At 66.9% G+C, this 57,671-nt stretch carries 46 protein-coding genes, 1 other RNA gene and 2 pseudogenes (1 of these 49 running past the window's edge); 35 read left to right on the plus strand and 14 right to left on the minus strand.

Translation table 11 applies throughout. The annotated features are described in order from the left end of the window. Positions 1 to 305: MBL fold metallo-hydrolase (locus tag AB4Y99_RS01415; RefSeq protein ID WP_441522123.1), on the minus strand; the 305-nt coding region annotated here is incomplete at its 3' end. Between the two features lie 167 nt (positions 306 to 472). Here AB4Y99_RS01415 and AB4Y99_RS01420 point away from each other — a divergent pair. The 3 genes from AB4Y99_RS01420 to AB4Y99_RS01430 all read left to right on the plus strand — a co-directional run bounded on the left by AB4Y99_RS01420 (position 473) and on the right by AB4Y99_RS01430 (position 4,868). Continuing rightward, on the plus strand, positions 473 to 1,018 hold the full coding sequence (locus tag AB4Y99_RS01420; protein ID WP_248311086.1) for a hypothetical protein: 546 nt from the start codon (positions 473 to 475) through the stop codon (positions 1,016 to 1,018). 123 nt (positions 1,019 to 1,141) lie between these two features. Beyond that, positions 1,142 to 2,794 carry an energy-dependent translational throttle protein EttA gene (gene ettA / locus AB4Y99_RS01425; RefSeq protein ID WP_441522124.1) on the plus strand — a complete coding sequence of 551 codons (1,653 nt, stop codon included), beginning with the start codon at positions 1,142 to 1,144 and terminating at the stop codon, positions 2,792 to 2,794. Positions 2,795 to 3,080: 286 nt separating this feature from the next. Continuing rightward, positions 3,081 to 4,868: a peptide ABC transporter substrate-binding protein gene (locus AB4Y99_RS01430; protein WP_441522125.1), complete on the plus strand. Its 1,788-nt coding sequence runs from the start codon at positions 3,081 to 3,083 to the stop codon at positions 4,866 to 4,868. A 198-nt stretch (positions 4,869 to 5,066) separates the two neighbouring features. Here AB4Y99_RS01430 and AB4Y99_RS01435 read toward each other — a convergent pair whose 3' ends face one another. Next, positions 5,067 to 6,944 (minus strand): SGNH/GDSL hydrolase family protein, encoded by a 1,878-nt coding sequence (locus tag AB4Y99_RS01435; RefSeq protein ID WP_441522126.1) that lies wholly within the window; start codon positions 6,942 to 6,944, stop codon positions 5,067 to 5,069. A 23-nt stretch (positions 6,945 to 6,967) separates the two neighbouring features. Then, positions 6,968 to 8,119: an alpha-hydroxy acid oxidase gene (locus AB4Y99_RS01440; protein ID WP_441522127.1), complete on the minus strand. Its 1,152-nt coding sequence runs from the start codon at positions 8,117 to 8,119 to the stop codon at positions 6,968 to 6,970. Positions 8,120 to 8,610: 491 nt separating this feature from the next. Between AB4Y99_RS01440 and AB4Y99_RS01445 the strand changes: the two genes are divergently transcribed. The 5 genes and pseudogenes from AB4Y99_RS01445 (at position 8,611) to AB4Y99_RS01465 (ending at position 15,080) form a co-directional block, all read left to right on the plus strand. Beyond that, positions 8,611 to 8,814, plus strand: coding sequence for a cold-shock protein (locus AB4Y99_RS01445; protein ID WP_038358911.1), 204 nt, complete (start codon positions 8,611 to 8,613; stop codon positions 8,812 to 8,814). A 327-nt stretch (positions 8,815 to 9,141) separates the two neighbouring features. After that, on the plus strand, positions 9,142 to 10,155 hold the full coding sequence (locus AB4Y99_RS01450) for an ArsR/SmtB family transcription factor (RefSeq protein ID WP_038358909.1): 1,014 nt from the start codon (positions 9,142 to 9,144) through the stop codon (positions 10,153 to 10,155). Continuing rightward, on the plus strand, positions 10,155 to 11,066 hold the full coding sequence (metF, locus tag AB4Y99_RS01455) for a methylenetetrahydrofolate reductase [NAD(P)H] (protein ID WP_113252494.1): 912 nt from the start codon (positions 10,155 to 10,157) through the stop codon (positions 11,064 to 11,066). The genes AB4Y99_RS01450 and metF overlap by 1 nt, the downstream gene beginning before the upstream one ends. 4 nt (positions 11,067 to 11,070) lie before the next feature. Beyond that, positions 11,071 to 14,551 (plus strand): annotated as a pseudogene (metH, locus tag AB4Y99_RS01460) (methionine synthase). A 220-nt stretch (positions 14,552 to 14,771) separates the two neighbouring features. Continuing rightward, complete coding sequence (locus tag AB4Y99_RS01465; protein ID WP_113252492.1) at positions 14,772 to 15,080, plus strand: alkylphosphonate utilization protein; 309 nt, start codon at positions 14,772 to 14,774, stop codon at positions 15,078 to 15,080. Positions 15,081 to 15,122: 42 nt separating this feature from the next. On the opposite strand, the gene AB4Y99_RS01470 is transcribed toward AB4Y99_RS01465, so the two are convergent. The 3 genes from AB4Y99_RS01470 to AB4Y99_RS01480 form a co-directional block, all read right to left on the minus strand. Further along, positions 15,123 to 16,064, minus strand: a complete 942-nt coding sequence (locus AB4Y99_RS01470; protein ID WP_441522128.1) for a diguanylate cyclase domain-containing protein — start codon at positions 16,062 to 16,064, stop codon at positions 15,123 to 15,125. A 100-nt stretch (positions 16,065 to 16,164) separates the two neighbouring features. Then, a complete protein-coding gene (locus AB4Y99_RS01475) occupies positions 16,165 to 16,983 on the minus strand; it encodes an N-acetylmuramoyl-L-alanine amidase (RefSeq protein ID WP_441522129.1) in 819 nt (272 codons plus the stop codon). Between the two features lie 11 nt (positions 16,984 to 16,994). Further along, positions 16,995 to 17,744, minus strand: a complete 750-nt coding sequence (locus tag AB4Y99_RS01480; protein WP_038358897.1) for a molecular chaperone DjiA — start codon at positions 17,742 to 17,744, stop codon at positions 16,995 to 16,997. Positions 17,745 to 18,056: 312 nt separating this feature from the next. On the opposite strand from AB4Y99_RS01480, the gene AB4Y99_RS01485 reads away from it, so the two are divergent. Then, entirely contained in the window at positions 18,057 to 18,788 is a 732-nt protein-coding gene (locus tag AB4Y99_RS01485) for a lytic transglycosylase domain-containing protein (protein WP_441522130.1), read from the plus strand. A 56-nt stretch (positions 18,789 to 18,844) separates the two neighbouring features. Further along, positions 18,845 to 19,236: RNase P RNA component class A (gene rnpB / locus AB4Y99_RS01490), an RNA gene on the plus strand. Between the two features lie 64 nt (positions 19,237 to 19,300). Here rnpB and AB4Y99_RS01495 read toward each other — a convergent pair. Next, positions 19,301 to 19,723, minus strand: coding sequence for an organic hydroperoxide resistance protein (locus AB4Y99_RS01495; protein ID WP_441522131.1), 423 nt, complete (start codon positions 19,721 to 19,723; stop codon positions 19,301 to 19,303). A gap of 147 nt (positions 19,724 to 19,870) precedes the next feature. Here AB4Y99_RS01495 and AB4Y99_RS01500 point away from each other — a divergent pair, with 147 nt between their 5' ends. The 9 genes from AB4Y99_RS01500 (at position 19,871) to murD (ending at position 29,854) form a co-directional block, all read left to right on the plus strand. Then, positions 19,871 to 20,353 (plus strand): MarR family winged helix-turn-helix transcriptional regulator, encoded by a 483-nt coding sequence (locus tag AB4Y99_RS01500; protein ID WP_113252488.1) that lies wholly within the window; start codon positions 19,871 to 19,873, stop codon positions 20,351 to 20,353. A gap of 338 nt (positions 20,354 to 20,691) precedes the next feature. Beyond that, positions 20,692 to 21,165, plus strand: coding sequence for a division/cell wall cluster transcriptional repressor MraZ (locus tag AB4Y99_RS01505; protein WP_051987495.1), 474 nt, complete (start codon positions 20,692 to 20,694; stop codon positions 21,163 to 21,165). Continuing rightward, on the plus strand, positions 21,162 to 22,202 hold the full coding sequence (gene rsmH, locus AB4Y99_RS01510; RefSeq protein ID WP_441522132.1) for a 16S rRNA (cytosine(1402)-N(4))-methyltransferase RsmH: 1,041 nt from the start codon (positions 21,162 to 21,164) through the stop codon (positions 22,200 to 22,202). The genes AB4Y99_RS01505 and rsmH overlap by 4 nt, the downstream gene beginning before the upstream one ends. 2 nt (positions 22,203 to 22,204) lie before the next feature. Next, positions 22,205 to 22,591, plus strand: a complete 387-nt coding sequence (gene ftsL, locus AB4Y99_RS01515; RefSeq protein WP_441522133.1) for a cell division protein FtsL — start codon at positions 22,205 to 22,207, stop codon at positions 22,589 to 22,591. Next, on the plus strand, positions 22,588 to 24,366 hold the full coding sequence (locus AB4Y99_RS01520; protein WP_441522134.1) for a peptidoglycan D,D-transpeptidase FtsI family protein: 1,779 nt from the start codon (positions 22,588 to 22,590) through the stop codon (positions 24,364 to 24,366). The genes ftsL and AB4Y99_RS01520 overlap by 4 nt, the downstream gene beginning before the upstream one ends. Before the next feature lie 27 nt (positions 24,367 to 24,393). Further along, positions 24,394 to 25,845 carry a UDP-N-acetylmuramoyl-L-alanyl-D-glutamate--2,6-diaminopimelate ligase gene (locus tag AB4Y99_RS01525; protein WP_441522135.1) on the plus strand — a complete coding sequence of 484 codons (1,452 nt, stop codon included), beginning with the start codon at positions 24,394 to 24,396 and terminating at the stop codon, positions 25,843 to 25,845. After that, on the plus strand, positions 25,845 to 27,269 hold the full coding sequence (locus tag AB4Y99_RS01530; protein ID WP_441522136.1) for a UDP-N-acetylmuramoylalanyl-D-glutamyl-2,6-diaminopimelate--D-alanyl-D-alanine ligase: 1,425 nt from the start codon (positions 25,845 to 25,847) through the stop codon (positions 27,267 to 27,269). The genes AB4Y99_RS01525 and AB4Y99_RS01530 overlap by 1 nt, the downstream gene beginning before the upstream one ends. A 37-nt stretch (positions 27,270 to 27,306) precedes the next feature. After that, positions 27,307 to 28,389, plus strand: a complete 1,083-nt coding sequence (mraY, locus tag AB4Y99_RS01535) for a phospho-N-acetylmuramoyl-pentapeptide-transferase (protein WP_441522137.1) — start codon at positions 27,307 to 27,309, stop codon at positions 28,387 to 28,389. A 10-nt stretch (positions 28,390 to 28,399) separates the two neighbouring features. Beyond that, a complete protein-coding gene (murD, locus tag AB4Y99_RS01540; RefSeq protein WP_441522138.1) occupies positions 28,400 to 29,854 on the plus strand; it encodes a UDP-N-acetylmuramoyl-L-alanine--D-glutamate ligase in 1,455 nt (484 codons plus the stop codon). A gap of 6 nt (positions 29,855 to 29,860) precedes the next feature. Here murD and AB4Y99_RS01545 read toward each other — a convergent pair whose 3' ends face one another. The 3 genes from AB4Y99_RS01545 to AB4Y99_RS01555 are packed head-to-tail and all read right to left on the minus strand — an operon-like array spanning position 29,861 to position 33,126. Next, positions 29,861 to 30,484, minus strand: a complete 624-nt coding sequence (locus tag AB4Y99_RS01545; RefSeq protein ID WP_441522139.1) for an Isoquinoline 1-oxidoreductase subunit — start codon at positions 30,482 to 30,484, stop codon at positions 29,861 to 29,863. Next, positions 30,484 to 32,664 (minus strand): xanthine dehydrogenase family protein molybdopterin-binding subunit, encoded by a 2,181-nt coding sequence (locus AB4Y99_RS01550; RefSeq protein ID WP_441522140.1) that lies wholly within the window; start codon positions 32,662 to 32,664, stop codon positions 30,484 to 30,486. The genes AB4Y99_RS01545 and AB4Y99_RS01550 overlap by 1 nt, the downstream gene beginning before the upstream one ends. A 3-nt stretch (positions 32,665 to 32,667) precedes the next feature. Continuing rightward, positions 32,668 to 33,126: a (2Fe-2S)-binding protein gene (locus tag AB4Y99_RS01555; protein ID WP_441522155.1), complete on the minus strand. Its 459-nt coding sequence runs from the start codon at positions 33,124 to 33,126 to the stop codon at positions 32,668 to 32,670. Between the two features lie 201 nt (positions 33,127 to 33,327). On the opposite strand from AB4Y99_RS01555, the gene AB4Y99_RS01560 reads away from it, so the two are divergent. From AB4Y99_RS01560 to murB, 5 genes are all read left to right on the plus strand, one after another. Then, positions 33,328 to 33,948, plus strand: a complete 621-nt coding sequence (locus AB4Y99_RS01560) for a TetR/AcrR family transcriptional regulator (protein WP_441522141.1) — start codon at positions 33,328 to 33,330, stop codon at positions 33,946 to 33,948. 164 nt (positions 33,949 to 34,112) lie between these two features. Continuing rightward, a complete protein-coding gene (locus tag AB4Y99_RS01565; protein WP_441522142.1) occupies positions 34,113 to 35,246 on the plus strand; it encodes an FtsW/RodA/SpoVE family cell cycle protein in 1,134 nt (377 codons plus the stop codon). A gap of 1 nt (position 35,247) precedes the next feature. Further along, the gene (murG, locus tag AB4Y99_RS01570) at positions 35,248 to 36,351 is read left to right on the plus strand and encodes an undecaprenyldiphospho-muramoylpentapeptide beta-N-acetylglucosaminyltransferase (protein WP_038358874.1); all 1,104 of its coding nucleotides are present in this window, start codon (positions 35,248 to 35,250) and stop codon (positions 36,349 to 36,351) included. A 16-nt stretch (positions 36,352 to 36,367) separates the two neighbouring features. Further along, complete coding sequence (gene murC / locus AB4Y99_RS01575) at positions 36,368 to 37,774, plus strand: UDP-N-acetylmuramate--L-alanine ligase (protein ID WP_038358871.1); 1,407 nt, start codon at positions 36,368 to 36,370, stop codon at positions 37,772 to 37,774. A 38-nt stretch (positions 37,775 to 37,812) separates the two neighbouring features. Further along, positions 37,813 to 38,739 (plus strand): UDP-N-acetylmuramate dehydrogenase, encoded by a 927-nt coding sequence (murB, locus tag AB4Y99_RS01580; RefSeq protein WP_133563097.1) that lies wholly within the window; start codon positions 37,813 to 37,815, stop codon positions 38,737 to 38,739. Here the strand turns inward: murB and AB4Y99_RS01585 are convergent. Beyond that, positions 38,714 to 39,598: an EamA family transporter gene (locus AB4Y99_RS01585; RefSeq protein WP_112763969.1), complete on the minus strand. Its 885-nt coding sequence runs from the start codon at positions 39,596 to 39,598 to the stop codon at positions 38,714 to 38,716. The genes murB and AB4Y99_RS01585 overlap by 26 nt on opposite strands. A gap of 151 nt (positions 39,599 to 39,749) precedes the next feature. Between AB4Y99_RS01585 and AB4Y99_RS01590 the strand changes: the two genes are divergently transcribed. The 8 genes from AB4Y99_RS01590 to recN all read left to right on the plus strand — a co-directional run bounded on the left by AB4Y99_RS01590 (position 39,750) and on the right by recN (position 49,615). Further along, positions 39,750 to 40,211: a MarR family winged helix-turn-helix transcriptional regulator gene (locus AB4Y99_RS01590; RefSeq protein WP_133563101.1), complete on the plus strand. Its 462-nt coding sequence runs from the start codon at positions 39,750 to 39,752 to the stop codon at positions 40,209 to 40,211. Positions 40,212 to 40,443: 232 nt separating this feature from the next. Then, positions 40,444 to 41,358: a D-alanine--D-alanine ligase gene (locus AB4Y99_RS01595; RefSeq protein ID WP_441522143.1), complete on the plus strand. Its 915-nt coding sequence runs from the start codon at positions 40,444 to 40,446 to the stop codon at positions 41,356 to 41,358. A 5-nt stretch (positions 41,359 to 41,363) separates the two neighbouring features. Then, positions 41,364 to 42,293, plus strand: a complete 930-nt coding sequence (locus tag AB4Y99_RS01600; protein WP_248311085.1) for a cell division protein FtsQ/DivIB — start codon at positions 41,364 to 41,366, stop codon at positions 42,291 to 42,293. Between the two features lie 32 nt (positions 42,294 to 42,325). After that, positions 42,326 to 43,621, plus strand: coding sequence for a cell division protein FtsA (ftsA, locus tag AB4Y99_RS01605; RefSeq protein WP_038360020.1), 1,296 nt, complete (start codon positions 42,326 to 42,328; stop codon positions 43,619 to 43,621). Positions 43,622 to 43,784: 163 nt separating this feature from the next. Further along, on the plus strand, positions 43,785 to 45,473 hold the full coding sequence (gene ftsZ, locus AB4Y99_RS01610) for a cell division protein FtsZ (RefSeq protein WP_191123953.1): 1,689 nt from the start codon (positions 43,785 to 43,787) through the stop codon (positions 45,471 to 45,473). A 299-nt stretch (positions 45,474 to 45,772) separates the two neighbouring features. Beyond that, positions 45,773 to 46,720, plus strand: a complete 948-nt coding sequence (gene lpxC, locus AB4Y99_RS01615; RefSeq protein WP_038358860.1) for a UDP-3-O-acyl-N-acetylglucosamine deacetylase — start codon at positions 45,773 to 45,775, stop codon at positions 46,718 to 46,720. A gap of 290 nt (positions 46,721 to 47,010) precedes the next feature. Continuing rightward, positions 47,011 to 47,874 (plus strand): outer membrane protein assembly factor BamD, encoded by an 864-nt coding sequence (locus AB4Y99_RS01620; protein ID WP_051987492.1) that lies wholly within the window; start codon positions 47,011 to 47,013, stop codon positions 47,872 to 47,874. A 58-nt stretch (positions 47,875 to 47,932) separates the two neighbouring features. Then, positions 47,933 to 49,615 (plus strand): DNA repair protein RecN, encoded by a 1,683-nt coding sequence (gene recN, locus AB4Y99_RS01625; protein ID WP_441522144.1) that lies wholly within the window; start codon positions 47,933 to 47,935, stop codon positions 49,613 to 49,615. Here recN and aidB read toward each other — a convergent pair whose 3' ends face one another. After that, positions 49,616 to 50,440, minus strand: coding sequence for an AidB family quorum-quenching N-acyl homoserine lactonase (aidB, locus tag AB4Y99_RS01630; RefSeq protein WP_441522145.1), 825 nt, complete (start codon positions 50,438 to 50,440; stop codon positions 49,616 to 49,618). A 231-nt stretch (positions 50,441 to 50,671) separates the two neighbouring features. Between aidB and AB4Y99_RS01635 the strand changes: the two genes are divergently transcribed. Next, positions 50,672 to 52,780 (plus strand): DEAD/DEAH box helicase, encoded by a 2,109-nt coding sequence (locus tag AB4Y99_RS01635; protein WP_441522146.1) that lies wholly within the window; start codon positions 50,672 to 50,674, stop codon positions 52,778 to 52,780. A 397-nt stretch (positions 52,781 to 53,177) separates the two neighbouring features. Here AB4Y99_RS01635 and AB4Y99_RS01640 read toward each other — a convergent pair whose 3' ends face one another. Next, on the minus strand, positions 53,178 to 53,969 hold the full coding sequence (locus tag AB4Y99_RS01640) for a DUF2189 domain-containing protein (protein WP_038358853.1): 792 nt from the start codon (positions 53,967 to 53,969) through the stop codon (positions 53,178 to 53,180). Between the two features lie 236 nt (positions 53,970 to 54,205). On the opposite strand from AB4Y99_RS01640, the pseudogene ligA reads away from it, so the two are divergent. Beyond that, positions 54,206 to 56,297 (plus strand): annotated as a pseudogene (gene ligA, locus AB4Y99_RS01645) (NAD-dependent DNA ligase LigA). Positions 56,298 to 56,438: 141 nt separating this feature from the next. Here ligA and AB4Y99_RS01650 read toward each other — a convergent pair. Then, positions 56,439 to 57,431 carry an AraC family transcriptional regulator gene (locus tag AB4Y99_RS01650; protein WP_112763975.1) on the minus strand — a complete coding sequence of 331 codons (993 nt, stop codon included), beginning with the start codon at positions 57,429 to 57,431 and terminating at the stop codon, positions 56,439 to 56,441. Positions 57,432 to 57,499: 68 nt separating this feature from the next. On the opposite strand from AB4Y99_RS01650, the gene AB4Y99_RS01655 reads away from it, so the two are divergent. After that, a protein-coding gene (locus AB4Y99_RS01655; protein ID WP_441522147.1) for an MFS transporter crosses the window boundary here: on the plus strand, positions 57,500 to 57,671 show its start. 1,073 nt of this gene lie beyond the right edge of the window; the window shows 172 of its 1,245 coding nt (coding positions 1–172); the start codon lies at positions 57,500 to 57,502; its stop codon lies beyond the right edge, outside the window.

Consider the following 57,671-nt stretch of genomic DNA (forward strand, 5'->3'; position numbering starts at 1 on the left):
GAGTAGTGCGTCGAGTGCGCCTTGTTCATCGTGGCGATGTCGGGCGTCACTGGCGGGCGGACATAGTCGTTGTAGTCGGTCGCGATCTTCACCCCGCCCGGCGTCTCGATCAGGAAAGTGGCGTGGCCGACGAAGGTGAGCCTTGCCTCGTCCTTCGCGAGCTGGACGCGCTGGATCGGCAGGCGATAGCTCGCCATCTCCGGACGGCAGCCGGGCTCGTTCGACTGGGCGCGGGCGTGGGCCGTCGCCAGCAGCGCGAAGGTGAGGCTCGCAAGCAGGCGCAACAGGATGGCGGGCAGGCTCACTGGCGGGCTCCAGCAGCATTCGGGCCAAATGAGTTCAGGTCATGGGAGCTTCCGGCAAAAGTCGTGCCGGGGGAAGGGGCCGCGCGCCGAGATGGYGGTTTCGTGACGGCGCTGGACAGAGCTTCTGCCTTCGGGCAATCGGGGCGTTCCGTCTTCGCGAGGACGCCATGTCGGTCGCAAACCGCCTCAGATTCGTCGCTCTGCTGTTCCTGGCCGGCGGCCTCGTCGCGTTCTTCTATGTTTTCCGGATTTCCGGCTGGGAGCGGGTCGATGGCGGCGCGCGCTTCCTCATTCCCGACACGGACGGGAAGCAATTCGTGAAGGCGGAGATACTGCCCCTGCTCGGCCAGTATGGCGGCATCGCCATCGGCTTGAGCGTCGTGCTGCTGATCTTCGCGCAGATCGCCGCGATGCGCCAACGCCGCGCGACCGCGGAGGGAAGGCCGCAGCCTCAGCCGGCCAGGATGAGGCCGCTTCGCTTCATCGCGCTCGTCGTGCTCTCGACTGTGATCGGATGCGGCCTGACGATCGGCTATCGCTGGTACGACTATGTCGCCAATGCCGCGAGCCCGTATGACGAGATTGGCATCGACATCAACAGCCGCCTGCCCGAGCCCTTGCGCGCCTGGGGCTGCAGCCGCTTGAAAGAGCGGTTCGCGCGCGCAATCCCGCCCTATGGCTGCAGCGATGCCAGCGGGCGCGCCTGGCGCTGAGACCGCGAATATGCCTCGTGCCGGCCTGCTCGCGGTTGCGGGCTTTGGCCGCGCTCGCTACATAGCGGCCAGATTTCCCGACATCCCGTCGCCAAGCGTTTGAAAGCGGAGCCCGCTCGCCCCATGTCCCGTCAGTTCATCTACCATATGCGCGGCCTGTCCAAGACCTATCCGGGCGGCAAGCAGGTGCTGAAGGACATCCACCTGTCCTTCTACCCGGACGCCAAGATCGGCGTGCTCGGCGTCAACGGTGCCGGTAAGTCGACCCTGCTCAAGATCATGGCCGGGTTCGACAAGGAGTGGACCGGCGAGGCCTGGGTCGCGGAAGGCGCGCGCGTCGGCTACCTGCCGCAGGAGCCGAAGCTCGACGAGACGCTGAACGTCCGCGACAACATCATGCTCGGCGTCGCACCGCAGAAGGCGATCCTCGACCGCTACAACGAGCTCGCCATGAACTATTCCGACGAGACCGCCGACGAGATGACCAATCTCCAGGACGAGATCGAAGCGAAGGGGCTGTGGGATCTCGAYTCCAAGGTCGACCAGGCGATGGACGCGYTGCGCTGCCCGCCSGACGACTGGGCCGTGGACAAGCTCTCGGGCGGCGAGCGTCGCCGCGTCGCGCTCTGCAAGCTGCTGCTGGAACAGCCCGAGCTCTTGCTGCTCGACGAGCCGACCAACCATCTCGACGCCGAGACCACCGCCTGGCTCGAAGGCCATCTGCGGAGCTATCCGGGCGCGATCCTGATCGTCACCCACGATCGCTACTTCCTCGACAACGTCACGAGCTGGATCCTCGAGCTCGATCGCGGCCAGGGCATCCCCTATGAGGGCAACTACTCGTCCTGGTCGGTGCAGAAGCAGAAGCGTCTCGCCCAGGAAGGCCGCGAGGACGTCTCGCGTCAGAAGACCCTGGAGCGCGAGCAGGAATGGATCTCGGCCTCGCCGAAAGCGCGCCAGGCCAAGAGCAAGGCCCGCATCCAGCGCTATGACGAGCTGGTGCAGAAGGCCTCGAACAAGGGCCCCGACACCGCCCAGATCATCATTCCGATCGCCGAGCGGCTCGGCAACAATGTCGTCGATTTCGASRAYCTSTCGAAGGGCTTCCAGGACAAGCTYCTGATCGACGGGCTSTCCTTCAAGCTGCCGCCGGGCGGCATCGTCGGCRTSATCGGSCCSAACGGCGCCGGCAAGACGACGCTGTTCAAGATGATCACCGGCGTCGAGAAGCCCGATGCCGGCACGATCAAGATCGGCGAGAGCGTCCAGCTCGGCTATGTCGACCAGAGCCGCGACTCGCTCGACGACAAGAAGAACGTCTGGGAGGAGATCTCGGGCGGCAACGACATCATCTATCTCGGCAAGAAAGAGATCAATTCGCGGGCTTATTGCTCGGCCTTCAACTTCAAGGGCGGCGACCAGCAGAAGAAGGTCGGCTCGCTCTCGGGCGGTGAGCGCAACCGCGTCCATCTCGCCAAGATGCTGAAGAGCGGCGCCAACGTCCTGCTGCTCGACGAGCCGACCAACGACCTCGACGTCGATACGCTGCGCGCGCTCGAAGAGGCGCTGGAGGATTACGCCGGCTGCGCCGTGATCATCAGCCACGATCGCTGGTTCCTCGACCGCATCGCGACCCACATCCTCGCCTTCGAGGGCGACAGCCATGTCGAGTGGTTCGAGGGCAACTTCGCCGAATACGAGGAGGACAAGCAGCGCCGCCTCGGCATCGACTCGACCATCCCGAAGCGCATCCAGTACAAGAAGTTCACGCGCTGAGCCTTCCGATTCGGAACTGAAAAAGCCCCGCGACAGCTCGTCTGTCGCGGGGCTTTTCCGTTTGCCGGCTGTGACTCGGCCGCACGTCCCGCTGCATTATGCCGCAATGCCCGGCACGCTGCCCGGCCATGCCCCGATCATCGGTCACTTTAAGGTCGGCTTAAGGTAGGTCTCCTTACGACGAGGCGGAATCCAAAGCTTCGTCAGGCTTTGGATTCTCCAAGGTAAGTCTAGAGCCGGTTCAATTATTGAACGGCATCTTCTCTGCGTAACGCGAAGGTCGGCTATGAGCAGCGAGTATATCCAGGATATGGTTGAAAATCTGAAGGATGGCCGCCTGTCACGGCGTTCCTTCATTCGGAAATTGGCGGCGGTCGGCATCACCGCCCCGATCGCGAGCCAGATTCTGGCCTGGAATGGCGTGGCGATGGCGAATGCCACGCTCGAATACAAGCCGACCAAGGCCGGTGGTGGCGGCCCGCTCAAGATGCTGCTCTGGCAGGCGCCGACCCTGCTGAACCCGCATTTCGCCTCGGGCACCAAGGACCAGATCGCCTCGCGCATCTTCTACGAGCCGCTGGCCGGCTGGGACAAGGAGGGCAATCTCTTCCCGCAACTCGCTGCCGAAGTTCCCAGCAAGGCCAATGGCGGCCTGTCCGAGGACGGCAAGACCGTGACCTGGAAGCTGAAGCCCGGCGTGAAGTGGCATGACGGCAAGCCGTTCACGGCCGATGACGTCGTCTTCACCTGGGAATACGCCGCCGACCCGGCGACCGCCGCCTACACCACCGGCGCCTATGCCAACATCRAGGTCGAAAAGGTCGACGATCTCACGGTCAAGGTGATCTTCAAGGAGCCGACCCCGTTCTGGGCCGATCCTTTTGTCGGCGTCGCCGGCATGATCATCCCGAAGCACCATTTCGGCGAGTACAAGGGCGCCAAGTCGCGCGAGGCCCCGGCCAACCTCAAGCCGGTCGGCACCGGCCCCTACAAGTTCGTCGAGTTCAAGCCGGGCGACATCATCCGGACCGAGCGCAACACCGAGTATCACGTCGCGAACCAGCCCTTCTTCGACACCTTCGAGGTCAAGGGCGGCGGTGACGCGGTCTCGGCGGCGCGCGCCGTGCTGCAGACCGGCGAATACGACTATGCCTGGGACTCGCTGGTCGAAGAGGATGTGCTCAAGCGCATGGAGACCGGTGGGCGCGGCAAGGTCAGCGTCGCGGTGGCCGGTGACATCGAGTTCATCACGCTGAACACGACCGATCCGTGGACCGAGGTCGACGGCGAGCGCTCGAGCAAGAAGACCAAGCACCCGACGCTGWYGGACCCGGCCGTGCGCCAGGCGATCAACCTGCTGATCGACCGCGACTCGATCCAGAAGTTCATCTATGGCCGCGCCGGCATCCCGACCGCGAGCTTCGTCAACCAGCCGAAGCAGTTCAAGTCGGAGAAGCTGAAATACGAGTTCAGCATCGCCAAGGCGAACCAGATCCTCGACGATGCCGGCTGGAAGAAGGGCTCCGACGGCATCCGCGAGAAGGATGGCAAGAAGCTCAAATACGTCTTCCAGACCTCGATCAACGCGCCGCGCCAGAAGGTCCAGGCGATCATCAAGCAGGCCTGCCAGAAGGCCGGTATCGAGCTCGAGCTGAAGTCGGTCACGGCCTCGGTGTTCTTCTCGTCGGACGTCGCCAACCCCGACACCTACACCAAGCTCTATACCGACATCGAGATGTACACCACGACGCAGCCGCAGCCCGATCCGGAGCGCTTCCTCAACCAGTTCACCTCCTGGGAAGTCGCCAGCAAGGAGAACAAGTGGCTGGGCCGCAACGTCTCGCGCTACACCGACCCGGAGGCCGACAAGGCCTATCGGGAGGCGCAGAAGGAGCTCGATCCGGCCAAGCGCGCAGCGCTGCTGATCAAGGTCAACGAGATCTTCTGCGAGGCCAATGTCATCCTGCCGGTCCTGTCGCGGACGAAGGTGGTCTCCGCTGCGCAGAACCTCGCGCATGACCACTCGGGCTGGGACGTCGATACCTGGAACCTGGGGGCCTGGTATCGCAGCTGAGCCATGAGCAACCCCTCGCCGGGAGCTTTCCGGCGAGGGGCCGCTCTAAAGACCTCCGATCCATCGCCATGCCCCATTGGGCGTGAAGCGGTGATCTCGCCATGCAAAGGCCCGGTGGATTTGATCCGCCGGGCCAGACCAGTTTCCGGGCCGGCGGTCTAACGAGATCCATGCGCCAGAGTGCAGAGCGCTGCCCGGTCAGCTACAGATTTGGGCCTCGACCGATGCCATGGCGTCCCGATAGGAGCGGACATGGATGCCGTCATGGGTGCTGTCCGGCTTGGCGAAGCCCTCGGTTCCGTCGCGGGTGCCGGCGAAGGGGTCGATGAAGGTGCAGGCGTGGCGATCGCAGGCCCGCTTCAGCCTCTCGGACAGCGCGACCACCGCTGCCGGCTCGTAATATTTGATCATTCCGGGCTCCGCCGGGGGAACCGCGGCGACGAAGACCTTTGTGGACAGAGCGGCCGCGCTGGCGATCAGCCGGTCGGCATTGCGTTCGAAGGCGTCGAGGTATTTCGGCTGGGTCGGCTTGCGTTTGCGATGCAGATCGTTGGTGCCGATCAGGATGACGATGCTGCCGGGCTTCTTCGTAAAGGCGAATGTCGCCCAATGGCCGTTCATATCCGTCATCTTGGCGCCGCTGATGCCGGCATTGACGACATTGCGGCCGCAGAGGCGATGGGTCGCGTTGATCATCTCGGCATTGGAATCGCCGGCGATGAAGACATAGTCGGGATCGGCCTCGCCGATATGGGCGTTGATGACCGCGAGCCGGGCCAGTAACGGGAAGTTCTCCGCCGGTTTGCGCAGCGCGAGATAGGTGCCGGTGGCGGCGGCGGCGACGAGCACCATGGCGAGGGCGGTAAGGACGCGGCGGGAGCGGAGCCAGCCAGTAAACGCATCCGGCGCCGGCAGGCGCGCGAGCAGGCTTGCTTCGGTCGCAAGGAGGCGGGGGCGTAGCTTCATGGCGTTCTTTTCGACGAGATGCCAGGAGAGGAAGGCGAGAGCGAAGGCCAGGCACCAGGAGATGGCGGCATTGGCCCACCAGGACTGGCCCGCGCCGAAGGTCGCGACCACGGCCTGCTGGATCGGGAAGCCGTAGAGGAACAGGCCGTAGGAATAGTCGCCCGACGAGACCAGCCAGCTGCGGCGCGGGCTGGTGAGCCCGAGGAAGGCGGTGAGATAGGCGCAGGGCAGGGCGATCAGGTAGTCGCCGCCGGGGACGCTCAGCCCCAGCAGCGTCGCGGCGAGGGCCAGCGCGAACAGCGCCTTGCTCCAGATGATCCGCTTCCGGAACAGATAGACGCCGATTCCATAGAGGAAGCAGAGGATCAGCACGGGGCCCGAAACGGTGACGCCCGGCTGGTGACGCCTGATCAGAACGTAGATGACGAAAATGACGGCGTGGACGATGAGGATCGTTGCAAGCGCGCGATCCTCCCGGCGCAACAGCCCCAGCGCGGTGATGCCGGCGATGATCAGGTAGCAGTACAGTTCCCAGGGCAGGGTCCAGAGCTGGCCGTTGACCAGTCCTGACCAGGGATTGCCCAGAAACACGCCCGGCAGGAGAAACTGGACGACGCCGAGGATGTTCAGGAAATACTGCCGGAAGAGCGGACTGCTAAAATACTCCGTCAGCGGCAGCGTCGTGAAGATCGCGCCGATGATGATGGCGGCGGCAAAGGTCTCCACGGCGAGCGCCGGCACCAGCCGGATCAGGCGCAGGCCGAGAAAGGAGATCAGCGACCGGCAGCGCTCGAGGCTGCCGGCGACGAGAAAGCCGCTGAGCGCGAAGAACATTGGCAGGATCAGCGCGACCGCCGGGCGCCATGCGCCGCCGAAGACACGCAACGTCTCGCCGACGCCATAGGCCACGCCGACCGCATGGGTGACGATGACGAGGGTCGAGAGCAGCAAGCGCAGATAGTCGAAGCCGGCCGGCCGGTTGGCGGCGGCGGCCAGGCGCTCGGCGAAGGAGGGGCCGTTCAGCCGCCACCACCCCGTGCCCGCACCAGCGGTCGCGGCCCGAGCGGCCGGCCCGGCCGCCTCGACCGATACATCGTCTTGCCGTCTCACGGCGCGTCTTCCCTGCCGGTCGATCAGTGCTTCGGCTTGCCGCCGACGAGGATGCTGGCGTCGACATCCTTGATGTCGCGCTTGCCGCAGAGCGCCATGGTGACGTCGAGCTCCTTGCGGATGATGTCGAGCGCGGCCGTCACGCCCTGCTCGCCCATCGCACCGAGCCCGTAGAGGAAGGCGCGGCCGATGAAGGTGCCCTTGGCGCCGAGCGCGACCGCCTTGAGCACGTCCTGACCCGAGCGGATGCCGCCGTCGAACAGCACCTCGATGCGGTTGCCGACCTGCTCGACGATGCCGGGCAGGGCCTCGATCGAGGACAGCGCGCCATCGAGCTGGCGGCCGCCATGGTTCGAGACGATCAGGGCGTCGGCGCCGCTTTTCGCGGCCATCTCGGCGTCCTCGGGATCGAGGATGCCCTTCAGGATCAGCTTGCCGCCCCATTGCTCCTTGATCCACTGGACATCGTCCCAGTTCAGCTTCGGGTCGAACTGGCTGGCGGTCCAGGAGGAGAGCGAGGACATGTCAGCGACGCCGGTGACGTGGCCGACGATGTTGCCGAACTGCCGGCGCGGCGTGTCCAGCATCTTCAGGCACCAGCGCGGCTTGAAGGCGAGGTTGATGAGATTGGCCAGCGTCGGCTTCGGCGGGGCGGAGAGGCCGTTGCGGATGTCCTTGTGGCGCTGGCCGAGGATCTGCAGGTCGAGGGTCAGGACCAGCGCCGAGCAGCCCGCCGCCTTGGCGCGCTGGATCAGGCGGGAGATGAAGTCGCGATCCTTCATCACATAGAGCTGGAACCAGAAGGGCGCGCTGGTGTGGTTCGCGACATCCTCGATCGAGCAGATGCTCATGGTCGAGAGCGTGAAGGGCACGCCCGCCTTGGCGGCGGCCTTGGCGGCGAGGATCTCGCCGTCGGCGTGYTGCATGCCGGTGAGGCCGGTGGGAGCGAGCGYGACGGGCATCGCAACCGGCTGGCCGATCATCTCGCTGGCGAGCGAGCGGTTCGTCATGTYGACGGCGACGCGCTGGCGCAGCTTGATCTTGGCGAAGTCGGCCTCGTTGGCGCGATAGGTGCCCTCGGTCCAGGCGCCGGAATCGGCGTAATCGTAGAACATGCGCGGCACGCGGCGCTTCGCCAGCAGGCGCAGATCTTCGATGGTCAGGGGCTGGGCCATGGTCGTTGCGGCTCCAAATTCCTCTCGGCATTGCCTTCGCGAAAACCGATTTTCGCCACGACAATGCCCTGGACAGTCGAGACCTGCTCGGTCGCACAGATGGCGGTGGCAGGCAACACTCCCGGAGCAGGCCGCTATGCCGCAGGCGACGGGGTCGGGGCAGTTGCAGGCAAAACGGAGCGGCTACATTCCGCAAAGTCAGGCTCCGGCCGGCAAGGCTCGGCGGGTGCCTTCTCGCTCGGGGTGGCGTGCGGCGACGGCCCTTTGGGGAGGCGGCATGGCATTCCCGCCTCGGGTGAAGGCGAATTCCATCCCGACGCTTCGTTCCCCATAGAGGTCAGAGCCGGGTGATCTTGGCGAAGTCTTAAATCACAACGTTTCGTCTGCCTTGCCTTTGGCCTCGACAAGGTCGAATTTTCGGTCAATTCTTTATTGCCGGCTTGCGGATTGCGGTCCGAGGGCTGGTGGGCGCGGCTTCGAGGGATATGGCGATGGCGACCGGAACCGTTAAATGGTTCAATACCGAGAAAGGATACGGCTTCATTCAACCGGCGGACGGCGGCAAGGATGTGTTCGTGCACATCACTGCCGTAAAGGAAGCCGGCATGATGACGCTGACGGAAGGGCAGAAAATCGCGTTCGAGCTCAAGACGGAGCGCGGCAAGACTGCGGCAGGGGATCTGAAGCTCCTCTGAACCAACCGATCTCGTGACCTATGCGACCCGCCGCTCCGGTTGGAGCGGCGGAGAATTGTCCCATCGTCGATGGGCGCTGCCGTGAACAAGGTCGGCCTGCCCTGCGCGGCCGGACGGTGGAGCCGTCAGTCAGGCAGATCCGRGGACGCACCCCAGGCCATCCCCAATTCACCAGGCTCAGAAACCACAGCCGCGCTGCGCGAGACGTTCGGCGCAGGCTCGCCGCCGAACACCGTCCTGTTTTCCGCACGATAATTCGCTTGCACGAACGACGTTTTCGACATAAAGATATCTTTATATCTTTTTTCGAGCGTAGGAGGTGTTTGCGTGCGACAGCCGACGGCATTGTCCTCCGATGTGCTTCTGGCAGGCCTGAGGGCGGCCGGCGAGGAGACGCGGCTGCGCATCATCGCGCTGCTCTCCGAAGGCGAGCTTTCGGTCTCGGACCTCACCGATATTCTCGGCCAGTCGCAGCCGCGCATCTCACGCCATCTTAAGCTCCTGGCCGAGGCCGGGCTGGTGCGGCGCTCGCGCGAGGGCGCCTGGGCCTTCTTCCGGCTCGACGAGACCGGGCCGGGCGGGGCCTTCGCCGCCTCGCTCGCCGCATGGCTCGATCTGAGCGATCCGGTGCTCGCCGCCGACCGTGAAAGGCTCGCCGCCGTCAGGGCGACGCGGGCCGAGGCCGCGCAAAGCTATTTCGCCAGCGTCGCGCGCGACTGGGACCGGTTGCGCGGCTTGCACGTGCCCGATCATGTCGTCGAGGCGGCGGTCGAGCGGGCGGTGGGCGAGGGCACGCCCGGCGCGATGCTCGATCTCGGCACCGGAACGGGGCGGATGCTGGAGCGGATCGCGCCGAAATTCGGCCGGGCCGTCGGCGTCGACGCCAACCATGCGATGCTGGCGGTGGCGCGCGCCAATCTGGAGCAGGCGGGGCTCTCGCGCGTCGAGCTCAGGCAGGGCGACATCTATGCTTTGCCCTTCGCGCGCGGCTCCTTCGATCTCGTCGTCGTCCATCAGGTGCTGCATTTCCTCGACGATCCCGGCCGGGCGGTGCGCGAGGCTGCGGCCATGCTGGCGCCGGGCGGTCGGTTGATCGTGGTCGATTTCGCCCCGCATGAGATGGAATTCCTGCGCAGCGAGCATGCGCATCGCCGGCTTGGCTTCTCGCGTCAGCAGATCGCAGGCTGGTTCACCGAAGCCGGGCTCGCCTGCGATCTCTCGCAGGAGGTGACGCTCGCCGATGGCGGCTCGGGTCAGCTCCCGGTCATGCTCTGGCGCGGGCGCGACCGGCGCGTCCAGGCCGATCCGCCGGCCCGCAAGATCAATCTCGAGGTTGCCTGATGAATGCCTTTCGCCCGAGCCGGCACGGTTCGCGCCGTCCGCGCGTCTCCTTCGAATTCTTCCCGCCGAAGTCGGAGGAGATGGAGGTTGCTCTCTGGGAGAGTGTGCGCCGGCTCGAGCCGCTCGGCCCCAGCTTCGTCTCCGTGACCTATGGCGCCGGTGGCTCGACCCGCGAGCGCACCCACGCCACGGTGAAGCGCATGGTCGAGGAGACCGCGCTGAAGCCTGCTGCGCATCTCACCTGCGTCTCGGCCTCGAAAGCGGAAGTGGACGAGGTGATCCGTTCCTATTGGGATGCCGGCGTGCGCCATGTCGTGGCGCTGCGTGGCGACCCGGCCGGCGGCCTCGGGACGACCTACGAGGCGCATCCGGAGGGCTATCACCAGACCTCCGATCTCGTGGCCGGCCTGAAGGCGATCGGCGATTTCGAGGTCACGGTCTCGGCCTATCCGGAGAAGCATCCGGAGGCCGCCTCGCTCGATGCCGACATCGATGCGCTGCAGAAGAAGGTCGATGCCGGCGCGACGCGGGCGATCACCCAGTTCTTCTTCGATAACGACGTCTATTTCCGCTATCTCGACAAGGTTCGCGCGCGCGGCATCGAGATCCCGATCCTGCCCGGCATCGTGCCGGTGCAGAACTTCAAGCAGACGGCGAGTTTCGCCCGCAAGACCGGCGCCAGCGTGCCGCAATGGCTGGCCGACCGTTTCGAGGGGCTGGAGGACGACGCCGCGACGCGCCGGCTGGTGGCGGCGGCCGTCTGCGCCGAGCAGGTGCTCGACCTGATCGACCGCGGCGTCACCGATTTGCATTTCTACACGATGAACAAGGCCGACCTCGTCTACGCCATCTGCCATCTCGTCGGCCTCAAGCCCGAGAAGCCGGCGGCGCAGGCCGTGGCGGCGGAGTAGACTGATGTCCGACTACAAGCCAGCTCCGGTCGATGGCGCCGAGATCGAGCGCTCGCTGCGCGAGGCCGCGCGTGAACGCATCCTCGTGCTCGATGGCGCGATGGGGACGCAGATCCAGGACCTCAAGCTCTCGGAAGCCGATTTCCGCGGCGAGCGCTTCAAGGGGTTCAACCACGACCTCAAGGGCAACAACGACATCATCGCCCTGACGCAGCCCGACGCGCTGCGCGACATCCATCTCGCCTATTTCCGGGCCGGTGCCGACATCGTCGAGACCAACACCTTCTCCGGCACCTCGATCGCCCAGGCCGATTACGGCATGGAGGCGCTGGTCTATGAGCTGAACGTCGAATGCGCCCGCATCGCCCGCGAGGCAGGGGCCATCGCGCAAAAGGAGGATGGCCGCCGCCGCTATGTCGCCGGCGCCATCGGCCCGACCAACCGCACGCTCTCGATCTCGCCGGACGTCAACAATCCCGGCTTCCGGGCCGTGACCTTCGATCAGGTCCGCGACGCCTATGCCGAGCAGGTGACGGGGCTGATCGACGGTGGCTCGGAACTGCTGCTGATCGAGACGATCTTCGACACGCTCAACGCCAAGGCCGCGATCGTCGCGATCGAGCAGGTGTTCCGGGCCAAGGGCATCCGCCTGCCGGTGATGATCTCCGGCACGATCACCGATCTCTCCGGCCGCACGCTGTCGGGCCAGACGGTCGAGGCCTTCTGGAACGCTGTGCGCCATGCCGCGCCGCTGACGGTCGGGCTCAACTGCGCGCTCGGCGCGCGCGAGATGCGGGCGCATATCAAGGACATGTCGCGTGTCGCCGACACGCTGGTCTGTGCCTATCCCAACGCCGGCCTGCCCAATGAATTCGGCCTTTATGACGAACGGCCCGAAGCCACGGCCAAGATGCTGGCCGAGTTTGCCGATGCCGGCTTCGTCAATGTCGTCGGCGGCTGTTGCGGCACCACCCCGGATCACATCCGTGCCATCGCCGGGGCCGTCGCCGGCAAGGCGCCGCGCCAGATGCCGGAGGTGAAGCCCTATCTCAGGCTCGCGGGTCTGGAGCCCTTCACGCTCGACGAGACCATCCCCTTCGTCAATATCGGCGAGCGGACCAACGTCACCGGCTCGGCGAAGTTCAGGAAGCTCGTCACGGCCGGCGACTATGCGGCCGCGCTCGACGTGGCGCGCGACCAGGTCGCCAACGGTGCGCAGGTCATCGACATCAACATGGATGAGGGCCTGCTCGATTCCGAGAAGGCGATGACGGAGTTCTGCAACCTGATCGCCTCGGAGCCGGATATCAGCCGCGTTCCGATCATGGTCGATTCCTCGAAGTTCCATGTCATCGAGGCCGGGCTGAAGACGATCCAGGGCAAGCCGATCGTCAACTCGATCTCGATGAAGGAGGGCGAGGCGGCTTTCCTCGAACATGCCCGCATCTGCCGGAACTACGGCGCGGCCGTCGTCGTCATGGCCTTCGACGAGGCCGGCCAGGCCGACACCTATGCTCGCAAGRTCGARATCTGCMMGCGCGCCTACAAGCTCCTGACCGAGGAGATCGGCTTCCCGCCCGAGGACATCATCTTCGACCCGAACATCTTCGCGGTGGCGACGGGCATCGAGGAGCACGACAATTACGGCAACGATTTCATCGAGGCCACGAAGACGATCCGCGAGACCCTGCCGCATGCGCATGTCTCGGGCGGTGTCTCCAACCTGTCCTTCTCGTTCCGCGGCAACGAGAAGGTCCGGGAGGCGATGCACTCGGTCTTCCTGTACCACTGCATCAAGGTCGGCATGGATATGGGCATCGTCAATGCGGGCCAGCTCGGCTCCTATGACGATCTCGACCCCGAACTGCGCGAGCTCTGCGAGGATGTCGTCCTCAACCGCCGCAAGGATGCGACCGAGCGGCTGCTTGAGGCGGCGCCGCGCTTCAAGGGCGATGGTTCGGTCGCGACGTCCGGCAAGGACCTGGCCTGGCGGGAGCTGCCGGTCGAGAAGCGGCTTGAGCATGCGCTGGTCGCCGGCATCACCGAATTCATCGATATCGACACGGAAGAGGCGCGGCTGAAGGCCGAGAAGCCGCTCCATGTCATCGAAGGGCCGCTGATGGCCGGTATGAACGTGGTCGGCGATCTGTTCGGCGCCGGCAAGATGTTCCTGCCGCAGGTGGTGAAGTCGGCCCGCGTGATGAAGCAGGCCGTCGCCTATCTCATGCCCTATATGGAGGAGGAGAAGCGCCTGAATGGCGGCGGCGAACGCTCGGCCGCCGGCAAGGTGCTGATGGCGACGGTGAAGGGCGATGTCCACGAYATCGGCAAGAACATCGTCGGCGTCGTGCTCCAGTGCAATAATTACGAGGTCATCGACCTCGGCGTGATGGTGCCGACGCAGAAGATCCTCGACACGGCACGCAAGGAAAACGTCGATATCATCGGGCTCTCCGGCCTGATCACGCCCTCGCTCGACGAGATGGTGACCGTCGCCTCCGAGATGGAGCGCGAAGGGTTCGACATCCCGCTGCTGATCGGCGGGGCGACGACGAGCCGCGTCCATACGGCGGTGAAGATCCATCCGGCCTATGAGAAGGGCCAGACGGTCTATGTTACCGACGCGTCGCGCGCTGTCGGCGTGGTCTCGACCCTGCTCTCGCAGGAGCAGAAGCCGGCCTATGTCGACGGCATCAAGGCCGAATACGCCAAGGTTGCCGCCGCCCATCGCCGCTCGGAGGCCGACAAGCAGCGCCTGCCGCTGGAGAAGGCGCGCGCCAACGCCTTCAGGCCGGACTGGACGAGCTATCTGCCGCCGAAGCCGAGCTTCCTCGGCACCCGCGTGTTCCGGACCTATGACATCGCCGATCTCGTGCCGGTGATCGACTGGACGCCGTTCTTCCAGACCTGGGAGCTGAAGGGCCGCTTCCCGGCGATCCTGGAGGACGAGAAGCAGGGCGAGGCGGCGCGCGCGCTCTGGGACGATGCGCAGGCGATGCTGAAGCGCGTCGTCGAGGAGCGCTGGTTCAACCCGAAGGCGGTGATCGGCTTTTGGCCCGCGAACGCCGTCGGTGACGATATCCGCCTCTATACCGGCGAGAGCCGGGTTCTGGGGCTATGCGCCGGATGAGGCCTTCTCCAACGAGGATCTGATCCGCGAGGAATATCAGGGCATCCGTCCCGCGCCGGGCTATCCGGCCCAGCCCGACCATACGGAGAAGGCGACGCTGTTCGAGCTGCTGCAGGCGGAGCGGCGCGTCGGCGTGAAGCTCACCGAGAGCTATGCGATGTGGCCGGGCTCCTCGGTCTCGGGCCTCTATCTCTCGCACCCGGAGGCCTATTATTTCGGCGTCGCCAAGGTCGAGCGCGACCAGGTCGAGGACTATGCCAAGCGCAAGGGCATGAGCATCGAACAGGTCGAGCGCTGGCTGGCGCCGATCCTGAACTACGACGCCAGCGCCTATCGGTTGCAGGCGGCGGAGTAGGCAGGCAGCAGGCGTCATGCCCGGCTCGACTCGGATTCTCCAGCTGGGGGCCGAGCCCAGCGTCCCCTCCTGAACGAGAGCCTCGGCTCTGCGCTTCGCTACGCCCGGGAATGACGCCGCGAATGCCGATTATACAGATCGGACTTGTTGAATTGTCGCGCCGGCTCGTTTAACCCGCGCCGGTCGGGAGTTGCCCGGCGGCAAGCCGGGCGGAGTGACCATGGCCGACGATAACGACGATTACGTCTACGACGAGGCGACGGGCGAGTGGCGCCCGGCTTCGGAGGTGGCGGCTGCGGCTGCCGCGACCGCACGCGTCGAGGTCCGCGATGCCGCCGGCAATGTGCTGGCCGACGGCGATTCCGTCGTTCTGATCAAGGATCTCAAGGTGAAAGGCGCCGGCCAGACCCTGAAGCAGGGGACGGTGATCCGCTCGATCCGCCTGACTGATGATCCCGACGAGATCGATTGCCGCCACGATGCGATCAAGGGGCTCGTGCTGCGCACCGAGTTCGTGCGCAAGCGCTGAGGCGCCGGCGACCGGCGCGCTGCGCCGGGGCCTATACGAGACTCACTGTGCCAGGCGCAATGGCGGGCTTGCCAGGGGACGATCGAACATCTGCAAGGTGTTGCCGCCGGTCATGCCGGCGACGTGAAGCGCGGCATGGGCCTCGGCGAAGAGGGCCGCGGGATCGCGGTGGCGTTCGCCATTGAGGACGACGGCGCCGATCGAGATCGTGAAGTCGATCACCGCATGTCCGCGCATGATCGGGCGGGACAACAGATGCTGCGCGTTCTCGAGACTGGCGGCGAGGCGCTGCTGCCCGGCCGACATCCGCAGCAGCAGGGCGAACTGGCTCTTGCCGATGCGGCTGCTGGCGAAAGCATCGGGGAAGAGCCGGGCGAGCCGCTCTTCGAAGCGGAGCAGCAATTCATCGCTGGCTGCTGGCCCGAAAGCATCGACGATGTCGTGAAAATCATCGATGTCGAGCATAATCAGCGCGAAGGTTTCCTGTTCGAGGCGCCGGTCGAGCAAGGTCTGGGCGACGAGGTCCTCGAAGCTGCGCCGAGCCGAGCGCTCGACGAGTGGATCGCGCTGCTTCAGCGTGGCGAGGCCTGTCCAAAGGCCTTTCTCGGCGGTGACATCCTGCTTCGAGCCGAAGATGCGGAACGGGCGGCCATGCTGATAGCCGACGCCGACGATCAGGCGCATCCAGCGCTTCTCGTTGCTTGCGGTGCGAATGCGGCAGTCGAGGGAGAAGGCCTCGCCGGTGCGGATCGCCTTGCTGCGCAGCCGATCCATCTCGGTGCGCGAGCTTTCCTCATAGAGGTCGAGGATCGAGGAACGCTGGATCGTGGAGCCACGCTGCAGGCCGAACAGATCGTAGACCCCGTCGGTCCAGCTCAGCGACACGTTTGCGAGATTGCACTCCCAGGCTCCGATGGAGGAGGGCTTGCCGGAAACCCGACAGAGCTCCGAAGCGATGCGCTGCTGCTCGATGTTCAAGGCCATCCCCTCCGGTCGCCTAGCCGGACAAACTACAATAGAGCAGGGGAGTTAAGCGAGCCTTGTGAGAGCTTCCCGGGGCATGCGGCTCCTCACGGGATCGCGATCAGGCCATGCGCGCGCCCTGCGTCGCGGCGAGCAGGTCGCGTAACGTCGTGATCGTGGAGGAATCGGCGACGCCGTCGACCTTCTCCGGGCGCCAGTGGCGCTGGAAGGCGGCGACGACCGCTTCCAGCTTCTCGTCGAAGACGCCGTCGACCGCGACGCCATAGCCGAGCATGGCGAACATGGCCTGCAGCGCCTCGACCGGCTGGCCGCTCTCGCCACGGGCGAAGAAGCGCCCGCCGCGAATCGGTGGGGCTTCGGTCCAGAGGCCGACGCCGCCTTCTGCGAAATGCCGCCAGGGAAATTTCTCGCCGGGGTCGATCTTGCGGCCGGGCGCAACGTCCGAATGGGCGAGCACCCGCTCGGGCGGGATCGACCAGCGCTCGCAGATGTCGCGGCAGAGGTTCAGCGTCGCTGCGATCTGGGCGTCGGGAAAGTCGGGCAGGCCGCCGGGGTGGCCGGGATTGGCGATCTCGATGCCGATCGAGCAGGAGTTGATGTCGGTCTCGCCGGCCCAATGCGAGGCGCCGGCATGCCAGGCACGCCGGCCCTCCGGCACGAGCTGGAGCGTATGGCCGTTCTCGAAGACGAAATAATGCGAGGAGACCTGCGAGACCGGGTTGCACAGCCATTGCAGCGCCTCTCCCGCGACCGGCATGCCGGTGTAGTGCAGGATCAGCATGTCGGGCCGGCGGCCGGGCGTGCCGTCGGGGTTCTTCCGCTCGCCATGGTTGGGCGAGGGGAAGATCTTGGCGGCGAAGCGGCTGTCCGGTCCGGCTGAGGCGGGATTGGCTGCGGCGGAGCTGACGATCTCGTCCATGGGATGGCGTGTCAGGCGGGCTGATGCGAGAGGCGGCGATGCAGGCCGCGCTCGTGCTGGATCGCATCCCAGGCGGCATTGATGGCCGCGAGACGCTTGGTCGCGATCGCGACGGCTTCGGCCGGAAGGCCGCGCGCGATCTCGCGGTCCGGATGCGTCGCCGCGACGAGGCGGCGATAATGCCGTTTCAACTCGTCGTCGTTCATCTCGCGGTTGGCGCCGATGACCAGATAGGGATCGTCGCGCCGGCGGACATGCCGCGCCTCGATGCGGGCGAAGTCGCTGTCGGCTATGCCGAAGATACCGGCGACGGCACGGAGATAGGCATGCTCGGCCTCATGGATCGCGCCATCGGCGGCAGCGATCAGGAAGAGGCCGTCGAGCACGTCCTCCAGCAGCGCCGGTTCGTCATGGAACGCGCCCGCGATCTGCGTGGCATAGGCCTCGAAGCCGGCGCTGGTCTGCTTGGCGAGATTGAACAGCGCCTCGACACGCTCCTGCTGATCGGCCGGCACGTCGACGATGCGCCGGAACGCGGTGACCTCGTCACAGGTCACGACACCGTCTGAGCGCGCCATCTTGGCGGCCAGCGCGACGAGGCCGGTGGTGAAGACGAGCTCGCGTGGGGCCGGGCCGAAGGGAGCGCCTTCGCGATCGATCAGCACATGCCCGGCGAGAGCCCCCAGGAGCGCGCCCAACGGGCCGCCCAGCGCGAGCCCAAGCCCGCCGCCACCGAGCGCACCCCAGAATGATGAAGCCATAAAAGGCCGGGTCTCCCGTGAATCCCATGCGCCGAAGCGCGGCTTGCATGATGGGAGCGCGGAGGGCTGCGATCAAGAGGCGGCCGGTCGACGAGCCCGCAACGCGACGGCCTGACGCATCGAATCGTACGAATTGATCGGAATGCGGCGGAAACGTGGCCGCGATTCGCTTTTGTTGCTTCGCGGCGCCTCCCGATGCGCCGGCGAAGCTTATAGGGGCGCCGAATACGTTTAAATACTTCACAGCTTAATATAGATTAAATTCCGCGTTGCACAATCTACATGGTCTTTTTCTGTCGATGGCGCCAGATTATGGACACATTCCATCAGCATTTGACCGCACCTTCCAATCAGTTCTGTCCAGATGAGGTTCGGTTCATCATGCGGTATGTCTTTGGCGGTCTCGCTGTTGCGCTCCTGATTAGCCTTCCCGCGATTGCGTCGGCGGGGGAATTCGTGAACGCGGAAACGGACCCCAGGGCGCTGCTCGTTCGGGACGCTGAAATCGCTCGCGAGAAGGCCGGCGACACGACCGGAAGTCTGGGCGCTGCCGCGACCAAGGCGCCGGCGAAAACGGGCAAGGAAGCCCGGGCCGCCGCGAAGGAAGATCTCCGCCACGTCAAGGCCGCCGAGGCGCGCTCCGGCAGGACGCCGCTCGCCGCGCCGGCCGGTTCCGAGGGGCTGAGGGCGCTGGTCGCCCGCCATGCCGCCGAGAACGGGATTCCGTTCTCGTTGGCCGATGCTGTGGTGCGGATCGAGAGCCGCTACAACCCGCGCGCATCCCATGCCGGCAATTTCGGCCTGATGCAGATCCGCCATCAGACTGCACGCGGCCTGGGCTACTCCGGCGGTGCGAACGGGCTGCTCGATGCCGAGACCAATGCCCGCTACGGCATGAAATATCTGGCGATGGCCTATCGGATGGCCGGCGGCGATACCTGCCGCACCGTCATGAAGTACCAGAGCGGCCATATGACGACGCATATGAACGGCGCCAACCGCACCTACTGTGCCAAAGTGCGCACCATCACCGCTCGCAACTGACCGCTATTTTGCGGCCGTGCTTGACGCCGGCCGCGCCAGCGCGCATCTCCCCCTCGCCAGTCGGCCGGACGGCCGCTCCCGCTTGCGGGGGAGGAAAGTCCGGGCTCCACGGAAACACGGTGCCGGATAACGTCCGGCGGGGGCGACCCCAGGGAAAGCGCCACAGAGATCGAACCGCCTTCGGCTTCGGCCGCAGGTAAGGGTGAAAAGGTGCGGTAAGAGCGCACCGCGGGCCCGGCAACGGGGCCGGCATGGCAAGCCCCACCGGGAGCAAAACCGAATAGGGACGATGCTTTCCGCGCAAGCGGGGAGGGGCTGGTTTCTGAGCCTTGTCGTCCGGGTTGGTTGCTCGAGGCGCGCAGCAATGCGCGTCCCAGAGGAATGGCCGTCACGTTGCGGAAGAAATTCCGCAGCCATCCAGAACCCGGCTTATAGGCCGACTGGCACCTACCGGATGCGGAAAGGGCCGGGAGCGATCCCGGCCCTTTCGCTTGTCCTGCACCGTGCGGCTCTCAGGCGACCTTCAGCTCGACGTCGATGTTACCGCGGGTGGCGTGGGAATACGGGCAGACGATATGGGCCTTCTGGACGAGGTCCTCGACCACCGCCCTGTCCACGCCGGGAACGGAGATCGTCAGCTTGGCCGCAATGCCGAAGCCGGTGCCGTCGTCGCGCGGGCCGATGCCGAYATCGGCGCTGACGCGSGCSTCYKSYGGGATCTTYACCTKCTCYTTGCCGGCGACGAACTTCAGCGCGCCGAGGAAACAGGCCGAATAGCCCATCGAGAAAAGCTGCTCCGGGTTGGTGCCGTCGCCGCCGCCGCCGCCGAGTTCCTTCGGCGTGTTCAGCACGAGCTTGACGTTGCCGGTATCGGTCGCGGCCTGGCCTTCGCGGCCGCCGGTGGCGGAGCCATGGGCGGTGTAGAGGATCTTCATGGTCGGGTTCCTTCTCTCTCGGGTAAACCAATGCTTGYCATTTAGATTGTGTGCAATTAGATTGTCAACAATGAAATTTGAGATGATCACGCGGAGTTGATTGTCGCTCCGGTTTCGGCTTTGCGTTGAGAAGGCGATGGCAGAGGCATGATGGTGTCCGGGGACAAATCCGACCGCGAGCAGAGCGACGCCGCAACGCCGCGGCTCGACCAGCAATTGTGCTTCGCGATCTATCAGGCGAGCCATGCCTTCAACCGCGTCTACCGGCCGGTGCTGGCCGAGCTYGGGCTGACCTATCCGCAATATCTCGTCATGCTCGCATTGTGGGAAGATGACGGGCCGACGGTGAAGGTGCTCGGCGAAAGGCTGATGCTGGATTCCGGCACGCTGACGCCGCTGCTGAAACGGCTCGAGAGTGCGGGCGTCCTCCGGCGCGAGCGCGACGCGGCCGATGAGCGGCAGGTGCGCATCCATCTGAGCGAGAAGGGCGAGGCCCTGCGCGCACAGGGCCGTCGCGTTCAGGAGGCGATCGGCTGCGCTCTGGGCGCCACCGCGCCCGGCGCCAAGGGGCTGCGCGAGCAGCTCGGGCTTGTCCGGGATGCCCTGCTGGCGGCCGCCCGCGAGGACTGAGCGGAAATTTTTTCAGGTTCTCGCTCGGTCCGCCGCTTTGAATTGCGGCGGAAACGAGGCGAATTCCCCGTGCTTACGGATACTTAACCATAACGGGCTGTGATGGCAGCGAGCCATCGCAGGCACCGACTCGTGCCGGCGATTCCATTGACGCCCATRWTTGCCCATGATATCCCAAATCATCCCGTCGAAGCCGACAGGCAGTTCTCAGATCAGGCTCCGTGTGCCGCGCGGATTTTGGTCGCCGGGCGCTGCTTGCCTGCTTCGACGGAGGGGTTTTCCGCCGCAGGGACCTGTGTCCGGCGGTGATGTGGAGAGCAGGCCGGGAGGCGGCGTTGATGGACCGCTTCGTCTCGAACTTCACCAACCGGCTGGACGCCAAGGGGCGCGTTTCCATTCCTTCGAGCTTTCGCTCCGTTCTTGCGAAGGACGGCTACGAGGGGCTTTACGTCCATCAGGGGCTCGACCTGCCGGCGCTCGATGCCGGGGGCAACGCGCTGCGGGCGACGATCGACGACATCCTGGCGCGCTTCTCGCCGTTCTCGGACGAGTGGGAGCTGCTCTCGACGGCGCTGAACGGCACCTCGGAGGTGCTGAAGGTCGACCCGGAAGGGCGGATCGTGCTGAGCGAGGCGCTGAAGGCGCATGCCGGCATCGGCGACGCGGTGACGTTCGTCGGACATGGCCACAAATTCCAGATCTGGGAGCCGGAGCGCTTCCGCGCCCATCTCGACGCGGCGCGGAGCCGGCTGCGCGACGTCAAGCGGACGCTTGGAGGATTGACCGTTACGGCAGGAGGTTCGAGCTCATGACGGACCAGGGTGACCGTCGTGACGGTGCCGGTGGCGAGGCGCCTCGTCACGTGCCCGTGCTTCTCGCGGAGGTTCTGGCCGCGCTCGCGCCGAAGCCGGGCGGGCGCTATCTCGACGGCACCTTCGGGGCAGGGGGCTACAGCAAGGCGATCCTCGATGTCGCGCCGGATGCGATCCTGCTCGGGCTCGACCGTGATCCGAGCGCGATCGCAGGCGGGGCCGATCTGGTTGCGGCGATGGCCGGGCGGCTGACGCTGTCGCAGGCGCGCTTCGGCGAACTCGCCGAGGAGGCCGAGCGCTTCCGCATGGTCCCGCTCGACGGCGTCGTGCTCGATATCGGCGTCTCGTCGATGCAGATCGATCAGCCCGAGCGCGGTTTTTCGTTCCGCTTCGACGGTCCGCTTGACATGCGCATGAGCGGCGAGGGGCAGAGCGCCGCCGACATCGTCAACGAGGCCGAGGAAGGGCTGCTCGCCAATATCTTCTATCACTATGGCGAGGAGCGCCGGTCGCGCGCCGTGGCGCGGGCCGTGATCGAGGCGCGCCGCAAGGCGCCGCTGGCCACGACGAAGCAGCTTGCTGATCTCGTCGCCGGCATCGTCAGGGGCGAGCCCGGCGGKGCGCATCCGGCGACGCGGGTGTTCCAGGCGCTGCGCATCGCGGTCAATGACGAGCTCGGCGAGCTGGTTCGCGCCCTGCATGCGGCGGAAGCCGTGCTGGGTCCGGGCGGACGGCTCGTCGTCGTCACCTTCCATTCGCTGGAAGACCGCATCGTCAAGCAGTTCCTGGCCGAGCGCTCCGGCCGCATGCCATCCGGCTCGCGCCATGCGCCCGCGGTTACGTCAGCGCAGCCGACCTTCCGCCTCGTCGAGAAGGGCGCGGTCGCGCCCTCCGAGGCGGAGATGCGGGCCAATCCGCGCGCGCGCTCGGCCAAGCTGCGTGTCGCCGAGCGCAATGAGGCGCCGCCACGCCGGGCCGAGGCCGGGCTCGTCGCGCTCGCCGGCATTCCCGAACCCTCGCCACGCCGGAGAAGCTGAGCGTGATCAAGTTTCTCCATGTCATCGCCATCGGCGCGCTCGTCTCCTCGGCGGTCTATGCCTACACGATCAAGTACGAGACGACGCTGGCGACCGAGCACCTGCAGAAGCTCAAGACCAAGACGCAGCGCGAACGCGACGCGATCCAGGTGCTCAAGGCGGAATGGCAGTTCCTCAACCGCCCTGACCGCGTCCAGACGCTGGCCGACCGGCATCTCGATCTGCAGCCCTTCCAGGCGACGCAGGTGGTGAAGCCGTCCGAGATTCCCAATCGCGGCCCCAAGGTCGATGCCATCGGCCGCAAGCTCGAGGATCTGGGCCTCGGCCTGCCGACGGAGACGCCGAAAAGCGCCAAGGCGAGCGCGACCACGCCCGGAGCCATGCCATGACCGACACGACCCGGACCGAACAGGCCCCCGCGGCCGAGACGGAAATCTTCGAGGCGCCCGTCCAGCGTTCGCGTCTCGCCTGGCTGCGCGACGTCTTCCATATGAGTGGCGAGAAGGCGCAGCCGCGCGTCGGCCTCGTCATCCTCGGCTTCTCGGTGCTGTTCATCGCGATCACCGCCCGGCTTGCGCTGCTGGCGACGCTGCCGAACGAGCAGGTCGGCATCCGGCGGGCGAGCTCGAACGCGATTTCGGCGGCCCGGCCCGACATCGTCGACCGCAATGGCGAGATCCTCGCCACCGATATCGGCGTCGTCTCGGTCTTCGCCGAGCCGCGCAAGATCCTCGACAAGGACGARGCGACCGAGCTTTTGACGGCCGTGCTGCCCGAACTCGACGCCAAGGATCTGCGCGACAAGCTCGGCACCAAGAAGGGCTTCGTCTGGGTCAAGCGCGAGATCACGCCGCGCCAGCAGGCCGAGGTCTATCGCCTCGGCATCCCCGGCGTCGGCTTCCTGCCCGAGCACAAGCGCTTCTATCCGAACGGCCCGGCCGCCGCGCATGTGCTCGGCTTCGCCAATATCGACAATATCGGTATCGCCGGGATGGAGAAGTACATCGACTCGCAAGGGCTGCAGGACCTGAACGGCGCCGGCCTCACCAGCCAGGCGAGCGACCTGAAGCCGATCAAGCTCTCGATCGATTTGCGCGTCGAGCATGTGCTGCGCGACGAGTTGGTCAAGGGCATGGAGCGTTTCAAGGCGATCGCCGCCGCGGGCGCGATCATGGACGTCACCACCGGCGAGGTCATTGCGCTGGTCTCGCTGCCGGATTTCGACCCGAACAATCCGGTCGATGCGCTGGAGAAGGACCGGATCAACCGGATGAGTGTCGGCGTCTACGAGATGGGCTCGACCTTCAAGGCCCTGACCATCGCGATGGCGCTGGAYTCCGGCAAGGYMAACATCAACTCCASCTWYTCGACYGCMGGCGGCATGATGCGSTTCGGCCGCCAGGTCATCAAGGAATATCACGGCACCGGCCGGACGCTGACCGTCCCCGAGGTCTTCGTGCACTCCTCGAATATGGGCTCGATCAAGATGGCGCTGGCCGTCGGCGTCGAGGGCCACAAGGCCTTCCTCAAGAAGATGATGCAGCTCGACCGGATGACGACGGAGCTGCCGGAGAGCGCCGCCCCGATCGTTCCGCAGCGCTGGGGCGAGATCAACACCGCGACCATCGCCTTCGGCCACGGCCTTGCCGTCGCGCCGCTGCAGGCGATCGCTGCCGTCGGCGCGCTGGTCAATGGCGGCTATCTGATGAAGCCGACCTTCCTGAAGCGCTCGCAGGAGGAGGCGATGCAGGTCGCGACCCGCGTGATCAAGCCGGAGACCTCCGAGGCGCTGCGCTTCATCATGCGCATCAATGGCGAGAAGGGCTCGGCCAAGAAGGCGGATGTCGCCGGCTATTTCGTCGGCGGCAAGACCGGCACGGCCGAGAAGGTCATCGGCGGTCGCTATTCCAAGAACAAGAACTTCACCACCTTCACGGCCATCGTGCCGTCCGACAAGCCGCGCTATCTCTTCCTCACCATCTATGACGAGCCGAAGGGCTATGCCGAGAGCGGCGGTTATTCGACGGCGGCCTGGAACGGCGGCGTCACCACGGGCAAGCTGATCGAACGCGCGGCTCCGCTGCTCGGCGTCGCACCGCGCTTCGACCCGCCGCCTTCGCCCTTCCCGCTGATGGCGAAGCTCGGGGCCTGGGGCTCGCGCTGATCTCGGCCTATAACGGTGAGCATGACGATGACCGGACTGAGCCTCGGAGACCTCTTTCCCGAGACCTTCGAGGCTGACGCCGCCAGTCAGCCGGTACATGGCGTCGCCTTCGACAGCCGCAAGGTCACGGGGGACGACGTCTTCGTCGCGCTTGCCGGTGCCAAGGCGGATGGCGCGCGCTTCATCATGGACGCGGTCGGGCATGGCGCCATCGCCGTCGTTTCGGGCGGCCCGCGCCCGGCGGATTTGCCGGCCGGCGTCGCCTTCGCCGAGGTCGAGGACCCGCGCCTCGCGCTGGCGCTGGCGGCGGCGAAGCTCCATCCGCGCCAGCCCGAAACCATCGTCGCTGTGACAGGGACGAGCGGAAAATCCTCGGTCGCCGACTTCACCCGCCAGATCTTCCAGTCGCTCGGGCGCTCCTCCGCCAGCGTCGGCACGATCGGCGTGGTCACCGCGAAGGGTGCCGATTACGGCTCGCTGACCACGCCCGACCCGCTTTCGCTGCATGCCACGCTCGACAGGCTGGCCGGCGAGGGCGTCTCCCATCTCGCGATGGAGGCCTCCTCGCATGGGCTCGACCAGCGCCGGCTCGATGGGGTGCGTCTGAAGGCAGGAGCCTTCCTCAATCTCGGCCGCGACCATCTCGACTATCACCCGAGCGTCGAAGAGTACCTCGCCGCCAAGCTCCGGCTCTGGGAATTGCTGCCGGCCGGGGCGCCGGTTGTGATCAACCGGGACGAGCCTTATGCCGAAGAGGCGGCGCGCGCCGCTGAAGCAGGCGGGCACCCGATCATCGGCGTCGGCCGCAAGGGCGAGACGCTGACGCTGCTGGCCAATGAGCGGGACGGTTTCGTGCAGCGGCTGACCATCGGTTTCGGCGGTGAGCGGATTTCGGTTTCGCTGCCGCTGGTCGGTGACTTCATGGCCGGAAACGCGCTGGTCGCGGCCGGGCTCGCCATCGCGACCGGCGAGGATAAGCGACGGGCGTTAGAGGCGATTTCCGGGCTGGAGGGGGTGGCGGGACGGCTCGAACGGGTCGGCGAAGCCAATGGCGCGCTCGTCGTCGTCGACTACGCCCACAAGCCCGATGCGCTCGCCGCGGTTCTGACGACGCTTCGTCCCTATGCGACGGGGCGACTGATCTGCGTCTTCGGCTGCGGTGGCGACCGCGACAAGGGCAAGCGCCCGTTGATGGGCGCCATCGCAGCCGAGAAGGCCGACATCGCCATCGTCACCGACGACAATCCACGCAGCGAGGATCCGTCGGTGATCCGGGCCRAGATCATGGCCGCCTCGCCGAGGCTCCTGGAAATCGGCGACCGCGAGGAGGCGATCAGAAGCGCGGTATGCATGCTGATGCCTGGGGATTTGCTGGTCGTGGCCGGAAAAGGCCATGAAACCGGCCAGATCGTGGGCGAGCGCACATTGCCGTTCTCCGATCACGACGTGGTCCGGAAAGCGTTGTCGGAGATCCAGTGATGAGCGCGCCCTTGTGGAGCGGAGACACGTTGATCGCCGCGCTTGGCGCGCGGTCCGAAGGCGCCGTGCCGCCGGTTGTGACCGGCGCCTCGATCGACACCCGCACGCTGGAGCCCGGCGACGTCTTCTTCGCCATCACCGGCGAGGCGCGTAACGGGCACGACTTCGTCAAGGGCGCGCTGGAGAAGGGCGCGGCGCTCGCGGTGATCGATGAGGCCCATGCGGCGGAATTCAACGGGGCGGGCGCGCTCGCCATCGTTCCCGATGTGCTCAAAGCGATGGAGGCTGCCGGCTCGGCCCGCCGGGCGGAGCTGAAGGCCGGTGTCGTCGCCGTCACTGGATCGGTCGGCAAGACCGGCACCAAGGAGGCGCTGCGCCTCGTGCTGTCGCGGCAGGGCAGGACCCATGCTCCGGTCGCCTCCTACAACAACCATTGGGGCGTGCCGCTGACGCTGGTTCGCACCCCGGCCGATGTCGCCTATGGCGTTTACGAGATCGGCATGAACAGCCCCGGCGAGATCGTGCCGCTGGCGCGGCTGGTGCGCCCGCAGGTCGCCATCGTCACCACGATCGCGCCGGTGCATCTCGCCGCCTTCGCCTCCCTCGAAGGCATCGCGGAGGAGAAGGCCGGGGTCTATTGGGAGCTCGAAAAGGGCGGCACGGCGATCGTCAATGCCGACATCCCGCAATCCGAACTGCTGCGCGACATCGCCAAATCCGGTCCGGCCGGGCGGATCATCACTTTCGGCGAAAGCCCCGATGCCGATGTCCGGCTCGTCTCCTGCGCGCTGAAGCCCGACATCTCGACGGTCGAGGCGCGGGTGCTCGGCCAACCGGTGACCTACAAGCTCGGCAGCCCGGGCAAGCATATCGTGCTGAATTCGCTCGCTGTGCTCGCCGCCGTCCATGCGCTCGGCGCCGATCTCGCGCTGGCCGCGCTGGCGCTCGCTGATCTCAGGCCGCCGGCGGGACGTGGCGCGCGACAGGTGCTGCAGATGCCGGGCGGACGCTTCACGCTGCTCGACGAAAGCTATAACGGCAACCCCGCCTCGATGCGGGCCGCGATCGAGAATCTCGGACGCCTGCCGGTCGAGGGCAGGGGGCGGCGCATCGCGGTGCTCGGCGATATGCTCGAGCTCGGTCCGAGCGGGGCTGAGCTGCACAAGGGGCTGGCGGAGCCGCTCGTCACGAACGGCATCGACAGGGTCTTCGCCTGCGGACCGCTGATGAAGGGGCTCTATGAGAGCTTGCCTTCGGCCATGCGGGGGGCTTATGCCCCCGCGGCGGGCGAATTGGAGCCGCTCGTGCTCGATGCGGTCCGCGCCGGTGACGTCGTCACGGTCAAGGGATCGCTGGGCTCGCGCATGGGGCCGATCGTCAAGGCGCTCCTCGCGCGCTTTCCTGCCGTGCCGTCCGAAGACTGAACCACCCTCCGAACGTTTCCCGAAAGATCACCAAGACATGCTCGCCTGGCTCGCCGAATTGTCCGGCACCTTCCCCGCGCTGAACGTCTTCCGCTACATCACCTTCCGGGCGGGCGGGGCGACGGCGACGGCGCTGCTCTTCGTCTTCTTCTTCGGGCCGGCGGCGATCTCCTGGCTGCGCATCAAGCAGGGCAAGGGCCAGCCGATCCGCACCGATGGCCCTGAATCGCATCTCGCCAAGCGCGGCACGCCGACCATGGGCGGGCTGATGATCCTATCCGGTCTGTTCGCCGCCGTGCTGCTCTGGGGCAATCTGCGCAACCCCTATGTCTGGATCGTGCTGGGCGTCACCGCTGCCTACGGCGCCATCGGCTTCTATGACGACTTCCTGAAGGTGACGAAGCAGTCGCATAAGGGTTTCTCGGGCAGGGCGCGCATCGCCATCGAGGTCGTGGTCGCGCTGATCGCCTGCTACCTCATCATGCAGATTCAGCCCCCGGTGATCTCGTCGGGCTTCGCCATGCCCTTCCTCAAGGAAGCGATCATCCCGCTCGGCATCCTGTTCCCGCTGGTCACGGCCTTCGTGGTGGTGGGCGCCGGCAATTCCGTGAACCTGACGGACGGACTCGACGGGCTCGCCATCGTGCCGGTGATGATCGCGGCCGGCACCTTCGGCTTCATCTCCTATCTCGTCGGCAACGTCATCTTCGCCAACTACCTGCAGATCCATCACGTTCCCGGCGCGGGCGAGCTTGCGGTGATCTGCGGGGCGGTGATCGGGGCGGGGCTCGGCTTCCTCTGGTTCAACGCGCCGCCGGCCCAGATCTTCATGGGCGACACCGGCTCGCTCGGCCTTGGCGGGCTGCTCGGCACCATCGCGGTGGCGATCAAGCATGAGATCGTGCTGGCCGTCGTCGGCGGCCTCTTCGTGGTCGAGGCGCTGTCCGTCATCATCCAGGTCGGGGTGTTCAAGCGCACCGGCAAGCGCGTCTTCCTGATGGCGCCGATCCACCACCATTTCGAGAAGCTGGGCTGGACCGAGCCGCAGGTGGTGATCCGCTTCTGGATCATCTCCGTGGTGCTGGCGCTGGTCGGCCTCGCCACGCTGAAGCTGCGTTGAGAGCGGAAAGATGACGCCCGTCACGGTCTTCGCCGGGCGCAAGGTCGCCCTGTTCGGCCTCGGTGGTTCCGGCCTCGCCACGGCACGCGCGCTGAAGGCGGGCGGTGCCGAGGTCGCCGCCTGGGACGACAATGAGAAAAGCCGCGAGAAGGCGGCGGCCGAGGGCATCGCCGTCGTCGATCTCGCCAGCGCCGACTGGTCGGGCTTCGCGGCTTTCGTGCTCTCGCCCGGCGTGCCGCTGACCCATCCCGAGCCGCACTGGACGGTCGGGAAGGCCAACGCAGCCGGTGTCGCGATCATCGGCGATGTCGAATTGTTCTTTCTGGAGCGGGCGAAGATCGCGCCGGCTTCTCCGGTCGTCTGCATCACCGGCACCAACGGGAAGTCGACCACGACGGCGCTGATCGCGCATGTGCTGAAGCAGGCCGGTCGCGACGTCCAGATGGGCGGCAATATCGGCACGGCCGTATTGGCGCTGGAGCCGCCGGCGGCGAACCGCATCCACGTCATCGAGTGCTCGAGCTACCAGATCGACCTCGCGCCTTCGCTGACTCCGAGCGTCGGCATCCAGATGAATCTGACGCCGGATCATCTCGACCGGCATGGCTCGCTGGAGAACTATGCGGGGATCAAGGAGCGGCTGGTTTCGGCGGCGGACATCGCCGTGGTCGGCGTCGATGACGAGCCTTCCAAGCAGATGGCGCGCCGCCGCGCCGCCGGGGGCCGCCCGCTGGTGAAGATCAGCGGCGAGCAGCCACTGGACGAGGGCGTCTTTGCGGGCGTCACCGCCAATCAGGGCCGGCTCGATACGCGCATCGTCGAGGTCAAGGACGGCAAGCCCCGCGTCGTCGCCAATCTCGCCGGCATCGGCTCCTTGCGCGGCTCGCACAATGCGCAGAATGCGGCCGCGGCCTTCGCTGCCTGCTCGGCGCTGGGCCTGAGCGCGGAGGAGATCGAAGCGGGCTTCAAGACCTATCCGGGGCTGGCGCACCGCATGGAGGAACTCGGCCGGATCGGCCGCGTCGTCTTCATCAACGACTCCAAAGCCACGAACGCGGATTCCACGGAGAAGGCGCTGACCTCCTTCCGCGATATCTTCTGGATCCTCGGCGGCAAGGCCAAGGAGGGCGGCATCGAGTCCTTGCGCCGCTATTTCCCGAACATCGCCAAAGCCTATCTGATCGGCGCCGCGAGCGACCTCTTCGCCGCGACCTTCGACGATGAGGGGCGCGTCGCCTATGAGCGCAGCGTCACGCTCGACAAGGCGGTGGCCGATGCGACGCGCGACGCGCTGGCGAAATCCGGCGAGGGCGAGATCGCGGTGCTGCTCTCGCCGGCCTGCGCCTCCTTCGACCAGTTCCCGAATTTCGAGGTGCGCGGCGAGGCGTTCCKCAAGCTGGTCATGGCGTTGCCGGGAATCGAGCCTTTCGGGACTGCCGGAAAGCCGGCTGCCCCGAAAGGGTAGTCAGGTTCAGGACGCCGGGCAGGCAGAGCCGCTATCGGCCCAGGCTTGCATCAGCGCGCCGAATTCTGCCGGCGTGCCGGGAGCGGGCTCGCGACCCTTGCCGGGTTTCCACGCCCAGAGCACGAGACTGTCGGTGGTGACGTGCTTGATCAGCGCGGCGGTGTCACGGCTGCCGTTGCGGTTCTGGTCCTTCAACTGCTCGCAGATCTGGGCGAGGCTCTTGCCTTCCCAGGCCATGGAGGCGGGGGCCAGCGCCCAATGCCCGTCGCCGGGGATCCGGGCGGGATCGTAGTTCTCCTTGCCGTGGCAGGTCGAACATTGCAGGCCGGGCGCGCCGTGCCCGTCCTTGCCGCGTACGACGAGTGGCTCATGCAGCTTTCGGATATCGCCCTGGCGGGGCCGCTCCGTCGCCGGATGGCAGTTCATGCAGCGCGGACTCTGGAGGACCTTGCCCATCTCGTTGAAGAGCGCGACCGAGCGGTCGCGCTGGTTGGCGATCGAGGCGAAGCTCGCAGCCGGGCGCAAGCTCGCGCCGCCGGGCTGAGGGCTGTTCTGCGCCAGCGTCAGCGCGCTGCCGGTGACGCAGACCGCTAGTGCCGCCGCGGCGGCGAGGAGGAGATTGCGGCCCATCAGACGCTGCCTCCCTGCATCGGCAGCTGGCGCGGCCGGCCGTGGCCGAGCGCAGCGAGCGCATTGGCGACAGCCGGGCCGATCGGCGGGACGCCGGGCTCGCCGATACCGCTCGGCTTCTCGGTCGAGGCGATGATCCTGACCTCGACCTCCGGCATCTCGTTGATGCGCAGCGAGCGGTATTCGTGGAAGTTGGTCTGGACCGGCCGGCCGCCATCGAGGGTGATCTGGCCGTAGAGGGCATGGCCGAGGCCGAAGCCGATGCCGCCTTCGACCTGGGCACGGATGATGTCAGGATTGACGGCGACGCCGCAATCCACCGCGCACCAGACCTTATGGACCTTCGGCTCTCCCTCCGGCCCCATTGAGACCTCGGCGATCTGGGCCACGAAAGAACCGAAGCTCTCGACGACGGCGACGCCGCGGGCGCGTCCGTCCACCGGCGCGCCTCCCTTCCAGCCCGCCAGATCGGCGACGGCCTTGAGCACGCCGGCGGCGCGCGGATGCCTGTCGCCCATCATGGCGAGCCGGCCCTGCACCGGGTCCTGCCCGGCGGCTTGCAGCAATTCGTCGACGAAGCATTCGACGGCATAGCCGGTATGGGTATGGCCGACGGAGCGCCACCACAAAGTCGGCACGCCGACCTTGGGATTATGCACCTCGCAACGGAAATCCGGCACCTCGTAGAAGATCTCGTTGGCGCCCTCGACGGAGGTCGCGTCGATGCCGTTCTTGACGACCATCGCCTCGAAGGGCGTGCCGAGGAAGAAGGACTGGCCGACGAGCGTGCTAGACCATGCCGCGATCTTGCCGTCCTTCACCGCGCCCCGGAAGCGATGGACGAAGAGCGGGCGGTAATAGCCGCCGGTCAGGTCGTCCTCACGCGTCCAGACCACCTTGACCGGGCGATTCGGGCCGATCGTCTTGGCGACGGTGGCGAGTTCGGCCGCGAGATGCTGGCTGACCTGCGCGCGCCGGCCGAAGCTGCCGCCGGCGAGCATGGTCTCGAGCGTCACCTTCTCCGGCGGCAGGCCGAGGACGGCGGCGATGGTCTGGTGCTCAGTCGTCTGGAACTGGCTGCCGAAACGGGCATGCGCCTTTTCGCCATCCCATTCGAGATAGCCGTCGAGCGGCTCCATCGGCGCATGTGCCAGATAGGGGAAGACGAACTCCGCCTCGATGACCTTATCGGCCTTGCCCAGCGCGGCCTCGGCGTCGCCATGGCTGCCGGCGACCGTGCCGGGCTGGCGGACGAGCTTGCGGTATTCGGCGATCAGCTCGGTGCTGCCGCGTTTTTCGGCGGCGCTGTCGTCCCAAGTGACTTTCAGCGCCTCGCGGCCCTTCAGCGCCGGCCACATGCCATTGGCATAGACCGCGACGCCGTAGCCGATCGATTTCACATCGACGACGCCCTTGACCTTGAGCGCCTCGGCCGCATCGAAGCTCGCGACCTTGCCGCCGAAGCGCGGTGAGCGGGCGACGACGACCGTCAGCATGTTCGGCGCGTGGATATCGATGGTGAACTGCGCCTTGCCGCGCGACTTGTCGGCGCTGTCGAGGCGCTTCACGGCGCCTTCCTTGCCGATCAGCTTGTAGGCCGAGGCCGGCTTCAGCGGCGGGTTTTCGGGCACGGGCAGTTTCGAGGCCGCTTCCGCGAACTCCCCGAACGAGCCCTTGCGGCCGGAAGTGTGGCTGATGACACCGTCGGAGACGGTGATCTCGCCGGCGGGAACCTTCCAGGCATCGGCAGCGGCCTGCACCAGCATCATGCGGGCGGCGGCGCCGGCCTTGCGCATCTGCTCCCAGCTATTGGCGATGGCGGTCGAGCCGCCGGTGCCCTGCACCCCGAAGGCGAGGTTGGCATAGAGCTTGACGTCGGCCGGGGCGTGCTCGGCGCGCATCTGGCYCCAGKCKGCGTCCATCTCCTCGGCKRCGAGCGTSGCRAGSCCGGTRAAKGGMCCCTGGCCGAACTCGATATGCTTGATCAGCACSGTCACGGTCSAGTCGGGCGCGACGCGGATGAAGGCGTTCGGCGCGAAGGTGGCGTTGCCGCCCGGCCGATAGGCCGCGCCGGCGCCGGACTGGGCCTTCGCGGCGCGCGGCAGGTGGAAGCCGATGACGAKGGCGCCGGCACCGGCGAGCAGTGAGCGGCGGGAGAGCTTGGGATCATGCGCGGTCATGGCTCAGATCTCCAGCGCGCGGGCCGCGTCATGGATCGCGGCGCGGATGCGGACGTAAGTTGCGCAACGACAGAGATTGCCGTTCATCGCGAGGTCGATGTCGCGATCGGTCGGCTTCTTGTTTTCCTTGAGCAGAGCGATCGCGCTCATCACCTGGCCGGACTGGCAATAGCCGCATTGCGGCACGTCGCGGTTGGTCCAGGCGGCCTGGACGGCGTCCGCCTCCTTGCCGGCGAGGCCTTCGATGGTGGTGATCTCGCTCGTGCCGACCGCCGAGACCGGCGTGACGCAGGAGCGCAGMGGCTKSCCGTCSATGAAGACSGTGCAGGCGCCGCATTGCGCGACRCCRCAGCCGAACTTGGTGCCGGTCAGGCCGAKATTGTCGCGGATCGCCCAMAGYARGGGCGTRTCGTCGTCGACRTCGACGGTATGCGTCGTCCCGTTGACCTTGAGAGAGACCATGGTTGCCTCCGATGCTGGCATGACGCAGCGCGGCACCATGGTGCGGATCGAGGGCTCGCCCTCGATAGCCCGATCTGACATATCAGATGCGGGCGATGTATCCGTAGCCCTGGGTCGCGCGACTGGACTAATTAGACGTTTTGAGTCTAACTAGGATGGTCGCGCGCAGTTTGGATTTTGTCAAGACTGCTGAAGCTGCAAATGTCGGACAGAAGCGAAAGTTCCAGCGCTCTCCCTCTCGAGGATGCGAAGGCCCGCGTCGACCAGATCGCCGATGCGGCGCTGCGGCTGTTCGCCCGCTATGGCTACAAGCGCAGCTCGATGGACGATATCGCCAGGGAAGCCGGGCTCGCCAAGGCGACGCTCTATCTGCATTTCAAAGGCAAGGACGACGTCTTCCGGGCGATGCTGGACCTGCTCGGGCGCCGCGTCGAGGCACGTTGCCGTGAGGTCGTGGCGACGAAGGGGCCGTTTCCCGAAAGGCTGGCGGCTCTGCTCGACACCTATTGTGGGCAGATCTACGCCAGCTTCGGGACCGGCGAGCACCTAGTCGAGCTCAAGGCGGTGATGATGTCCATTGCGGGCCCGCAATTGCAGGCGCTCGAACGCATCTTCCGCCGCTTCGCGGAAGWGCTCTTGTTACAGGCGCAAGCAGCGGGCGAGATCGCCCCGGATCGCAACGGCATCGCGGTCGAAGACTGGGTCGCCGGCCTGATTTTCGCGACGGCCGGCGCAAAGACCGGCGAGGCGCCGAGCTGCGAGACCTATGCGGCGCGGCTTGTCGGCATCGGCCGGATCTTCGCGGCCGCGGTGAGCGCTTAGTGCTGGACGCCGGCTGCGCGGGCCGCGGTTGCGCGCTGGGGATCGTCGAGCCGAACCCGGATCGATCCACCGCATCGGAATCAATCGGTTAACCATTCATTGACAGAGTGATTCGCCACGAGGCGCGGTCAGGCCGCGCAGAACTTGTCGATGGAATGCCCGCCATGGTCTCCCGCGCCGAACCTTCCCTCAGCGGTCGCTGGTGGTGGTCGATCGACCGCCTGATCCTTGCCGCACTCATCGCGCTGATGGTGTCGGGCGTCRTGCTGCTGATGGCCGGCGGGCCGCCGGTCGCCGAGCGGCTGGGCCTGTCGACTTTCCATTTCGTCAATCGGCAGGCGGCCTATCTCGCCGGCGCGATCGTGATCTTCCTCAGCGTCTCCTTCATGACGCCCCGGCAGGTGCGCCGCGCGGCGCTGATCCTCTATGTCGGCTCGCTCGCCATGGTGGTGGCGACGCTCTATTTCGGCGTCGAGGTCAAGGGCGCGAAGCGCTGGCTGACGCTCGGCCTCCTGGGCTCCGTGCAGCCCTCCGAATTCCTGAAGCCGGCCTTCGTCGTGATCGCCGCCTGGGCCTTCGCCGAGGGAACGCGCCGGCCGGACCTGCCGGGCACGATCCTCGCCATGCTCATCCTGCCGATCTCGATCGCGCCATTGGTGCTGCARCCGGATTTCGGCCAGACSRTGCTGRTCAGCCTSGTCTGGGSCGGGCTGTTCTTCGTYGCCGGCCTGCACTGGTTCTGGGTGATCGGGTTAGGGGGTATCGGCGCCACTGGCATCTTCATCGCCTATGAGCTCGTTCCCCACGTTCGCGCCCGCATCGAGCGCTTCATGGACAAGGGCTCGGGCGACTCGTTCCAGGTCGACACCGCGCTCGAAAGCTTCGCGCAGGGCGGCTGGCTCGGGAAGGGGCCGGGTGAGGGCACGGTGAAGCGCATCCTGCCCGACGCGCATACGGACTTCATCTTCGCCGTCACCGCCGAGGAATTCGGCGTGATCGTCTGCATGATCCTGGTGCTGCTGTTCGCGATCATCGTGATCCGCTCGCTGTTCGTGGCGCAGAAATCGGAGGATCCGTTCACGCGGCTCGCCGTGACCGGGCTCGCGCTGCTCTTCGGCATCCAGGCGGYGATCAACATGATGGTCAACCTGCACATGATGCCGGCCAAGGGCATGACGCTGCCCTTCATTTCCTATGGCGGCTCGTCGCTGCTCTCGCTCGCCGTCGGCACCGGCTTCCTGCTCGCGCTGACGCGGCGCCGGCCGCGCTCGGCCGAGCTCGGTTCCTACAGGGGCTGAGATGGCGACCGGCAAGCTCATCGTGCTGGCCGCCGGGGGAACGGGCGGCCATCTCTTCCCGGCCGAGGCGCTGAGCCATGCGCTCCACGCCAAGGGCATGCGCGTCGTGCTGATGACGGATACGCGCGCGGCTGAATATGCCGGCAGCTTCCCGGCCGAAGCCGTCCATGCGGTGCCGGCGGCGACGCCTTCGGGCCGCTCGCCGCTCAAGATGGCCGCTGCGCTGGTGAAGCTCGCCAGGGGCACGCTCGCGGCGCGCGGGATCATCCGCAAGCTCAAGCCGGATGTGGTGGTCGGCTTCGGCGGCTATCCGACCGTGCCGCCGGTGCTCGGCGCTTCGCTTGCGGGCGTGCGCACCGTGATCCACGAGCAGAACGCCGTGATGGGCCGCGCCAACCGCTTCCTGGCAGGGCGGGCCACCGCCATCGCGACCGGCTTCGCCGAGGTGGGCGGCATCGCAGAGGCGCTCAAGGCGAAATGCCGCCATGTCGGCAACCCGGTGCGGCCGGCGGTGCTGGAGGTGGCGGATCGCGACTATGACTGGCCGGGCGAGGGCAAGATCCGGCTCTTGGTCTTCGGCGGCAGCCAGGGCGCGCGGGTGATGGCCGATATTGTGCCGCCCGCGATCCAGCTTCTGACCGATGCCGAGCGGGCGCGCCTCACGATCGTCCAGCAGGCGCGTGCAGAAGACGACGAGCGCGTGCGCGGCATCTACGAGAAGCTCGGGATTCGCGCGACGGTCATGCCCTTCATCAAGGATATGCCGGCCCAGATGGCGGCGGCGCAACTCGTGATCGCCCGCGGCGGGGCCTCGACCGTGGCGGAACTCACGGTGATCGGCCGGCCGGGTATCCTCGTGCCACTGCCGGGCTCGCTCGACCAGGACCAGGCGGCGAACGCGGCTTTCCTCGAGAAGGTGGGTGGAGCGCTGCGGATCCTGCAGCCGGAATTCACCCCGCGGCGGCTCGCCAGCGAGCTTTCGCAGCTCATCGCCCAGCCGGCGCACTTGACGACCATGGCGGCAAACGCGAAGAGCGCGGGCATTCCCGATGCTGCCGACCGCCTCGCCGATCTTGTGATCGCGACGGCCAACTTACAGAACTGACAGGACACGCAGGACCATGAAGCTGCCGCCGAAGCTCGGCTCCATCCATTTCATCGGCATCGGTGGCATCGGCATGTCCGGCATCGCCGAGGTGCTGCATAATCTCGGCTACAAGGTGCAGGGTTCCGACGCCTCCGACGGCGCCAATGTCAAGCGCCTGGCCGAGAAGGGCATCACCACCTTCGTCGGCCACAAGGCCGAGAATTTGGGCGAGGCCGAGGTCGTCGTGGTTTCGACCGCGATCAAGCGCGACAATCCGGAGCTTCTGGCCGCGCGCGAGAATCGCCTGCCGGTGGTGCGCCGGGCCGAGATGCTGGCCGAGCTGATGCGGCTCAAGAGCTGCGTCGCCATCGCCGGAACCCATGGCAAGACGACCACCACCTCGCTGGTCGCGACGCTGCTCGAGAAGGGCGGGCTCGACCCGACCGTGATCAATGGCGGCATCATCAACGCCTATGGCACCAATGCCCGGATGGGCGAGAGCGACTGGATGGTGGTCGAGGCCGACGAGTCCGATGGCACCTTCCTGAAGCTGCCGGCCGACGTCGCTATCGTCACSAATATCGACCCCGAGCATCTCGACCATTTCGGCACCTTCGACGCGATCAAGGCCGCTTTCCGCTCCTTCGTCGAGAACCTGCCCTTCTACGGCTTTGCCGTGATGTGCATCGACCATCCGACGGTGCAGGGCCTCGTCGGCCAGATCACCGACCGCCGTGTCGTCACCTATGGCGAGAACCCCCAGGCCGATTTCCGCCTGATCGATATCGATCTCTCGGGCGGGCAGGCGAAGTTCACGCTGCTGATCCGCGACCGCAAGACCGGTCGGGACGAGGTCATCCGCGACCTCGTGATGCCGATGCCCGGCCATCACAACGCGCTGAACGCCACCGCCGCGATCGCGGTCGCCTATGATCTGGGCATCCCGGTCCAGCGCATCCGCGAGGCGCTGGCCGGCTTCGGCGGCGTCAAGCGCCGCTTCACCAAGACCGGCGAGTGGAACGGCGCGCTGATCTTCGACGATTACGGCCACCATCCGGTCGAGATCGCGGCCGTGCTCAAGGCCGCCCGCGCCTCGACCAAGAACAAGGTGATCGCGATCGTGCAGCCGCATCGCTATACGCGCCTGTCGAGCCTGTTCGACGATTTCGCCGCCTGTTTCAACGATGCAGACACGGTGATCGTGGCCGACACCTATGCGGCGGGCGAAGCGCCGATCGCAGGCGCCGACCGCGATTCGCTGGTCGCCGGCATCAAGGCGCGCGGCCACCGCCACGCGTTGCCGCTGGAGTCCTCGGACAAGCTCGCCGGGATGGTGGCGGAGCTGGCGGGGCCGGGCGACTACGTCGTCTGCCTCGGCGCCGGCAACATCACGCAATGGGCCTATGCGCTGCCGGGAGAGCTGGCGGCACTTAAGGGGTGAGCCTTTTCGGCAGAGCCCCGACAGGTTAAAGCGACGCCATGCCCTTTGCAGACCTCTCCTCCGACATCCGTGCCGCGGCTCCCGATCTGCGGGGCCGGCTCCTGCCGAATCAGGATCTCTCCGCCCTGACCTGGTTTCGGGTCGGGGGGGCGGCGCAGCTCCTGTTCACGCCGGCCGACGAAGAGGATCTCGCCTATCTGCTCTCGAAGCTGCCGGCGGAGATTCCGGTCACGGTGGTCGGGCTCGGCTCCAACCTGATCGTGCGCGACGGCGGGATTCCCGGTCTCGTCATCCGGCTTGGCGGCAAGGGTTTCACCGAAATCGCTGTCGAACCGGGCGATCGGCTCCGGGCCGGGACGGCGGTGCCGGACGTCAAGGTGGCCCGCGCGGCGGCTGATGCTTCGCTCGACGGCCTCGCCTTCTTTCGCGGCATCCCCGGCTCGATCGGCGGGGCGCTGCGCATGAATGCCGGTGCCCATGGCGGCGAGACCACCGATGTGCTGGTCGAGGCGCGCGGCGTCACCCGCAAGGGCGAGCTCGTGAAGCTCAGCCATGCGCAGATGGGCTTCACCTATCGCAACAGCGCGGAGGCGACCCGCGAGATCATCTTTACCTCCGCTCTGTTCCAGGGGCGGCCGGGCGAGCAGGCTGCGATCCAGGCCGAGATGGACCGGGTGACACAGGCGCGCGAGGCGGCGCAGCCGATCAAGGAGCGCACCGGGGGCTCAACCTTCAAGAACCCGGAAGGCGGCAAGGCCTGGCAACTCATCGACGCCGCCGGCTGCCGCGGCCTGCGCATCGGCGGGGCGCAGGTGTCGGAGATGCACTGCAATTTCCTGATCAACACCGGCGGCGCGACGGCGGCCGATGTCGAAGGGCTCGGCGAGGAGGTACGCCGCCGGGTGAAGGAGAATTCCGGCTTCGAGCTGCAGTGGGAGATCAAGCGGATCGGGGTTGCGGCCTAGCTGCCGCGGCCCGGCGCGAGAGCAGCATGCCCGTGATCGTCGAGCCCAGGATGACCGCGATGCCGAGGAGCTGGACACCACCCAGCCACTGCCCGAGCAGGACGGCGCCGAGAATGGTCGCGACCGTCGGGCTGAGCAGGCCGAGGAAGGCGACGCTGGCGCCGAGCGTGGTGATGCCCCTGACCCAGAGCCAATAGGCGAGGGCAGTGCCGACGAGCACAAGATAGCCGAGGCCGATTCCGTTCAGGATCGTCGGTGCTGGCGGCAGCCCTTCGACCAACAGCGCCACCGGCAGCAGGATCAGCCCGCCCAGGGTGAGTTGCCAGGCTGCCAGCGCCAGGGGCGAGCCCATCTTGCCCCAGCGCTCGATCAGGACCGTTCCCGTCGCCATGGAAGCGGCGCTGGCGAGGCCGGCGACGATGCCGACGGCATCCAGCTTCGCTTGCGGATCGAGCACCAGCAAGGCGACACCGATGAGGCCGGCGAGCGCTGCGAGGATCTGCCCGCGGCCCGGGCGCCGGCCGAGCAGGGGCCAGGCCAGCAGGCCGACGATCAGCGGCTGCGTCGACCCGACCGTCGCGGCGAGCCCTCCGGGGAGGCGCGCGGCGCTGACGAAAAGCAGTGCGAAGAAGATGCCGATATTCGCGAGACCCAGAGCGGACAGCGGCAACAGCTTGTCGCGTGGCGGCAGGCCGGGGCCGAGGGCCATCAGCAGCAGGCCGGCCGGTAGCGCGCGCAACGCGCCGACAAGCAGTGGGTGATCGACCGGAAGCGTCTGGGTGAAGACGATATAGGTCGAACCCCAGAGGCAAGGCACGAGAATGGTGGTCAGCAGGGTTCTGTTCAGGTTGAGCGACATGGCGACCTCCGGTGCCGCAGAGCTTGGCTTCCGCATGCGCCGACGCTATCTTTGTTCGACGTCATATATTTCGATGTCAAAATATATGACGTGAAAATATTTGCAAGGAGCGAAGATGGAGCGGGATCGACCCGGGCCTCAGGGTGGTGCGATGGATTCGATCCTCGCACAGTGGCGGCGCGAGCGGCCTGACCTCGACACGAGCGTCATGGCTGTTTGCGGCGACCTGTGGCGTGCTGCGGACCGGGTGCGCGATGGGGTTGCTGCCAATCTCGCGGCCGATGATCTCGATCTTGCTGGTTTCGACGTGCTGCTGACCCTGCGCCGGCAGGGGAAGGGGCAGGCCCTGTCGCCGTCCGAGCTCGCCCAGGACATGATGATCTCGACCTCTGCGATGACGAACCGTCTCGACCGGTTGCAGAAGCGGGGGCTGATCGACCGGCTCGCGGACCCGGAGGATCGGCGGGCGCTGCGCGTGGTGCTGACCGAGGCCGGCTTCGCGCTGGCGGAGCGAATCGTCGTCAGCCATGTCGCGACCGAGGAACGATTGGTCAGCGCGCTTTCAGAGGAGGAGCGGGCGGAGCTGAGGCGGCTGCTCGCGAAGATCGGCTAGCGGCTACTGATTCTCTGAAGAAGCACTGCGGTCGTCCCGGGGCTTCGCTTCGCTCCAGCCGGATGACCCGCGTTTCATTGAAAACACATGTGCTCGATCCCGCCGCGAATGGGTTCCGCAGGGTCTTGCTCCAAAACGCCGATGCCGCCCCTTAACGCCGCGTTCGTCTTGGTTAACGAGCTGTTAACCAAGTTTAACGAGGTTGGACCCAACGCAGCGGCGCGGGGCTCCGATGATCGAACATGTTGCAGTGCTGATGGGGGGATGGTCCGTCGAGCGGGAGGTCAGCCTCAACAGCGGTGCGGCCTGCGCCCGCGCCCTGGAAGGGCAGGGCTATCGCGTCACCCGCGTCGACGTGGAGCGCGACATCGCCGAGGTGCTGGCGAAGCTGAAGCCGGATGTCGCCTTCAATGCCCTGCATGGTCGCTTCGGCGAGGACGGCACGATCCAGGGCGTGCTCGAGATCCTGCGCATTCCCTATACCCATTCCGGCGTGCTGGCCTCGGCGCTGGCGATCCGCAAGGACCGGGCGAAGACGGTGGTGAAGGCGGCTGGCGTCCCGGTCGCGCATGGCGTCAACGTCTCGCGATTCGCGGCCGCGAAGAGCCATGTCCTGCCGCCGCCCTATGTGCTGAAGCCGGTCGACGAGGGCTCCTCCGTCGGCGTCGTGATCGTCAAGAAGGGGCGAGAGCACCCGCCGCAGGAGATCGCCCGGCCGGACTGGCCTTGCGGCGATATGCTGCTGGCGGAGACCTTCATCGCCGGGCGCGAGCTGACCTGCGCCGTGATGGGCGGCCGGTCGCTGGGTGTGACCGAAATACAAGCCGCAACTGGTGAATTCTACGACTATGACGCGAAGTACGCAAAAGGTGGCTCGATCCACATCTGYCCGGCTCAAATTTTACCRAAAATTTACCAGCAGATCGAAGAGTGTGCGTTAACGGCGCATCAAGCAATCGGRTGCCGGGGCGTCAGCCGWTCTGATTTCCGCTACGACGACGAGAGCRACACGCTCGTCTGGCTGGAAGTCAATACGCAGCCCGGGATGACCGAGACCAGCCTGGTGCCCGAACTGGCTGCCCATGCGGGCCTGAATTTCGGTGAGCTCGTCAAATGGATGGTGCAGGACGCCTCCCTCGATCGGTGAAAGCGATGACGGCGAAAACCTCCTCGCGCCAGCCGGTCGCGGCTACCGGCCCGCAACTGCTGATCGGCAGTGAGCGACAGGGACGCTGGATGCGGCGCCCGCGCCGCTCGGCCACGCCCCTGGCCGAGCGCATCCCGCGCGGCATCGGCTCCTGGCTCGCGCTCGGCTACCTCGCGCTCAGCCTCGGCAGCGGTTTCGTCATCGGCGGCCAGTATCAGGCGATGCAGGACGCCAATGGCGCGCCGCAGCACATGATCGCGCGCATGCTCGGCTTCGGCATCGACCGCGTCACGATCTCGGGCCTCTGGGGGCTGTCGGAGCAGGAGGTGCTCGTTGCCGCCGGCATCGATTCGAAGACCTCGCTGATGTTCTTCGACGCCGACGAGGCGCGCCGGCAGCTCGAGGCCAACCCGCTGATCCGCGAGGCGCAGGTGCGCAAGCTCTATCCGGGCGAGATCTCGATCTCGCTGACCGAGCGCGAGCCCTATGCGCTCTGGCAGGTCAAGGGCGAGCTTTTCGTGATCGCGGCTGATGGCACGGTGATCGACAAGATGGATGATGGCCGCTTCGCCTTCCTGCCGCTGGTCGTGGGCAAGAATGCCAATATCCGCGCGAGCGAATATCTGGCGCTGCGCAAGGAGGCCGGTCCGCTGGCGGAGCATATCCGCGCCGGCATGCTGGTGTCCGACCGTCGCTGGGACCTCAAGCTCGATAACGGCATGGATGTGCGCTTGCCCGAGGCGAAGCCGGAGGCCGCGATCGGGCGGCTCGCTTCGCTGGAGAGCAACGACCGCATCCTCGACAAGGATGTCCTCGCCATCGACCTGCGCCAGCCGGACCGCGTGGTGATGCGCCTCTCCGAGGAGGCGGCTGCCGCCCGGGCCGAGATGCTGAAGAACCGCGCCAAGACCAAGAAGAAGGGAGGGGAGGCGTGAACCACTTCACCTCCCAGGGCCTGACCCCGCGCATGCGCCCGCTCTCGGCGCGCAAGAGCGCGACGCTGTCGATCCTCGATATCGGCACGAGCAAGGTCGTCTGCCTGATCGCCGAGCTGAACCCGGCCGAGGCCAATGAGCGGCTGCGCGGGCGCACCCATGTCGCGCGCATCATCGGCATCGGCCATCAGCGCTCGCTCGGCCTCAAGGGCGGGGCGATCATCGATCTCGAAAGCGCCGAGCGCGCCATCCGCGCCGCCGTCGACGCGGCCGAGCGCATGGCCAAGGTCGAGGTGCAGTCGGTCATCGTCAATCTGACCGGCGGGCGCATCGGCTCGCAGCACTATGCGGCCGGCGTCGATCTGCGCTCCGGCTCGGTCGGAGATGCCGACGTCAAGCGCGTCCTCGCCACCGCCGCGACCCATGCGATCCGCCCCGGCAAGGCCGTGCTCCATGCGCTGCCGACCGGCTATGCGCTCGACGGCGTGCCGGGCGTGCTCGATCCGCGCGGGCTGATCGGCGGCAAGCTCTCCGTCGACATGCATGTCGTCGCCAGCGAGGCGGCGGCGGCGCGCAACGTCATGCTGGCGGTCGAGCGCTGCCATCTCGAGGTCGAGGCGGTGGTGGCGACACCCTATGCCTCCGGCCTCTCGGTCCTGGTCGACGACGAGGCGGAAATGGGCGTGGTCGTCGTCGATCTCGGCGGCGGCTCGACCAGCCTCGGCGTCTTCGCCGGCGGTCATCTGATGCATGCCGACGCCATCGCGGTCGGCGGCAACCACATCACCATGGACGTGGCGCGCGGGCTCTCGACCCGTGTCTCTGCGGCCGAGCGGCTGAAGACGCTGCACGGCTCCTGCATCGCCAGCGCCTCCGACGAGCGCGACATGATCGCGGTGCCGCAGGTCGACGACGACGAGCGCGACATGCCGAACCATCTCGCCAAGTCGCATCTCGTGCGCATCATCAAGCCGCGGGTCGAGGAGATTCTCGAACTGGTCCGCGACCGGCTGAACAATGCCGGCTTCTCGGCCCAGGCCGGGCGCCGCGTCGTGCTGACCGGCGGAGCCTGCCAGCTCACCGGCCTGCCCGAGGTGGCGCGGCGCATTCTCGGGGGCCAAGTTCGCACCGGTCGCCCGCTCGGCATCAAGGGATTGCCCGAAGCCGGCAAGGGGCCGGCCTTTGCGGCGGCGGTCGGCCTGCTGGTCTATCCGCAGGTCGCGCATGTCGAGCATTTCGAACCACGCGCCGCCGGCGGGCGCTATTTCGCGACCGGGACGGACGGCTATTTCTCGCGCGTCGGGCGGTGGCTGAAGGACAGTTTCTGAACTTGGCGCGGAAAAGCGGAAACGGGTTTTCCCGGATCACTACTGCAAGACCGGCCAAGTTCCAGAATTGAGTGAGTACCGCCCGCGTCAGCGGGCACGGCGTCAAACGTAGCAATCGACGGCTCCCGCCAGGCGCCGGTCAAAGGGATCAAAAGAGGCAATCATGGCGATGAATCTGCAAGCCCCGGACATCCGGGAACTCAAGCCCCGGATCACGGTCTTCGGTGTCGGCGGTGCGGGCGGCAATGCGGTCAACAACATGATCGAGGCCGGTCTCGACGGCGTCGACTTCGTCTGCGCCAACACGGATGCGCAGGCGCTGGCGCTCTCGCGCTCCTCGCGCATCATCCAGATGGGCCTCCAGGTCACCGAGGGCCTCGGCGCCGGCTCGCAGCCGGAAGTCGGGCGGGCCGCGGCCGAGGAAGTCATCGACGAGATTCGCGATCACCTGGCGGGCGCACATATGGTCTTCATCACCGCCGGCATGGGCGGCGGCACCGGCACGGGCGCTGCCCCGGCCATCGCCCGCGTCGCCCGCGACATGGGGATCCTGACCGTCGGCGTCGTCACCAAGCCCTTTCAGTTCGAGGGCCAGCGCCGCATGCGCATGGCGGAAGCCGGCATCTCCGAGCTCAACGAGGCGGTCGATACGCTGATCGTCATCCCGAACCAGAACCTGTTCCGCGTCGCCAACGAGACGACCGGCTTCGCCGATGCCTTCGGCATGGCCGACCAGGTGCTCTATTCGGGCGTCGCCTGCATCACCGACCTGATGGTCCGTCCCGGCCTCATCAACCTCGACTTCGCCGACGTGCGCGCAGTGATGCGCGGCATGGGCAAGGCGATGATGGGCACCGGCGAGGCGCAGGGCGAGAAACGCGCGCTGACCGCAGCCCAGGCCGCGATCAACAACCCGCTGCTCGACGACATCTCGATGAAGGGCGCGCGCGGCCTGCTGATCTCGATCACCGGCGGGCGCGACATGAAGCTGTACGAGGTCGACGAGGCTGCCACCCGCATCCGCGAGGAGGTCGATTCCGAGGCCAACATCATCGTCGGCGCCACCTTCGACGAATCGCTCGAGGGCACGGTGCGCGTCTCGGTCGTCGCGACCGGCATCGACAAGCCGCTCTCGCATGTCGGCGAGTCCGACGAGACCGAAGCCCGCATTGCCCAGGTGGCCGAGCGCCTGAAGCAGGAGGCCCGCCTGCGCAGCAATGCCGCGACGCAGGCGCCCCGTCCCACCCAGCAGCCCGCGCCGGTGATCGAGACGGCTCGTGCCGCTCCGCTCGCCGAGCCGGTTCCCGCCGCGCAGGTCACGCAGGACATCCGCATCGAGCCGATGCAGCCGCGTGCGATGATGGTCGCTGCTCCGGCGCCCGAGCCGCACGCCCCCGCCGAGCCGAGCCTGCACTTCGACGAGAGCTTCATTCCGCCGGCGCCGGAGCGCGCGGTGCGCCCGACCCGCATGCCGCGGATCGAGGATCTGCCGGCTCCGGGCCAGGCCCAGCTCCACGCCCAGCGCGGCGCGCAGCCCGTGCCGCAGGCGCCGAGCGCCGTCGAGCAGAAGCGCATGTCGCTGATGCAGCGCCTTGCCTCGGTCGGTTTCGGCCGCAAGGACGAGGAGGAGCAGCACGCCGCGCCGGCGCCTGTTCCGGCGCGCCAGGCCCCGGCCATGCCGCAGGCGGCCGCGCCGAGCGCTGCCCATGCCGAGTATATGCGTCGCCCGGCGCCGCCGGCCTCGCGCCCGGCCCAGGGCCAGCTCGATCCGCATGGCCGTGCCGCGCCGACTCGCAACAGCGAAGAAGACCAGCTGGAGATTCCGGCTTTCCTGCGCCGCCAGGCGAACTGATCTCCCGGCCCGTCGCGGCCTTGTAACCAATCCCGTCGCGCAGGCTGCGCGGCGGGATTTTCGCTGTTAAAAAATCGTTATCTTTCAGCCTGTTATTGTTCCGCCCTCAAAGCTTTCCGGCTGTAACACAGCGAAAGAAAGCGTGATTTTGAGAGGCCGCCTCTAAGGCTTATGTTGCGGCCGCACCAAGAGATTGGCCTACCGGTAGCCGGCTCGATGCCGACTTCGGGAATGTCGCCGCCGGCGATCGCTGCATGGGCAGCGGACATCGGTCGTAGCGATCAGGATTGGATACCGGAATGAACTTCGATCGGCAGACGACTTTGCGGGCTGCGGTGACCCTGAGCGGGATCGGCGTGCATTCCGGCGCTCCCGCGAGCATCTGCCTCAAGCCCTCCAGCGCGAATTCCGGCGTCGTCTTCCTGCGGACGGGCATCGAGGGCATGCCGCCCCAGCTCATCCACGCCAAGCACACCAAGGTCAGCGCCACCGAGCTCTGCACCGTGATCGGCGACCGCGGCCCGGCCTCGGTCTCGACGATCGAGCATCTGATGTCGGCCTGCGCGGGCCTCGGCGTCGACAACGTGCTGGTCGAGATCGACGGGCCGGAGATGCCGATCATGGATGGCAGCGCCAGGGAGTTCGTCGCCGCGATCGAGGCCACCGGCCTCGTGACCCTCGCTGCGCCGCGCCGCTACCTCAAGGTTCTCCAGCCGGTTCGGATCGAGCAGGGCCGTGCCTTCGCCGAGCTGATGCCGGCCGAGCAGGGCTTCCGCCTCGATGTCGAGATCGATTTCGATACCGCCGTGATCGGCCGCCAGCGCAAGATCTTCGATCTCGACGCCAAGGCCTATGCCAGCGAGATCTCCAAGGCGCGCACCTTCGGCTTCATGCGTGATGTCGAGCAGCTCTGGAAGGCCGGCTTCGCGCTCGGCGCCTCGCTCGACAATACGGTCGCGATCGGCGACGACAAGGTCATCAACCCCGAGGGGCTGCGCTATGGCGACGAGTTCGTGCGCCACAAGGTGCTCGACGCCATCGGCGATCTGGCGCTGGCGGGCTATCCGATCATCGGCGAGTTCCGCTCCTATTGCGGCGGTCACCGCATGAATGTCCGCATCCTCGAGGCGCTTTTCGCCGACCGCGCGAATTTCGCGATCGTCGAATCCCAGCCGGTCTTCGCGCCGGCCCGCGCCGTGCAGATGTCGGCGGTTGCTCCGGCCGCCTACGCGCCCGATCTCCACTGAAATCACGCGAGCCGGAGCGCTTCGCCGAAAAGCGGAAGCGTTTTTCTGTCGAAGAAATGCCTTGGTCGCGTCGATCAGCGTCGTTTCGCCTTTCCTTCGCCCGTTTTTTGTCCGAGATGCCGCAGTGCTGCGGAATCGAGCCTTAACCGGCTTTCGGCAGTGGCGCGCGGGAGGCGTCTGAGGTAAGGCATGCTTCCCGCAGGCGGGGACGATCGAAAGAGGAAGACGACGTGAGCGTGACGCGGCAAAGCCTACCGGCAATCCATCGCGGCGTATCTCCGCGCAAGGGCATGGCCCTGGCGCTCGGCGCTGCCATGCTGCTCGGCGGCTGCGATACGCTGTCCTCGCTCAACCCCTTCGACAGGCCCGAGGTCTACAAGCCCGACCTGACTCCGACGACGCCGGCCGACAAGCTCTACAATGAGGGTCTGGCGCGCCTGCAGAACGGCGACAGCGAAGGCGCGTCCAAGAAGTTCGAGGACATCGACAAGTCGGCGCCGTTCTCGCCCTACGCCCGCAAGGGCCTGCTGATGACGGCCTACACCAATTTCCAGGCCTCGAAGTGGGAAGAGACGATCACCGCTTCCAAGCGCTTCATCGCCCAGAACCCGGCGAGCCCCGATGCGGCCTATGCCCAGTACCTGATGGCGATGTCCTATTATAACCAGATCCCGGACACGACCCGCGATCAGGAGCGGACGCGGCAGGCGATCCAGGCTTTCGAGGAGCTCGTCGCCCGCTATCCCAAGTCGGAATACGTGCTCGACGCCAAGGAGAAGCTCCTGGTGGCGCGCGACCAGCTCGCCGGCAAGGAGATGAATGTCGGCCGCTATTATCTCGAAAAGCGCAATTACACCGCTGCGGTGAACCGCTTCCGCGAGGTCATCATCAAGTACCAGACCACCCGCCATGTCGAAGAGGCGCTGGAGCGCCTGACCGAGGCCTATATGGCGCTGGGCATCACCAACGAAGCGCAGACCGCCGCCGCCGTGCTCGGGCATAACTTCCCCGACAGCCCATGGTACAAGGACGCCTACAAGCTGCTGCAGAGCGGTGGCCTGGAACCGCGCGAGGACCGTGGCTCCTATATCAGCCGCGCCTTCGACGGCTTCCAGAAGGCTGTAGGCGGCATCGTCGGGCTGGGTTCCCTCTGACGGAGCTCGCATGAGCCAGAGGCGACCCTGCCGGCTCCGAAACGCGCGCTGAACGCCCATGCTGGCGCAGCTCTCCATCCGTGACATCGTCCTGATCGACAGGCTCGATCTAAGCTTCCATGACGGGCTGAGCGTGCTCACCGGCGAAACCGGCGCGGGCAAGTCGATCCTGCTCGACGGTTTCGCGCTGGCGCTCGGCGGGCGCGGCGACGGATCGCTCGTGCGCCATGGCGAGGCGCAAGGGCAGGTCAGCGCCGTCTTCGACCTGCCGCTCGCGCATGAGGCGCGCAAGCTCGCGCAGGCGCAGGAGATCGATACCGACGGCGATCTGATCCTGCGGCGCGTGCAATATGCCGATGGGCGCACCCGCGCTTTCATCAATGACCAGCCGGTTTCGGTTCAGATCCTGCGCATGGTCGGCGCGGCGATCGTCGAGATCCACGGCCAGCACGACGACCGGGCGCTGACCGACCCGGCGCAGCACCGGGCGCTGCTCGACGGTTTCGGCGGGCTGGAGGAGCAGGCGCAGGCTGTCGCCCAGGCCAGCGAAACGCTGAAGCGGGCACGGCAGGCCTTGCAGGCCCAGCGCCTGCGCGTCGAGGCCGCGCGCAAGGAGGCCGATTTCCTGCGCCATGCGGTCGAGGAGCTCGGCAAGCTCGCGCCGAAGCCCGGCGAGGAGGACGAACTCGCCGCCACGCGCCAGACGATGATGCAGGCCGAGAAGGTCGCGCGCGATCTCAACGAAGCCTATGAGGCGGTCGGCGGCCAGGGCTCGCCCGTGCCGATGCTCGCGGCGGTGCTGCGCCGGCTCGAACGCCGGGCCGGGCAGGCGCCGGAGCTGGTCGATCCCTCGCTCGCCGCGCTCAATACCGCCATCGTCGCGCTGGAAGAGGCCGGCGAGGCGCTCGGGGCTGCGATGCGCGCGGCGGARTACGATCCGCGCGAGCAGGAGCGSRTCGAGGAACGGCTCTTCGCGCTGCGGGCGGCCGGGCGCAAATACGATGTGCCGGTCGATGGCTTGTCCGTGCTCGCGGCGACCATGGCGAGCGACCTCGCGGCGCTGGACGAGAGCGAAACCTCGCTCGGCCGGCTCGAGGCGGAGGTGAGGCAGGCGGAGGACGGTTTCACCAAGCAGGCCAAGGCGCTGTCGGAGGCCCGGAAGACGGCTGCCGCGCGGCTCGATTCGGCGGTGAAGGCGGAGTTGCCGCCGCTCAAGCTGGAACGCGCCCGCTTCATCACCCGCATCGAGAGTGACGAGAGCGCCCGCGGACCGGAGGGTTTCGACCGCGTCGAGTTCTGGGTCGAGACCAATCCGGGCACGCGGCCGGGGCCGATGATGAAGGTGGCCTCCGGCGGCGAGCTGTCGCGCTTCATGCTGGCGCTGAAGGTGGTGCTGGCGGAACGCGGCTCGGCGCCGACGCTCGTCTTCGACGAGATCGACACCGGTGTCGGCGGGGCGGTGGCGGATGCCATCGGCGAGCGGCTGGCACGGCTCGCCGACCGGGTCCAGGTGATCTCGGTGACCCATGCGCCGCAGGTCGCGGCCAAGGCCGGGCAGCATTTCCTGATCGCGAAATCGGCGGAGGAAGGCGAGGCTTCGCGCACCGTCACCCGCGTCACCGCGCTCGTCGACCAGACCCGGCGCGAGGAAATCGCCCGGATGCTCGCCGGCGCCTCGATCACCGAGGAGGCGCGGGCTGCGGCAGGGCGCCTGCTCGAGGCGGCGGGCCTGCGCGGCTGATCAGCCGGCCGGTACGAGCTTGAAGCCGGCTCCTTGCCGCCTGACCTGCCGGAAGCCGGTGACATGCCCGCCCGAGACGGTCCAGCCTGTCGCCGCAGCACGCTCCAGAATCGTGCGGCGCGAGCGGGCGGCCTGCGCCGCGTCGAGATCGTAGACGATTCCGAGATCGGGATCGGCGGCCTGCTCCTCGGCCAGATGCAGGGCGTCGCCCCAGAGCAGCAGGGCGCGCGCTTCATCGCCGATGAGGTAGCCACTATGCCCGAAGCTGTGGCCAGGCAGCGCGATCAGTTCGATGCCGGGAAGGACCTCGCCGGGCGCTGCCGGCCGGATGCGGCCGGCATAGAGGCGCTGCAAGGTCGCGGTGATGTCGAAGGCGCCGCGCTTGTTGTCCGGCGTGCCGGCCCGCTTCGCCTCGTCGCCGTAATAGCCGAGATCGGCCTGCGGAACGATGATTTCGGCTCGTGGCAGCCAGGGCTGTTCGCCATCGAACAGACCAAGCGCGTGGTCGCCATGGAGATGAGTGATCAGGACGCGATCGACCTCCTCCGGCTGGATGCCGGCGGCRACCAGCGCGGTGCGCGCATGGCCGAGCGCCGGACCCCAGGCGGAGCCGGTGCCGGCGTCGACGAGGGTGATGCCGTCCTTGCCGCGCAGCACGAAGCAGTTCACGTCGATGCTGATTTTGGGCTTGCCAAAGCGGGCGATGGCCTCGTCGCGGGCGGCCTCGCCGGCCTGATGGATCATGACGTCCGACGGCGCTTCGAAAATGCCGTCGAGCAAGGTGATGACGTCGTATCCGCCGAAACGGTGGGCTTGCGCACTCATCGCAGTGTCTCCTGTCCGATGCTGGCCTAGCCGCCGGCACCGGGGGGCGGCAATGTTGCCCGGCAGGGAGCAGCCCTGCACCGGGCGCGCGAATCCTCCATTTCCTTTTGGCGCGTCTTGCTTTATGAGCCGTTTTCGATTGACGGCTTGCAGGTGCTGTCCGCGCCGCTTTCCCGTCACCCCCAGTTTCGCGACCTCTCGCGTTTCGAGCCTCAGATTTAGGCCTTCCACATGTCCTTCTCCCTCACGAGCCCGCCGCTCGCGCGTGCGCTCGCCGAACGCAATTACTCCGAACCGACGCCGGTGCAGAACGCCGTGCTGGAGGAGGCCGCGCGCGGCCGCGACCTGCTGGTTTCCTCGCAGACCGGCTCAGGCAAGACCATCGCCTACGGGCTTGCCATCGGCGAGACCCTGCTGGGCGACGGCGAAAAGCTCGGCCGGGCCGCAGCGCCCCTCGCACTGATCATCGCGCCGACCCGCGAACTGGCCCTCCAGGTGCAGCGGGAACTGGCCTGGCTCTACGAACATGCGGGAGCGCGGGTGATCTCCTGCGTCGGCGGCATGGACCCGCGCCGCGAGGCGATGCTGCTCGACGAGGGCGCACATATCGTCGTCGGCACGCCCGGCCGCCTGCGCGACCATATCGAGCGTCGCCGTCTCGACGTCTCGGCGCTCAAGGCCGTGGTGCTCGACGAGGCCGACGAGATGCTCGATCTCGGCTTCCGCGACGATCTCGAATTCATCCTGAAGACGACCCCCGAGGGGCGCCGCAGCCTGCTGTTCTCGGCGACCTTCCCGAAGGCCATCGTCCAGCTCGCGCAGAGCTACCAGCACGATGCGCTGCGCATCGAGGTGGAAGCGGCGCGGCGCGGCCATGCCGACATCGCCTACAAGGCCGTGCGCGTTTATCCCAAGGAGGCGGAGCTCGCGGTCGTCAACCTGCTGCGGTTCCACGACGCGCCGGTGGCGCTGGTCTTCTGCAACACGCGCAATGCCGTGCGCCATCTCGAAGCCATTCTGCTTGAGCGCGGCTTCGCCGCCGTCGCCCTGTCGGGAGAGCTCGGCCAGAACGAGCGCAATGCCGCCCTGCAGGCGCTGCGCGACGGGCGGGCACGGGTCTGCGTCGCGACCGACGTCGCCGCGCGCGGCATCGACCTGCCGGGGCTCGACCTCGTCATCCATGCCGAACTGCCCAACGACGCCGAGGTGATGCAGCATCGTTCGGGCCGGACCGGGCGCGCCGGCAAGAAGGGCACCAGCGTCGTGCTGGTGCCGCAGTCACGCCGGCGCAAGGCCGAGCGGCTGCTGATGGAAGGCAAGGTCGAGGCCGAGTGGATCGGCCCGCCGACGCCGGAGGAGATTCGCGCGCTCGATCAGGAGCGGCTGCTCAAGGATCCGATGCTCTCGGGCGACGAGGGCGAGGATGATGCCGGCATGGTCGAGGCGCTGATGGCCGGCCGCGAGGCGCGCGAGATCGCGGCGGCGCTGGTCAGGCTCTATCGTTCGCGCCTGCCGGCGGCCGAGGAGGCGGGCGATCCCGGCTTCGGCCGCGACGAGCGCCGGCCGGCGCGCAGCCATGACGATTACGCGACGCCGCGCGAGCGCTTCGCCGCCGGACGCGAGGACAGCCCCCGCGCCGACGGGCCGCGCAAGGGCGGCCCGCGTGGCGACACGGTCTGGTTCCGTCTCAATGTCGGGCGCAGGGACGGCGCCGATCCGCGCCAGTTGCTGCCGATGCTGTGCCGGCGCGGCAAGATCACGCGCGACGAGGTCGGCGCGATCCGCATTTTCGACCGCGAGACCAAGGTCGAGATCGACGCCGATGTGGCGGAGCGCTTCTACGAGCTCGCCAAGGCGGTGGATCGTGACAAGGTCATGATCGAGCCTGTGACGGGCGAGGACGAGCGCCGTCCTGCGAAGCCCTTCGCCGAGAAGGCGAGCCATGCTCCGGCCCCCTATCAGCGCAAGGCGCGAGACGAAGGCGTGGCCGGGGAGCCTCGCGAGGCGCGTGGCTATGAGAAGAAGCCGTTCGCCAAAAAGCCTTATGAGGGCAAGGGCAAACCCTTCGCGGATAGGCCGTTCGCCGGCAAGCCCGCAGCGGGCAAGTCCTTCGGCGGATCGAAATCCTACGATCCCGTCCGCAGCGACCGCGATCCGTCGGCGGAGCCGCGCRCACCCTGGTCGGAGACCGGCAAGCCGCATGGCGGAAAACCCTATGCCGGCAAGAAGCCCGCTTTCTCTGGGAAGCCCGGCGGAGTCAGGAACGATGGGCCCGGTGCGCGCGGGCCGGCCGGCAAGCCGTTCAAGAGCAAGAAGCCCCGGCGCGACGATCGCGGCTGATCGCCATCATCGCCCGCAACGGGGCTGGCTCGTTCAGCCCCGGCGGCACCTCTCCGCTCAGCGCAGGCCGAGGAAGGAGAGGATGGCGAGGACGACGACGATCAGGCCGACGAGGTAGATGATATTGTTCACGAAAGCCCCCTGACTGAAGTGGGCCGTGAGGCCCGATCTACGGAAATGAACCGTATTCAGGGGTGAAAGGTTCCCGCTGGAAAATCGGGAGCCACGGTCACGAAACGCGCGTCATCCCGGACGAAGCGAAGCGGAGATCCGGGATCCACGCCTGAACCTTGATCGGAAAGGCTCCGGCATGAATCCCGGATCGGCGCCGCCAAAGGCGGCACGCCCGGGATGACGCGTCGTGTTCCCGCCCCATAGGCGTCGGACGGCCGACCGCTCAGGCCACCACCTTGCGGTAGAGATGCCAGGTCGCGTGGCCGAGAACCGGCATCACCACGATGAGGCCGACCAGCACGGGCAGGCAGCCGAGCACCAGAAGCCCGGTGACGATCAGGCCCCAATACATCATCACGCGCGGATTGGCCTCGACCGCCGCGATCGAGGTGCGGACCGCCGTCGGCATGTCGACATGGCGGTCGATGATGAGCGGGAAGGCCACCACCGAGATCGAGAAGGCGAGGATGGCGAAGAGCAGGCCGACCGAATTGCCGACGATGATCATGATCCAGCCGTCGAAGGTGGTGAAGGTGGCGCGCAGGAAATCCGCCGTCGAGACATCGGCGGGCAGGCCGAGCTGGGCGCGGTAGATCAGCCAGGCGCAGGCGAGCCAGGCAAGGAAGAGCCCGGTCAGCAACACGCCGAGCARCACGATCTGCCCGATCGCCGGCGATTGCAGCACGTCGAAGGCATGGCGCCAGGACGAATCCTGCCCTTGCTCGCGGCGCCGGCTGATCTCGTAGAGACCGATCGCCGCGAAGGGGCCGAGCAGGGCGAAGCCGCCGAGCAGCGGGAAGAGCAGGGGGAAGATGTTGTAGGTGACGGTGAGCTGCGCGAGCAGCACGCCGGCGACCGGATAGATCAGCGCGACGAAGACGAGATGGCTCGGCTGCGCCTTGAAATCCTCCCAGCCGCGCCAGAGTGCATCGCGCAGATCCATCGTCGTGATGGTGTGGACATGTGGCTCCACCGCTCTGCCGAGGTGATGAACGGTGCCGTCAAGATTGGCCATGGCGTATCTCCCGGTTCCGGCCCGGTTTGCCAAAAAGCCGTCGACATGTTCCTTGGCGTCAACGGCCTTCAGGCGTCGAGCTTCCAATTCCCAGTTCACGGATAATACACGCCGAAGCGGGTTTTGTTGCAAGCCGTCGCGCGGATGTGACGTGAGGAAGGGTTCGGAGATGGTGACGGCCGCCGACGCCGCTGCTGCCCTTTCTCGACAGCGCCTTCTCGCCTAATGCTTCCCGCATGAGCGACACAGACGACAACGCCCCTTCCGAAACGCCTGTCGCCGAGCTGACGCTRCGGCGGGCGAAGCTCGAACACAAACGGCTCGCCGCCGAGGTGCAGGCGGCGAATGATGCCTATTTCCAGGAAGACCAGCCGATCATGGACGACGCCGCCTATGACGCGAAGCGTCGCCGGCTCGTGGCGCTGGAGGAGGCCTTTCCCGAGCTGAAGGAGAGCGGCGGCGTCAGCAGCAAGGTCGGCGCCAGGCCATCAGGCAAATTCGCCAAGATCCGGCATCGCGTGCCGATGCTCTCGCTCGACAATGCCTTCTCGGACGAGGCCGTCGCGGAGTTCGCCCAGCGCGTCTATCGCTTCCTCGGCCGCAAGGAAGAGGCGGGCGGCATCGCCTTCACCGCCGAGCCGAAGATCGACGGGCTCTCGCTCTCGCTGCGCTACGAGAAGGGCGAGCTGGTCGCGGCGGCGACGCGCGGCGACGGTGAGGAAGGCGAAGACGTCACCGTCAATGCACGCACCATTTCCGAAATTCCCGGGGCGCTCGCCGGGCCGGATGTGCCGGAGATCGCCGAGGTGCGTGGCGAGGTCTATCTCGGCCATGCCGATTTCGCGGGGATCAACGAGCGTCAGCGCGAGAAGGGGCTGCCCGAATTCGCCAATCCGCGCAACGCCGCCGCCGGCTCGCTGCGGCAACTGGATGTCAGCGTCACGGCCTCGCGACCCCTGCGCTTCTTCGCCTATGCCTGGGGCGAGATGCCGGTGCTGCCGGCGCCGACCCAGATGGGCGTGGTCGAGGCCTTCAAGCGCTGGGGCTTTCGCACCAACCCGCTGATGAAGCGCTGCGAGAGCGTCGCCGAGCTGGTCGCGCAGTACCGGCTGATCGAGAGCCAGCGCGCCACGCTCGGYTACGATATCGACGGGGTGGTTTACAAGGTCGACGATCTCGCCTTGCAGGCGCGCCTCGGCTTCGTCTCGCGGGCGCCGCGCTGGGCGATCGCGCATAAATTCCCGGCGGAGCTGGCGACCACGATCCTGGAGGCCATCGACATTCAGGTCGGTCGTACCGGCGCGCTCTCGCCGGTGGCGCGGCTGAAGCCGGTCACGGTCGGCGGCGTCGTGGTGACGAACGCGACGCTGCACAACGAGGACTACATCAAGGGCTTCGATTCCAAGGGGCTGCCGATCCGCGACGGCACCGATATCCGCATCGGCGACACGGTGACGGTGAAGCGGGCCGGCGACGTCATCCCACGCGTCGAGGCCGTGGATCTGTCGAAGCGGCCGGCGGATTCCAAGCCGTACGAGTTCCCGACGCTCTGCCCGGCCTGCGGCAGCCATGCCGTGCGCGAGCATAATCCGCGCTCATGCGCTCGACATCGACGGGCTCGGTGACAAGCAGATCGAGTTCTTCCACAGCGACCCCGATCTGCCGGTGAAGGAGCCGGCCGACATCTTCACGCTCGCCCGGCGCGACGAGGCCAATTTCAAGAAGCTCAAGGACAAGGAAGGTTTCGGCGCGGTCAGCGCGAAGAAGCTGTTCGAGGCGATCGAGGCAGCGCGGACGCCGCCGCTCAATCGCCTCCTGTTCGGGCTCGGTATCCGTCATGTCGGCGAGACCAATGCGCGGCTTCTGGCCCGCAACTACGGTTCCTTCGAGACCCTGCGCGAGACGCTTGCCGCCGCGGCCGATCCGGCCTCGCCGCAACGGCAGGAACTCGATGCCATCGACGGCGTTGGCCCGACCGTGGTCGAGGCGCTGCTGCAGTTCTTCGGCGAGCCGCACAATCAGGACCTGCTCGACCGCTTGCTGGAGCAGGTCCGGCCGCAGCCGCTGGAGGCTGTCGCCACGACGAGCCCGGTCGCCGGCAAGACGGTGGTCTTCACCGGCGCGCTGGAGCGGATGACGCGCGACGAGGCCAAGGCGATGGCGGAGCGACTCGGCGCGAAGGTGGCCGGCTCGGTGTCGTCGAAGACCGATCTGCTGGTCGCGGGGCCGGGCGCCGGCTCGAAGCTCAAGGACGCCGCCAAGCACGGCGTCGAGGTGATCGACGAAGCCGGCTGGTTCGAGCTGATCGGTGGAGGCGGCGGAGCCTGAGCCCGAAATCAATGACCGTAACGCGTCCCATCATGGTCGGGCTTGTCCCGACCATCCACGTCCTCGCTGGTCGAAGGTCGTGTTCAAGGCGTGGATGCTCGCCACAAGGGCGAGCATGACGGAGACTGGATCGCCCGCCGACTACTCAGCCGCCGCCGTGAAGATCGCCGGCGGCGGGGCGCCCGCTGCCCGCACCTGGCTCGGGGCCGAGCCGGTGATGCGCTTGAAGGCGCGGCTGAACGAGGCTTCCGATTCATAGCCGAGCCGCTGCGCCACCACGGCGATGCGCATCCTGTCCCGCGCCAGCCATTGCCGGGCCTGATGCATGCGGACCTGGGCGACATAGCGGGCCGGCGTCTCGCCCACCACGCTGGCGAAGCGCTCGGCGAAGCCGGAGCGCGAGGCGCCCATCAGTTCGGCGAGGCTTTCCACCGTCCAGTCCGCTTCAGGATGGGCATGGATCGCCGCCAGCACCCGGCCGATCTGCGGGCAGCGCGCCGCCGCGATCCAGCCCTTGTCCTCGCCGCAGCCGTTCTCGACCCAGCCGCGGATGATGGTGGCGGCGATGACGTCCGCGAGCCGGGCGAGGATGCCGCCGGCGCCGACGCGGTCCATGCAGACCTCGCGGCCCATCGCCTCGAGCAGATGCGGTATGCCTGGCTCGTTGGCGGCGAAATCATACATCCGCATCACGTCGGGCATCAGCCGCAGCAGCGGATGGTCGGCATCGACGTTGAAGGTCATGCTGCCGCTGAAGAGCAGCATGTGTTCGCTGCCGCTGCCGCCGCCCTCGAGTTCGGTGATATCGCCACAATGCTGCTTCACCGCGCAGTCGCAAGGCGGCGAGGGCGTCACAGCCGGCGCGCTCGCCAGCACATGCGCGCCGCCACGCGGGAGGAGCAAGGCGTCGCCGTCGCGCAGCTCCAACCAGTCGCCTGTCGGCATCTTCAGCCAGCAGCCGCGCTGGGCAATGAAGTAGAAGCGCGCGGCGCGGCAAGGCGGGAAGGCGATGGCCCAGGGCGAGGCCATCTGGCAGCGGCTGTAGTCGACGCCGTCGAGCCTGAGCCCGCGCAACATCTCGGTGAGATGGTCGGCAGAGTGCGATGCAACATATTTGGACGAAAGGTCATTCATTCCAGACAATATAGCATGGAAACTCCAGAGGGCCACGCCCATCTTCCGGCCTCCTCATGGAGACTCCCATGTCAGATTCCCTTTCCGTCACCGCGCTCGACCTCGATGAACCCATCGAGGATGTGCGCGGAAAACCGGCCTGGGCGGCGATCGTCTCGCTGACCTTCGGCGTCTTCGGCCTTGTCACGGCCGAGTTCCTGCCCGCCAGCCTGCTGACGCCGATGGCCGCCGACATCGGCG

It is taken from the genome of Allobosea sp. TAB14 (assembly GCF_052113865.1).
Lineage (GTDB): Bacteria > Pseudomonadota > Alphaproteobacteria > Rhizobiales > Beijerinckiaceae > Allobosea > Allobosea spartocytisi.

Bases quoted from the DNA above. Each gene is read 5' to 3' on its own strand.
- AB4Y99_RS01590 (WP_133563101.1), top strand. From the start codon at position 39,750: ATGGATTCGATCCTCGCACAGTGGCGGCGCGAGCGGCCTGACCTCGAC.
- metF (WP_113252494.1), top strand. From the start codon at position 10,155: ATGAATGCCTTTCGCCCGAGCCGGCACGGTTCGCGCCGTCCGCGCGTC.
- AB4Y99_RS01470 (WP_441522128.1), bottom strand. From the start codon at position 16,064: ATGGCCTTGAACATCGAGCAGCAGCGCATCGCTTCGGAGCTCTGTCGG.
- AB4Y99_RS01545 (WP_441522139.1), bottom strand. From the start codon at position 30,484: ATGGGCCGCAATCTCCTCCTCGCCGCCGCGGCGGCACTAGCGGTCTGC.
- AB4Y99_RS01465 (WP_113252492.1), top strand. From the start codon at position 14,772: ATGGCCGACGATAACGACGATTACGTCTACGACGAGGCGACGGGCGAG.
- ftsA (WP_038360020.1), top strand. From the start codon at position 42,326: ATGCGCCCGCTCTCGGCGCGCAAGAGCGCGACGCTGTCGATCCTCGAT.
- AB4Y99_RS01485 (WP_441522130.1), top strand. From the start codon at position 18,057: ATGGACACATTCCATCAGCATTTGACCGCACCTTCCAATCAGTTCTGT.
- AB4Y99_RS01585 (WP_112763969.1), bottom strand. From the start codon at position 39,598: ATGTCGCTCAACCTGAACAGAACCCTGCTGACCACCATTCTCGTGCCT.
- AB4Y99_RS01505 (WP_051987495.1), top strand. From the start codon at position 20,692: ATGGACCGCTTCGTCTCGAACTTCACCAACCGGCTGGACGCCAAGGGG.
- AB4Y99_RS01480 (WP_038358897.1), bottom strand. From the start codon at position 17,744: ATGGCTTCATCATTCTGGGGTGCGCTCGGTGGCGGCGGGCTTGGGCTC.
- murG (WP_038358874.1), top strand. From the start codon at position 35,248: ATGGCGACCGGCAAGCTCATCGTGCTGGCCGCCGGGGGAACGGGCGGC.
- AB4Y99_RS01650 (WP_112763975.1), bottom strand. From the start codon at position 57,431: ATGAATGACCTTTCGTCCAAATATGTTGCATCGCACTCTGCCGACCAT.
- AB4Y99_RS01445 (WP_038358911.1), top strand. From the start codon at position 8,611: ATGGCGACCGGAACCGTTAAATGGTTCAATACCGAGAAAGGATACGGC.
- mraY (WP_441522137.1), top strand. From the start codon at position 27,307: ATGCTCGCCTGGCTCGCCGAATTGTCCGGCACCTTCCCCGCGCTGAAC.
- AB4Y99_RS01530 (WP_441522136.1), top strand. From the start codon at position 25,845: ATGAGCGCGCCCTTGTGGAGCGGAGACACGTTGATCGCCGCGCTTGGC.
- murB (WP_133563097.1), top strand. From the start codon at position 37,813: ATGCCCTTTGCAGACCTCTCCTCCGACATCCGTGCCGCGGCTCCCGAT.
- AB4Y99_RS01475 (WP_441522129.1), bottom strand. From the start codon at position 16,983: ATGGACGAGATCGTCAGCTCCGCCGCAGCCAATCCCGCCTCAGCCGGA.
- lpxC (WP_038358860.1), top strand. From the start codon at position 45,773: ATGAACTTCGATCGGCAGACGACTTTGCGGGCTGCGGTGACCCTGAGC.
- ftsZ (WP_191123953.1), top strand. From the start codon at position 43,785: ATGGCGATGAATCTGCAAGCCCCGGACATCCGGGAACTCAAGCCCCGG.
- AB4Y99_RS01620 (WP_051987492.1), top strand. From the start codon at position 47,011: ATGGCCCTGGCGCTCGGCGCTGCCATGCTGCTCGGCGGCTGCGATACG.
- AB4Y99_RS01420 (WP_248311086.1), top strand. From the start codon at position 473: ATGTCGGTCGCAAACCGCCTCAGATTCGTCGCTCTGCTGTTCCTGGCC.
- AB4Y99_RS01600 (WP_248311085.1), top strand. From the start codon at position 41,364: ATGACGGCGAAAACCTCCTCGCGCCAGCCGGTCGCGGCTACCGGCCCG.